This is a genomic window from Nocardioides sp. CCNWLW216 (assembly GCF_037120545.1).
Classification (GTDB): domain Bacteria; phylum Actinomycetota; class Actinomycetes; order Propionibacteriales; family Nocardioidaceae; genus Nocardioides; species Nocardioides lianchengensis.
In genome coordinates this window covers 1-57,671 of record NZ_JBBBBJ010000009.1, presented here as the reverse complement: position 1 = coordinate 57,671, position 57,671 = coordinate 1, and the positions used below count along the sequence as shown (strand labels likewise).

At 73.0% G+C, this 57,671-nt stretch carries 43 protein-coding genes (1 of these 43 running past the window's edge); 18 read left to right on the top strand and 25 right to left on the bottom strand.

Features of this window, described 5'->3' with window-relative positions:
* Together V7S47_RS18860 and V7S47_RS18855 are read left to right on the top strand one after the other, a co-directional pair.
* Positions 1–2,809, top strand: the 3' portion of a protein-coding gene (locus V7S47_RS18860; protein ID WP_336563023.1) for a Pls/PosA family non-ribosomal peptide synthetase. The gene continues 1,046 nt to the left of window position 1, outside the view; 2,809 of the gene's 3,855 nt are visible here — the last part of the coding sequence; the start codon falls outside the window, past its left edge; the stop codon is at positions 2,807–2,809.
* The gene (locus V7S47_RS18855) at positions 2,806–4,125 is read left to right on the top strand and encodes a M1 family metallopeptidase (protein WP_336563022.1); all 1,320 of its coding nucleotides are present in this window, start codon (positions 2,806–2,808) and stop codon (positions 4,123–4,125) included. The genes V7S47_RS18860 and V7S47_RS18855 overlap by 4 nt, the downstream gene beginning before the upstream one ends.
* Here the strand turns inward: V7S47_RS18855 and V7S47_RS18850 are convergent.
* The 4 genes from V7S47_RS18850 to V7S47_RS18835 all read right to left on the bottom strand — a co-directional run bounded on the left by V7S47_RS18850 (position 4,073) and on the right by V7S47_RS18835 (position 7,118).
* A complete protein-coding gene (locus V7S47_RS18850) occupies positions 4,073–4,501 on the bottom strand; it encodes a 4'-phosphopantetheinyl transferase family protein (RefSeq protein WP_336563021.1) in 429 nt (142 codons plus the stop codon). The two genes, V7S47_RS18855 and V7S47_RS18850, sit on opposite strands and share 53 nt — an antisense overlap.
* On the bottom strand, positions 4,498–5,595 hold the full coding sequence (locus V7S47_RS18845; protein ID WP_336563020.1) for a copper resistance CopC family protein: 1,098 nt from the start codon (positions 5,593–5,595) through the stop codon (positions 4,498–4,500). The genes V7S47_RS18850 and V7S47_RS18845 overlap by 4 nt, the downstream gene beginning before the upstream one ends.
* On the bottom strand, positions 5,592–6,332 hold the full coding sequence (locus tag V7S47_RS18840; RefSeq protein WP_336563019.1) for a YcnI family protein: 741 nt from the start codon (positions 6,330–6,332) through the stop codon (positions 5,592–5,594). The genes V7S47_RS18845 and V7S47_RS18840 overlap by 4 nt, the downstream gene beginning before the upstream one ends.
* 69 nt (positions 6,333–6,401) lie before the next feature.
* Entirely contained in the window at positions 6,402–7,118 is a 717-nt protein-coding gene (locus tag V7S47_RS18835) for a hypothetical protein (RefSeq protein ID WP_336563018.1), read from the bottom strand.
* Between the two features lie 146 nt (positions 7,119–7,264).
* Between V7S47_RS18835 and V7S47_RS18830 the strand changes: the two genes are divergently transcribed.
* Positions 7,265–8,548, top strand: a complete 1,284-nt coding sequence (locus V7S47_RS18830) for an ATP-binding protein (protein WP_336563017.1) — start codon at positions 7,265–7,267, stop codon at positions 8,546–8,548.
* A gap of 4 nt (positions 8,549–8,552) precedes the next feature.
* On the opposite strand, the gene V7S47_RS18825 is transcribed toward V7S47_RS18830, so the two are convergent.
* Positions 8,553–9,953: an FAD-binding oxidoreductase gene (locus V7S47_RS18825; RefSeq protein WP_336563016.1), complete on the bottom strand. Its 1,401-nt coding sequence runs from the start codon at positions 9,951–9,953 to the stop codon at positions 8,553–8,555.
* A gap of 72 nt (positions 9,954–10,025) precedes the next feature.
* Here V7S47_RS18825 and V7S47_RS18820 point away from each other — a divergent pair, with 72 nt between their 5' ends.
* Complete coding sequence (locus tag V7S47_RS18820) at positions 10,026–11,147, top strand: L-talarate/galactarate dehydratase (protein WP_090857024.1); 1,122 nt, start codon at positions 10,026–10,028, stop codon at positions 11,145–11,147.
* Positions 11,144–11,821, top strand: coding sequence for a FadR/GntR family transcriptional regulator (locus V7S47_RS18815; protein ID WP_090857020.1), 678 nt, complete (start codon positions 11,144–11,146; stop codon positions 11,819–11,821). Before V7S47_RS18820 ends, V7S47_RS18815 begins: the two co-directional genes overlap by 4 nt.
* 86 nt (positions 11,822–11,907) lie before the next feature.
* Here V7S47_RS18815 and V7S47_RS18810 read toward each other — a convergent pair whose 3' ends face one another.
* The 5 genes from V7S47_RS18810 to V7S47_RS18790 are packed head-to-tail and all read right to left on the bottom strand — an operon-like array spanning position 11,908 to position 16,693.
* Entirely contained in the window at positions 11,908–13,173 is a 1,266-nt protein-coding gene (locus V7S47_RS18810; protein WP_336563015.1) for an enolase C-terminal domain-like protein, read from the bottom strand.
* Positions 13,170–13,562 carry a universal stress protein gene (locus V7S47_RS18805; RefSeq protein WP_336563014.1) on the bottom strand — a complete coding sequence of 131 codons (393 nt, stop codon included), beginning with the start codon at positions 13,560–13,562 and terminating at the stop codon, positions 13,170–13,172. The genes V7S47_RS18810 and V7S47_RS18805 overlap by 4 nt, the downstream gene beginning before the upstream one ends.
* A gap of 9 nt (positions 13,563–13,571) precedes the next feature.
* Positions 13,572–15,086 carry a tripartite tricarboxylate transporter permease gene (locus V7S47_RS18800; RefSeq protein ID WP_336563013.1) on the bottom strand — a complete coding sequence of 505 codons (1,515 nt, stop codon included), beginning with the start codon at positions 15,084–15,086 and terminating at the stop codon, positions 13,572–13,574.
* Positions 15,087–15,099: 13 nt separating this feature from the next.
* Positions 15,100–15,636, bottom strand: a complete 537-nt coding sequence (locus tag V7S47_RS18795) for a tripartite tricarboxylate transporter TctB family protein (RefSeq protein ID WP_336563012.1) — start codon at positions 15,634–15,636, stop codon at positions 15,100–15,102.
* Between the two features lie 58 nt (positions 15,637–15,694).
* Positions 15,695–16,693, bottom strand: a complete 999-nt coding sequence (locus V7S47_RS18790) for a Bug family tripartite tricarboxylate transporter substrate binding protein (protein ID WP_336563011.1) — start codon at positions 16,691–16,693, stop codon at positions 15,695–15,697.
* Positions 16,694–16,809: 116 nt separating this feature from the next.
* Here V7S47_RS18790 and V7S47_RS18785 point away from each other — a divergent pair, with 116 nt between their 5' ends.
* The 9 genes from V7S47_RS18785 to V7S47_RS18745 all read left to right on the top strand — a co-directional run bounded on the left by V7S47_RS18785 (position 16,810) and on the right by V7S47_RS18745 (position 25,772).
* Positions 16,810–17,742 carry a LysR family transcriptional regulator gene (locus V7S47_RS18785; protein WP_336563010.1) on the top strand — a complete coding sequence of 311 codons (933 nt, stop codon included), beginning with the start codon at positions 16,810–16,812 and terminating at the stop codon, positions 17,740–17,742.
* 179 nt (positions 17,743–17,921) lie between these two features.
* The gene (gene kdgD, locus V7S47_RS18780) at positions 17,922–18,836 is read left to right on the top strand and encodes a 5-dehydro-4-deoxyglucarate dehydratase (protein WP_336563009.1); all 915 of its coding nucleotides are present in this window, start codon (positions 17,922–17,924) and stop codon (positions 18,834–18,836) included.
* Between the two features lie 22 nt (positions 18,837–18,858).
* Positions 18,859–20,349, top strand: a complete 1,491-nt coding sequence (locus V7S47_RS18775; RefSeq protein ID WP_336563008.1) for an aldehyde dehydrogenase (NADP(+)) — start codon at positions 18,859–18,861, stop codon at positions 20,347–20,349.
* Positions 20,350–20,410: 61 nt separating this feature from the next.
* Positions 20,411–21,733, top strand: coding sequence for an enolase C-terminal domain-like protein (locus V7S47_RS18770; protein ID WP_336563007.1), 1,323 nt, complete (start codon positions 20,411–20,413; stop codon positions 21,731–21,733).
* Between the two features lie 10 nt (positions 21,734–21,743).
* The gene (locus tag V7S47_RS18765; RefSeq protein WP_336563006.1) at positions 21,744–22,688 is read left to right on the top strand and encodes a 2-hydroxyacid dehydrogenase; all 945 of its coding nucleotides are present in this window, start codon (positions 21,744–21,746) and stop codon (positions 22,686–22,688) included.
* On the top strand, positions 22,685–23,431 hold the full coding sequence (locus V7S47_RS18760; protein ID WP_336563005.1) for a sulfite exporter TauE/SafE family protein: 747 nt from the start codon (positions 22,685–22,687) through the stop codon (positions 23,429–23,431). The genes V7S47_RS18765 and V7S47_RS18760 overlap by 4 nt, the downstream gene beginning before the upstream one ends.
* A 120-nt stretch (positions 23,432–23,551) precedes the next feature.
* Positions 23,552–23,977, top strand: coding sequence for an adenylyltransferase/cytidyltransferase family protein (locus tag V7S47_RS18755; RefSeq protein WP_090856987.1), 426 nt, complete (start codon positions 23,552–23,554; stop codon positions 23,975–23,977).
* Positions 23,974–25,533: a class I SAM-dependent methyltransferase gene (locus tag V7S47_RS18750; protein ID WP_336563004.1), complete on the top strand. Its 1,560-nt coding sequence runs from the start codon at positions 23,974–23,976 to the stop codon at positions 25,531–25,533. Before V7S47_RS18755 ends, V7S47_RS18750 begins: the two co-directional genes overlap by 4 nt.
* On the top strand, positions 25,530–25,772 hold the full coding sequence (locus V7S47_RS18745) for a DUF6752 domain-containing protein (RefSeq protein WP_336563003.1): 243 nt from the start codon (positions 25,530–25,532) through the stop codon (positions 25,770–25,772). Before V7S47_RS18750 ends, V7S47_RS18745 begins: the two co-directional genes overlap by 4 nt.
* Positions 25,773–25,842: 70 nt before the next feature.
* Here the strand turns inward: V7S47_RS18745 and V7S47_RS18740 are convergent, their stop codons facing one another.
* The gene (locus V7S47_RS18740) at positions 25,843–26,460 is read right to left on the bottom strand and encodes a hypothetical protein (protein WP_336563002.1); all 618 of its coding nucleotides are present in this window, start codon (positions 26,458–26,460) and stop codon (positions 25,843–25,845) included.
* Between the two features lie 102 nt (positions 26,461–26,562).
* Here V7S47_RS18740 and V7S47_RS18735 point away from each other — a divergent pair, with 102 nt between their 5' ends.
* Positions 26,563–27,129: a TetR/AcrR family transcriptional regulator gene (locus V7S47_RS18735; RefSeq protein WP_336563001.1), complete on the top strand. Its 567-nt coding sequence runs from the start codon at positions 26,563–26,565 to the stop codon at positions 27,127–27,129.
* 104 nt (positions 27,130–27,233) lie between these two features.
* Here the strand turns inward: V7S47_RS18735 and V7S47_RS18730 are convergent, their stop codons facing one another.
* From V7S47_RS18730 to V7S47_RS18720, 3 genes are all read right to left on the bottom strand, one after another.
* Positions 27,234–29,468, bottom strand: a complete 2,235-nt coding sequence (locus tag V7S47_RS18730; protein WP_336563000.1) for an Ig-like domain-containing protein — start codon at positions 29,466–29,468, stop codon at positions 27,234–27,236.
* A gap of 64 nt (positions 29,469–29,532) precedes the next feature.
* On the bottom strand, positions 29,533–39,594 hold the full coding sequence (locus V7S47_RS18725; protein WP_336562999.1) for a calcium-binding protein: 10,062 nt from the start codon (positions 39,592–39,594) through the stop codon (positions 29,533–29,535).
* Positions 39,595–39,762: 168 nt separating this feature from the next.
* Positions 39,763–41,019 carry a TetR/AcrR family transcriptional regulator gene (locus V7S47_RS18720; protein ID WP_336562998.1) on the bottom strand — a complete coding sequence of 419 codons (1,257 nt, stop codon included), beginning with the start codon at positions 41,017–41,019 and terminating at the stop codon, positions 39,763–39,765.
* Positions 41,020–41,223: 204 nt separating this feature from the next.
* Here V7S47_RS18720 and V7S47_RS18715 point away from each other — a divergent pair, with 204 nt between their 5' ends.
* Complete coding sequence (locus tag V7S47_RS18715; RefSeq protein ID WP_336562997.1) at positions 41,224–42,027, top strand: NAD(P)H-binding protein; 804 nt, start codon at positions 41,224–41,226, stop codon at positions 42,025–42,027.
* 5 nt (positions 42,028–42,032) lie between these two features.
* On the opposite strand, the gene V7S47_RS18710 is transcribed toward V7S47_RS18715, so the two are convergent.
* The 3 genes from V7S47_RS18710 to V7S47_RS18700 all read right to left on the bottom strand — a co-directional run bounded on the left by V7S47_RS18710 (position 42,033) and on the right by V7S47_RS18700 (position 47,950).
* The gene (locus tag V7S47_RS18710) at positions 42,033–43,649 is read right to left on the bottom strand and encodes a methyl-accepting chemotaxis protein (RefSeq protein WP_336562996.1); all 1,617 of its coding nucleotides are present in this window, start codon (positions 43,647–43,649) and stop codon (positions 42,033–42,035) included.
* A 457-nt stretch (positions 43,650–44,106) separates the two neighbouring features.
* Positions 44,107–46,353, bottom strand: a complete 2,247-nt coding sequence (locus V7S47_RS18705) for an amidase family protein (protein ID WP_336562995.1) — start codon at positions 46,351–46,353, stop codon at positions 44,107–44,109.
* A 43-nt stretch (positions 46,354–46,396) separates the two neighbouring features.
* Positions 46,397–47,950, bottom strand: a complete 1,554-nt coding sequence (locus tag V7S47_RS18700) for an amidohydrolase family protein (protein ID WP_336562994.1) — start codon at positions 47,948–47,950, stop codon at positions 46,397–46,399.
* 446 nt (positions 47,951–48,396) lie between these two features.
* On the opposite strand from V7S47_RS18700, the gene V7S47_RS18695 reads away from it, so the two are divergent.
* A complete protein-coding gene (locus tag V7S47_RS18695; protein WP_336562993.1) occupies positions 48,397–48,693 on the top strand; it encodes a DUF4193 family protein in 297 nt (98 codons plus the stop codon).
* A gap of 85 nt (positions 48,694–48,778) precedes the next feature.
* Here the strand turns inward: V7S47_RS18695 and V7S47_RS18690 are convergent, their stop codons facing one another.
* The 8 genes from V7S47_RS18690 to V7S47_RS25695 all read right to left on the bottom strand — a co-directional run bounded on the left by V7S47_RS18690 (position 48,779) and on the right by V7S47_RS25695 (position 57,468).
* Entirely contained in the window at positions 48,779–49,003 is a 225-nt protein-coding gene (locus V7S47_RS18690) for a hypothetical protein (protein WP_336562992.1), read from the bottom strand.
* Between the two features lie 367 nt (positions 49,004–49,370).
* Positions 49,371–49,553: a hypothetical protein gene (locus tag V7S47_RS18685; RefSeq protein WP_336562991.1), complete on the bottom strand. Its 183-nt coding sequence runs from the start codon at positions 49,551–49,553 to the stop codon at positions 49,371–49,373.
* Positions 49,554–49,762: 209 nt separating this feature from the next.
* Positions 49,763–50,212 (bottom strand): hypothetical protein, encoded by a 450-nt coding sequence (locus tag V7S47_RS18680; protein ID WP_336562990.1) that lies wholly within the window; start codon positions 50,210–50,212, stop codon positions 49,763–49,765.
* 514 nt (positions 50,213–50,726) lie between these two features.
* On the bottom strand, positions 50,727–51,758 hold the full coding sequence (locus tag V7S47_RS18675; RefSeq protein WP_336562989.1) for a hypothetical protein: 1,032 nt from the start codon (positions 51,756–51,758) through the stop codon (positions 50,727–50,729).
* A 102-nt stretch (positions 51,759–51,860) separates the two neighbouring features.
* Complete coding sequence (locus V7S47_RS18670) at positions 51,861–52,127, bottom strand: hypothetical protein (RefSeq protein WP_336562988.1); 267 nt, start codon at positions 52,125–52,127, stop codon at positions 51,861–51,863.
* 988 nt (positions 52,128–53,115) lie between these two features.
* Positions 53,116–56,784, bottom strand: coding sequence for a family 78 glycoside hydrolase catalytic domain (locus V7S47_RS18665; RefSeq protein WP_336562987.1), 3,669 nt, complete (start codon positions 56,782–56,784; stop codon positions 53,116–53,118).
* 241 nt (positions 56,785–57,025) lie between these two features.
* Positions 57,026–57,253: a hypothetical protein gene (locus V7S47_RS18660; RefSeq protein WP_336562986.1), complete on the bottom strand. Its 228-nt coding sequence runs from the start codon at positions 57,251–57,253 to the stop codon at positions 57,026–57,028.
* Positions 57,157–57,468 carry a LacI family DNA-binding transcriptional regulator gene (locus V7S47_RS25695; RefSeq protein ID WP_442945364.1) on the bottom strand — a complete coding sequence of 104 codons (312 nt, stop codon included), beginning with the start codon at positions 57,466–57,468 and terminating at the stop codon, positions 57,157–57,159. The genes V7S47_RS18660 and V7S47_RS25695 overlap by 97 nt, the downstream gene beginning before the upstream one ends.
* Between V7S47_RS25695 and V7S47_RS18655 the strand changes: the two genes are divergently transcribed.
* Positions 57,467–57,671, top strand: a 205-nt coding sequence (locus V7S47_RS18655; RefSeq protein WP_336562985.1) for a hypothetical protein, incomplete at its 3' end; no start/stop codon positions are given. The genes V7S47_RS25695 and V7S47_RS18655 overlap by 2 nt on opposite strands.

Sequence of the window (57,671 nt, the reverse complement as noted above, 5' to 3'; positions counted from 1 at the left end):
GGCCCGCTACCTCGACCCCGCCAAGGACGCCGAGAAGTACGCGCCGATGCCCACGCTGGGCTGGGACCGCGCCTACCGCTCGGGCGACCTGGTCACCTTCGAGCCCGCGGGGCTGCTGTTCGGCGGCCGCGCCGACGACCAGGTCAAGCTGGGCGGACGGCGCATCGAGCTGGGCGAGATCGACAGCGCGCTGCTCCAGCTGCCGGGCGTGCACGGGGCCGCGGCCGCCGTACGACGCAGCGCCGCGGGCAACCAGCTGCTGGTCGGCTACGTCGCGACCGAGGCGACCTTCGACCAGACCCGGGCGCTGGAGATCCTGCGCCGCGACCTGCCCGCGGCGCTGGTGCCGCGGCTGGCCGTCGTCGACACCCTGCCGACCCGCACCTCCGGCAAGGTCGACCGGGACGCCCTGCCCTGGCCGCTGCCCACCCGGACCGACCCCGAGGCGGCCGGCCTCGACGGCACCGCCGCCTGGGTCGCCGAGCTCTGGCTCGACGTGCTGGGCGCGAGCGTCCGCGGCCGCGACGACGACTTCTTCGACCTGGGCGGCGGCAGCCTGACCGCGGCCCAGATGGTCTCCCGGCTGCGGACCCGCTACCCCGAGGTCGCGGTCGGCGACATCTACGAGCAGCCGACGGTCGGGGCGCTGGCGACGTACCTCGACGGGATGGCCGAGGCAGGGCCGACCAGCGACCGCACGGTGCCGGTCGTGCCGGTGAAGACGCAGGCCGGCCAGGTGGTCGCGCTGCTGGGGCTGCGGGCGCTGGCCGGACCGCGCTGGCTGACCTGGGCCGCGTTGGCCTGCCAGGTCCTGGTCTGGCTCGGGCTCGACTGGCTGCCGACCCCGCACCCCGTGCTGCTCGTCCTGGCCGTGCTGCTCTTCGTGGCCCCGCCGGGCCGGATGCTGCTCGCCGCGGCCGGCGCCCGGCTGCTGCTCCGCGGCGTCGAGCCCGGCGAGCACCCGCGCGGTGGCAAGGTCCACCTGCGGCTGTGGCTCGCCACCCGGGTCGCCGACGAGCTCGGGGCCACCTCGCTGGCGGGGGCGCCGTACATGACCTGGTACGCGCGGATGCTCGGCGCCGACATCGGCCCGCACGTCGACCTGCACAGTCTGCCGCCGGTCACCGGGTTCCTGACCCTCGGCAAGGGCAGCTCGGTCGAGCCCGAGGTCGACCTCAGCGGGTCGTGGGTCGACGGCGACGTGCTCCACCTCGGCGCGGTGCGGATCGGCGCGCGGGCCCGGGTCGGCGCGCGCTCGATGCTGGTCCCCGGCGCCGACGTCGGAGCCGGCGCGGAGGTCGCCCCCGGCTCGGCCGTCTTCGGCACCGTCCCCGACGGCGAGTTCTGGTCCGGCTCCCCCGCCACCCGGCTGGCCACCGACGCGCGCGGCCCCTGGGACGCCCGGCCCTCGAACCACCGCGCCTGGGTGGTCGCCTACGCCGCCGTCGCCCTGCTCCTGTCCGGCCTGCCGGTCGCCGCGGTGGCCGCCGGCCTCGCCGTACCGCTGCTGGCGGCCGACCCGCAGGGGTACGACGACGTCCTCGGCCTGGCCGGCTGGCTGCCGGTCTCGACCGTGGTCGGCCTGCTGGTGCTGGCCGGCCTGGTCTGGACGGTGGTCCGGGTGGCCGCCCTCGCGGTCCGCACCGGCGTGCACCCGGTCCGCAGCGCGCCCGCGCTCGCGGTGTGGACGACGGTCCGGGTCCTCGACGAGGCCCGCACCTGGCTCTTCCCGCTCTACTCCTCCCAACTCACCCCGACCTGGCTGCGCGCCCTGGGCGCCCGGATCGGCAAGGACGTCGAGGCCTCGACGGTGCTGATGATCCCGTCGCTGACCCAGGTCGGCGGGCAGGCGTTCCTGGCCGACGACACCCTGATCGGCGGCTACGAGCTGGGCGGCGGCTGGCTGCGCGTCGAGCGGGTCAAGATCGGCAAGCGGGCCTTCGTCGGCAACTCCGGCATGGCGGCGCCGGGCCGCAAGGTGCCGAAGGCGTCGCTGGTGGCCGTGCTCTCGGCGGCACCTCGTCGTACCAAGGCGCGCTCGGGCGAGTCCTGGCTCGGCAGCCCGCCCGCCCCGCTGCGGCGGGTCAGCCAGGACACCGACGCCGGGCGGACCTACCAGCCGCCGGCGTCGCTGAAGGCGCTGCGCGGGGCGGTCGAGCTCTGCCGCCTAGTGCCGGTGGTGGCCGCGGTCGCGCTGACCGGCCTGGCGGCGCTGACCCTGGTCGCCCTGGCCGACCGGACCCATCCCCTGGTCGCGCTGCTGCTGGCCGGACCGGTGCTGAGCGCCGGCGGCCTGCTCGCGGCGGCGGTCACGGTGGCCGCGAAGTGGCTGCTGATCGGGCGCGTCCGCGCCGGGGAGCACCCGCTGTGGAGCTCGTTCGTGTGGCGCAACGAGCTGGCCGACACCTTCGTCGAGGTGCTGGCTGCGCCGTGGTTCGCCCGGGCCGTCGCCGGCACCCCGCTGCTCAACGTGTGGTTCCGCGCGATGGGCGCGCGGATCGGCCGCGGCGTGTGGTGCGAGACCTACTGGCTCCCCGAGACCGACCTCGTCGACCTCGGCGACGGGGCCACCGTCAACCAGGGCAGCGTCGTGCAGACCCACCTCTTCCACGACCGGGTGCTCAGCCTCGACGCGGTCACCCTCCGCCGCGGCGCGACCCTCGGCCCGAACAGCGTGATCCTGCCCGCGGCCACGCTGGGCCGCCACGCTACGGTCGGCCCTGTGTCACTGGTGATGAGGGGCGAGTCGGTGCCCGACAAGACGACCTGGATCGGCAACCCGATCGGGCCGTGGGTGGCGGGCTCGTGAGGGGGTCCGACCTCCCCACCGCCGACCCCTACCTCCCCGGGCACGGCGACCCCTCCTGGAGCGCCACCCGCTACGACCTCGCGCTCACCTACGAGGCCGACGGCAACCGGCTGCGCGGCGAGGCGACCATCGCCGCGGTCGCGGTCGAGGACCTGGCGCGGGTCGTGCTCGACCTGGCCCACCTCGACGTCGAGAAGGTCCTCGTCGACGGCCGCCCGCCCGCCAAGTACGCCGCCCGCAGCAACCGCCTGGTGCTCACCCTGAAGGCACCGATCAGCGCCGGCTCGACGTTCACCCTGGCCGTGAAGTACGCCGGCAAGCCCAAGCCGCTCGTCGAGAAGCACCACGGCGACGCCGGCTGGGAGGAGCTGACCGACGGCGTGATCGTGGCCGGCCAGCCGCACGGCGCGCCGACCTGGTTCCCGTGCAACGACCGGCCGGACGACAAGGCGCCGTACCGGCTCTCGATCACGACCCACCCCGACTACACCGTGGTCGCCAACGGCCGGCTCGCGAGCAGCGCCCGGCGGGGCGCGACCCGCACCTGGGTCTACGAGCAGGACGAGCCGATGGCGACCTACCTGGCCACCGTCCAGCTCGGCCGGTACGACGTCCGCGAGCTCGACGCCTCGGTGCCGATGACCGCCGCCGTGCCGGAGGGGACCACCGAGGGCTTCGACGCCGGCTTCGGGCGGCAGCCCGAGATGCTCGAGGTGTTCACCGAGCTGTTCGGCCCCTACCCGTTCGCGTCGTACGCCGTGGTCGTCACCGACGACGACCTGGAGATCCCGCTGGAGTCGCAGGGACTGTCGACCTTCGGCCGGAACTTCCTCAGCGACGACTGGGGCGCCGTGCGCCTGGTCGCCCACGAGCTCGCGCACCAGTGGTTCGGCAACGCGGTGACGCTGCGCGAGTGGCGTGACATCTGGCTGCACGAGGGCTTCGCCTGCTACGCGGAGTGGCTGTGGTCGGAGCGGTCCGGCGGCGAGCCCGCCGACGACCACGCCCGGCGCCACCACGAGCGGCTGGCCGGCCTCGACCAGGACCTGGTGCTGGCCGATCCCGGCCCGGAGCTGATGTTCGACGACCGGGTCTACAAGCGCGGCGCGCTCACCCTGCACGCGATCCGGCTGAGCGTCGGCGACGACGCGTTCTTCGACCTGCTGCGCGGCTGGGTCGCCGACCACGCCGGCGGCTCGGTGACGACCGCCGACTTCGTCGCGTACGCCGAGCAGCGCACCGGTGCCGCGCTCGCCGCGCTGTTCATGGCCTGGCTGGACCGGCCTGAGCTGCCGGACCTGCCAGCCGCCAGCTGACCCCGGTCCCGACCACCGTGCCGACATAGCCGCGGGGGACGTCGATCGGCCGGCTCGGCAGGTCGGGCAGCGTGACGTCCGGCCAGCCGCGGACCCCCTCGCCGGTCGCCTTCAGCAGCGCCTCGACGCGGGTCCACTCCTGACGGTCCGCGCCCTGCTCGATGTCGAGCTCCACGTCGATCCCCACCGGCCCGTCGTACGACCAGGCGACGGCGACCAGGTCGCCGGCGTACGAGATCGACACGTGGGCGTCGCTGCCCAGCGCCACCGGGCGACCGTGCTCGCCGCTGCCGCACGCCGGGCAGAGCCGGACGACCCGCCGCGCGCCGGTGGCGGCGCGCAGCAGGTCGTCGGCGCTACGACGGAGCCCGCTCACCCCTCGATGGTGAAGGGCAGGTCAACCACCGGGTTGTCGAACTCCGTGATCCGGACGCTGATCTCGAGCGTCCACTCCCCCGCGGTCGGGAGCGTGGCGGTGCCGGTCCAGGCGCCCGGGCCGGCCTCCTCGAGCACGATCGGCCCGATGTCCAGGTCGGCGGAGCGGAACCGGACGGCCGGGACGGCGACCGGGGCCACCGGCTCGCCGGCCTCGTCCACGACCGACAGCTCGAGCGTGGTCGACCCGCCGTCGGCGCGGTCCACCACCGCGGTGACGGTGCCGGCGCCGAGCCCGCCCATCAGCTCCTGGGGACCGGCCGCGGGCGCGGCGCCCGCGGGCGCGACCGTCGTCGGCCCGGGTACGACGACCAGCCCGGTCCCGGCCGCGACCAGCACGACCGCACCGAGCGCCAGCGTCGCCCGCCGCCCGGCAGAGACGACCCCTGCCAGGCCGGCCAGGGTGCCGACCAGCAGCAGCCCCCGCCACGACAGCGCCCCGTCGAGCCAGCTCGCCGACTCGCGCAGCCCGCCGCCGGTCTGCAGCGGCAGCCACAGGACGGCGGCCGCCACCGCGACGGTCCAGCCGCCGCGGACCAGGACCGGTCGGCGCAGCAGCAGGCCGGCGACGGCCACCGCCGCCCCGAGCAGGCCGAGCACCGCGGCCGCGGTCGCGTCCGGGCCGGCGTCGGTCCCGGACGCGCTGCCCGTCGTACCGGTGGAGCCCGCGGAGGGGGCGCCGACCGAGAAGGACAGCGCGCCGGAGACAACGTGGCCGTCGGCCGACTCCAGCTCCCAGCTGACCACGACCGTGCCCTCACCGAGGTCGTCCTGCGGGTCGATCGTCACGACGCTGTCGCTGGAGCGGGCGTCGACGTCGAGCTCGGTGCCGTCGGCGGCGAAGATCCTGGCCCGCTCGAGGCGGACCGGCTCGTTGAAGGTCAGCGTGACGGTGTCCGGCGCGGACGCCACCACGCTCCCGTCGGCCGGGTCACTCTCGATCAGCTGGGCGTGGGCGGCGGCCGGCGAGGTGCCGGCCGCCGCCACGAGGAGCCCGACGACGAGGGCGAGGACCAGCCGCAGGAGGCGGGTCACGCCTTCCGGCGGCTGGTGACCAGCGCGGTCACACCGGCCGCCAGACCGAGCAGGCCGGCGACCAGGCCGGCGATGCCGAGGGCGTTGCCACCGTCGTCGTCGGCGTCCGCCTCGGTGGTGGTCGACGCGACCGGCTCGGTCTCGGCGCCCTCCGCGTCCTCCTCGTGGGTGGCGGTGTCGGCGGCGCCGTGGGCCCCGCCCTCCGCGGCCTCGGTGATCGTCACGCTCGGCGCCGGGTGCTCCGGCTCCTCGGCGCCCTCGGCGGCGACCTCGGTCCAGGCGGTCTCGCCCTGCTCGCAGGTCTGGATGGTCGGGAAGGCCAGCGTCTCGCCCGGGGTCTCGGGGAGCTGCAGCGACAGGTCGAAGGCCGCCCGGTAGCCGTCGGCCAGCGGCTCGTCGGCGGTGTAGACGACCTGGGCGACCCGCTCCGTCACCTCGTTGCCGTGCGAGTCGGTGATCGGCTCGGCGAGCTTCTCCATCACCTTCTCGACCTGCCAGCCCGCGACCCGGGTCGGGGTGATGGCATTGAGCTGCTCCGGGACCTGGATCGCCAGCTTCGTGGTCGGCGAGCCGTCGCAGCCGTGGCCGAAGGCGGCGGTCAGGACGGTGTAGGACCCGGCGGCGGTGCCCCCGGTCGGGGTGATGGTGACGTGCGCGGCGGCGGGGCCGGCGACGCCCAGGGCGAGGGCGACGGCGGCGGCGGGCGCGCCGAGGCGCGCGAGGGTGCGGACGGACATGGTGGTGCTCCTGATCTGGATCTCGAGGAAGGGTGGGTACGACGACCCGCGCCCTCCATCGGGAGCGGGTCAGGTGGCGAGGAGCACCGGCGCCGGCGGGCCGCGGCGGGCCAGCGAGCTGGAGAGCAGGACCTCGCGCCGCACGACGCGGAGGCGGAACGCGGTCCGGACCGCGCGGACCGGACCGATCGCCACCGGCAGCGCGGCCGGGGCGAGGAGCCGCAGCAGCGGGGCCGCGGCCAGGGCGAGCAGCGCGAAGAGGGCCCGCTCCCCCGAGGCCAGCCACCAGCCGACGCCCACGGCGGCCAGCAGGTGGGCCAGCGCCATCGGCAGCTGGGCGGGGTGGAGGTCCGCGAGCAGGTGCAGGACCCAGTCCGGGACGGTGGGGCCGGTGCCCGAGCCGGCGGCGGGCTGCGGGTGCAGCAGCTCGGCCAGGGTGCCCTCGCGATGGCTGCTCGTGAGCACGGAGTCCGGGATCGTCGGGACGACCGGCGCGGGCGACGAGGCGTCGACGCCGTCGCCGGCGTGCCCGGAGGTCGCGGTCAGGACGGCGTGGACGAAGGTCTGGCCGCCCACCACCAGCGCGACGAGACGACGGGTCGAGGCCGCGCGGGCGAGCAGCGGCGCGGCGCCCGCGACCAGCAGCACGAGGAGGACGGCGAAGCCGGTCGCACCGGGGAGCCGGCCACCGGCCAGGCTGTGGGCGACCGTGCCGAGCACCGTGACGACGCCCGCGAGCACGGTGGCGCGCAGCAGCCTCAGCGCGTGTCCGGCCTCGGTGGTCACCGGCTCATTGTCCACAGCGGGGGTCGCCTTCGGCAGCACGGGTCCGGCAGGCAGGACGCGGGAGGTGCCCTGACCGACCCGCTCGCAGTGGTTGAATGTTGCAGCGGTGGAGGTTCGCCGCGGTGCGGACAGGGAAGGGGACCCGGGTGTCGAGCGAGGCGACGGACACCGTCGTACGAGAGCTGCTGCCAGCCGACCCGCGCAGTGCCCGCGAGGCCCGGCAGGTGCTGCGCTCCGCGGTGGCCGAGCGGCCCGAGTGGTCCGGCTGGGCCGAGCGCGCCGAGCTGGCGGTGACCGAGCTGGTGACGAACGCCGTGGTCCACGCCGGCACCGACATCGAGTTACGGGTCCGGCTGCGGCCGACCTCGCTGCGGGTCGAGGTCGAGGACGGGACCACGACGATGCCGGCCCGCCGTACGCACTCCGCGACCGCGGCCACCGGACGCGGCCTGCACCTGCTCGCCAGCAGCGTCGACCGCTGGGACGTCGAGCCGCGCGAGGGCGGCAAGACGGTGTGGTTCGAGCTCGGCGACCCGATGCCGTCCTCGGACGCGGGCTCCGACCCCACGCCCGCCGAGGAGGGCGTCGAGGTGCGGCTGCTGCGGATGCCGCTGCTGATGCACTGGGCCTGGCAGGAGCACGCGGCCGCCCTGCTGCGCGAGTACCTCCTGGTCCGCCTCGACGAGGACCCCGCCGTCCTCGAGCAGCACGCCGAGGCGAGCGCGGCCCTCGGCCTGCTCTACGAGCAGGTGCCCGCGCCGGTGGTCGCCGAGGACCCCGAGGCCGTGATGGCCAGCGCCGTCGAGCCCGCGGTCACCGCGGACGTCGTCGCGCTGCGCGTGCCCCGCTCCGCGGTCGCCCACTTCGAGACCCTCGACCTGCTCCTGCGCCGGGCCCGCGAGCTCGCCGAGGACGGCGCGCTGCTCGGCGCCTCGACGCAGCCCGAGGCCGCCGAGCTGCGGGCCTGGGTCTGCCACGAGGTGCTCCGCCAAGCCGGCGGCGACGGACCGACCGGGTGGACCGGATGGACCGGCGACCACGACCCGGGCGCCGTCGTACGCGAGGTGACGGGCATCGAGCCCGCCTTCCGCGCCCTGGCCGCGACCGGTGCCGCGGTCGTCGCCACCGACGAGGCGAGCGTCGTCGTCGCGGTGAGCCCGGCCGCGGTCGCGTTCCTCGGGTACGACGACGAGGCCGACCTGCTCGGCCGCCGGGTCACGCTGGTGATCCCGCCGCGCTTCCACCAGGCCCACGTCGCCGGCACCACGCTCCACCACACGAACGGCCGCAGCGTGCTGCTCGGGGTGAGCGTGACGGTGCCGGTCGTGCGCGCCGACGGCACCGAGGCCCCGGTCCGGATGAGCATCGAGCCGCAGCTGCTCGCCGACGACCTGCGCGCGTTCGTCGCCCGCTTCCACCCGGTGGCCTGACCCCTCAGTCCGGCAGCACCTTCCCGGGGTTCATCAGCCCGCGCGGGTCGAGGGCCCGCTTGACGGTGCGCATCAGCTCCACCTCGACGTCCGACTTGTACGACGCCGCGGCGTCCCGCTTGAGTGCACCCAGCCCGTGCTCGGCGCTGATGCTCCCGCCACGCGCGGCGACGGCGTCGTAGACGATCCGGGTCAGCGCCGGCGCGGCCGCACGGAGGGCGTCGTCGTCGCCGACGGGGGCGCTGACGTTGTAGTGCAGGTTGCCGTCGCCGATGTGGCCGTAGACGACCAGCCGGGCACCGGGCAGCGCGTCGAGGACCCGGGGGCCGACCTCGGCGACGTACCCGGCCAGGTCGGTGATGGGCAGCGTGACGTCGTGCTTCAGGGTGGCGCCCTCGACCTTCTGGGCCTCCGAGACGCCCTCGCGCAGCGCCCACAGCTCGGCCCGCTGGGCGGGACTGCCGGCGACCACCGCGTCGACGACCAGACCGCGCTCGACCCCGTCGGTGAGCGCCTCCTCCAGCCGGGAGGCGACGTGGTCCGCGGAGCCGGCGTACTCGACGAGGCCGTAGCAGGGGTGCGGCTCGCCGAACGGGTCACGCGCCCCGGGCAGGTTCGCGGTGACCAGCTCCAGGGCCTGCCGGTCGACCAGCTCCCAGGTGCTCAGCTCCCCGCCGCCGTGCTCGCGCAGCAGCGGGAGCAGCGCCACGGCCGCGTCGACCGAGGGCAGCGCGAGCAGCGCGGTCGCGCGCCGCGGGGTGTCGGGGAGCATCCGCAGCACGGCCGCGGTGACGATGCCGAGGGTGCCCTCGGCGCCGATGAACAGCTGCTTGAGGTCGTAGCCGGTGTTGTCCTTGCGCAGCGGACGCAGCCCGTCCCAGACCCGGCCGTCGGGGAGCACCACCTCGAGGCCGAGGACCAGGTCGCGCATCATCCCGTAGCGCAGCACCGCCGTACCGCCGGCGTTGGTCGACACGTTGCCGCCGACCGTGCACGACCCCTCGGAGCCCAGCGAGAGCGGGAACAGCCGACCCACCGCGGCCGCCTGCTCCTGCACCGTCGCCAGCACCACCCCGGCCTCGACGGTGATGGTGTCGGCGACGGGGTCGACCGAGCGGACCCGGCGCAGGCGGTCCAGCACCAGCACCACCTGCTCCCCCGAGGCGTCGGGCACGCCGCCCCCAGCCAGCCCGGTGTTGCCGCCCTGCGGCACGACGGCCACCCCCGCCGCCGCGCACGCACCCACGGCGGCCGCGACCTGCGCGGTGTCGGCCGGGCGGAGCACCGCCGCGGCCGTCCCGACGAACGCCCCCGTCCAGTCCGAGACGTACGGCGCCACGTCGGCCGCCTCGGTCAGCACGTGGTCCGCGCCCAGCAGGGCACGCAGGTCGTCGAGCAGAGCCATGGACCCATCCTCACTTGTACGATAAGTTGTCATCTCATCATACAAGTTCAGTTTCCCACCGAAGGGCCGCCCATGACCGCCGACCGCATCCGCTCCGTCACCCTGTCCCACGTCGTCCTGCCGCTGCCGAACCCGGTCAGCGACGCCAAGGTGCTCACCGGTCGCCAGAAGCCGCTGACCGAGACGGTGATGCTCTTCGTCGAGCTCACCACCGAGCAGGGCCTCGAGGGCATGGGCTTCAGCTACTCCAAGCGCGCGGGCGGCCGGGCGCAGTACGCCCACCTGCAGGAGGTCATGGACGTCGCGATCGGCCAGGACCCCAACGACATCGCGAAGATCTACGAGTCGCTGATGTGGGCCGGCGCCTCGGTCGGCCGCTCGGGCGTCGCCACCCAGGCCGTCGCCGCGCTCGACGTCGCGCTCTACGACCTCAAGGCCCGCCGCGCCGGCCTGCCGCTGGCCAAGCTGCTCGGCGCCCACCGCGACTCGTGCCGGGTCTACAACACCTCCGGCGGGTTCCTCCAGGCCTCGGTCGAGGAGATCAAGGAGAAGGCCACCGCGTCCCTGGAGTCCGGCATTGGCGGCATCAAGATCAAGGTCGGGCAGCCCGACTGGCGCGAGGACCTGCGCCGGGTCGCCGCCCTGCGCGAGCACCTCGGCGACGGGCCCTTCATGGTCGACGCCAACCAGCAGTGGGACCGCGCCCGGGCCCGTCGGATGTGCCGCGAGCTCGAGCAGTTCGACCTGGTCTGGATCGAGGAGCCCCTCGACGCCTGGGACCACGTCGGCCACGCCGACCTGTCGCACACCTTCGACACCCCGATCGCCACCGGCGAGATGCTGACCTCGGTGGCCGAGCACATGGGCCTCGTCGACGCCGGCTACCGCGGCATCGTGCAGCCCGACGCCCCCCGCATCGGCGGCATCACCCCGTTCCTGAAGTTCGCCACCCTCGCCGCCCACCACCGCCTCGACCTCGCGCCGCACTACGCGATGGAGATCCACCTGCACCTCGCGGCGACGTACCCGACCGAGCCGTGGGTGGAGCACTTCGAGTGGCTCAACCCGCTCTTCGAGGAGCGCATCGAGATCCGCGACGGCCAGATCTTCGTGCCGGACCGCCCGGGCCTGGGCTTCACGCTGACCCAGCGCATGCGCGACCTGACGGTGGAGACCGCTACCTTCGGCTCGTGACGACCACCCTGGCCCAGCGCGTCGTCGCCGGGCTCAAGGAGCGGATCCTCGACGGCAGGCTGGCCCCCGGGACCAAGCTGCCGTCGGAGTCCGACCTCATCGACGAGTACGCCGTCTCGCGGACCGTGGTCCGCGAGGCGGTGACCCGGCTGCGGGCCGAGGGCCTCGTGGAGACCTTCCAGGGCCGCGGCTCGTTCGTGCTCACGGTGCCCGAGCCGACGTCGTTCCGCGTGGAGGCCTCGGCCATCCGCACCCAGCACGACGTCCTGGCCATGGTCGACTTCCGGCTCGGGGTCGAGTGCGAGGCGGCCTCCCTCGCCGCCACCCACCACACCCCCGCCGCGGCGGACGCCGTACGGGCGGCGCTGGAGGCGTTCGCCACCGCCGGCCCGGACCACGCGGTCGAGGCCGACTTCGCCTTCCACCGCGCCGTCGCGGCCGCCACCGGCAACCGCTTCTACGTCGACCTGCTCGACTCGCTCGGCCCGATGATGATCATGCTGCCGCGCACCCGGCTGCCCGAGGAGTTCTCCCACCACGACGCGACCCACGTCGACCGGGTCCGCCGCGAGCACGACAGCATCGGCGCCGCCGTGCTGGCCCGCGACCCCGAGACCGCCCGCGCCGCCATGCGCCTGCACCTCGGCAACACCCGCCGCCGTCTCCAGGCCTGATCGCCGAGTCAGCACCAGTTGCGGGCCGAGTCAGCACTACTGGTGCTGACTCGACCCGCAACTTCTGCTGACTCGGCGGACAGCGGCTACCAGCGGGAGGTGTGGGGGGTGAAGTCGGGCTGGATGGACTGCATGTAGACGGTGTCCTCGCGACGTCGTACGCCGCAGGTGAGGTACTGCTCGTGCAGGACGCCGAGCTGGTCGCGGTCGAGCTCGACGCCGAGGCCCGGTCCCGTCGGTACGGCGACCGCGCCGTCCTCGAAGGACAGCACGCCGGGAGTGACCAGGTCCTGGGTCTTCCACGGGTAATGAGTGTCGCAGGCGTAGGTGAGGTTGGGCGTCGCGGCGGCGAGGTGGACCATCGCGGCGAGCGAGACGCCGAGGTGGGAGTTGCTGTGCATCGACAGCCCCATCCCGAAGGTCTCGCAGATCCCGCCGAGCAGTGCCGAGCTGCGCAGGCCACCCCAGAGGTGGTGGTCGGAGAGCACCACCTGAACGGCGTCCGCGGCCACGGCCGGGGCGACGTGCTCGAACGCGATCACGCACATGTTGGTCGCGAGCGGGACGTCGGTGCGGGCGGCGACGTACGCCATGCCCTCGATGCCGGGGGTCGGGTCCTCGAGGTACTCGACGACGCCGGCGAGCCGGTCGGCCACCCGGACCGAGGTCTCGGGCGTCCAGGCGCCGTTGGGGTCGAGCCGCAGCGGCAGGTCGGGGTACGCCGCGCGCAGCGCCTCGATCGCCGCGCACTCCTCGTCGGGGTGGAAGACGCCGCCCTTGAGCTTCAGCGAGCCGAAGCCCCAGCCGTCGACCATCCGCCGCGCCTGCGCGACGATCCCGTCCGGATCGAGGGCCGCGCCCCACTCGTCGTCAGGCTGGCCGGGGTGGCCAGCCCACTTGTAGAAGAGGTAGCCGCTGAAGGGCACCCGGTCGCGGACGGCGCCGCCGAGCAGGTCGCTCAGCGGGCGGTCGATCGCCCGGGCCTGGATGTCGAGGCAGGCCACCTCGAACGGCGAGTAGACGGTCGGGAGGGCCGAGGAGACGTCGAGCATGCCGCCGAAGGACGCCCCTCCGCCGCCGGTCTCCCTGCCGAGGACGTCGGCCACCAGGCGGCGCAGGCCGTGCAGGTCGAAGGGGTCGTGCCCGGGCAGCACCGCGGCCACGGCCCCGAGCCGGGCCAGGTGGATCTCGTCGGCGTAGATCTCGCCGAGACCGAGGAGACCGGAGTCGGTGTGCACCTCGACGATCGCGCGCAGCGCCCACGGCTGGTGGACCCCGACGACGTTGAGCAGGGGCGGGTCGGCGAACGCGACCGGGGTGACGACGACCCGGCTGATCCTGGACCGCGTCATGCGGGCTTCACGGCGAGCACGGGCACGCTGGCCTCGAGCAGGATCCGCTGGGCGCTGCTGCCCATCACCAGCTTGCCCACCGGCGTACGACGACGCAGCCCGATCACGATGAGCCGCGCCCCGGTCTCCCGGACCAGCGCCTCGAACGTGGCCACCACGTCCGGCCCGTGGTCGGCGTGGTCGACACGAGCGGTGACCCCGACGGCCGTGGCCCGGGCCACGAGCGCGGACTCCGCCTCCTCGCCGACCAGGTCGGCGTCGACGGTCGAGCCGCGGCGCGGGCTGTTCAGGATCACGACGTCGTCGCCGTGGACGGCGGCTTCCGCGAGGCCGGCCTCGAGGGCCGCCTCGCCGACGGGCGTGGGGACGTAGCCGATCAGGATGGTCATGGTGTCTCCTCAGACTCCGGCGTGGTCGCGGTCGTGGGTGGTGGTCGTACGGCGGCGGCCCAGGACCGACTTGGCCAGCGGCCAGAGTGCGACCACCAGGAAGACCGCCAGGATCGTGCCCGCGATGGGGTCCTGGACGAACCCGGTCGGGTCGCCGTCGTAGATGATCAGCGAGCGCCGGACGTTGTTCTCCAGGATCGCGCCGAGCACGAAGGCGAGCACCATCGGCCCGGGCTCGAAGCCTCCCTTCTTCATCAGGTAGCCGAGGACGCCGAAGGCGATCATCAAGAAGACGTCGAAGGTCGAGTTGTTGAGCGTGTAGGCGCCGAGGATCGTGATCAGCGCGGTGATCGGCGCCAGGATCGCCGGACGCACTCGCAGGATCCGCACGAAGATGCCGACCAGCGGGATGCTCAGCAGGAGCAGGATCACGTTGCCGACGTACATCGAGTTGACCACGCCCCAGAACAGGTCGGGGTTCTCCTCGACCAGGGCCGGGCTGGGGGTGATGCCCAGCACGAGCAGCGCGGCGAACAGCATGGCCATCGACGCGTTGGCCGGGATGCCGAGCGTGAGCAGCGGGATGAACGACGAGGTGGCCGCGGCGTTGTTCGCCGTCTCCGGGGCCGCGACGCCCTTGATCGAGCCGCGGCCGAAGTCCTCGGGCGTCTTCGAGATGCGCTTCTCGGTGGCGTACGCCGCGAGGGACGACATCACGGCGCCACCGCCGGGCAGCACACCGAGGAAGAAGCCGATGACGGTGCCGCGGCCGATAGCCGGGGAGGCCTCCTTGATGTCCTTGCGGGAGGGCCAGATGTTGGTGACCTTGGCCGGCACGTGCACCTTGCCGTGCCGCTCCTCCAGGTTGTGGAGGATCTCGCTGACTCCGAAGAGCCCCATCGCGACGACCACGAAGTCGATGCCCTGGCTGAGCTCCAGGCTGCCGAAGGTGTAGCGCTCGGCTCCGCTGAAGCTGTCCTGGCCCACGGTGGCGAACAGCAGGCCGACGGCGGCCGCGATGAGGGCCTTGATCTTGTTGCCGCTGCCGATCGTGGAGACGAGCAGGACGCCGAGCAGCGCGAGGGCGGCGTACTCGGGCGGCCCGAAGTCGACGGCCCAGCCGGCGACCAGCGGAGCCGAGAGGCTGAGGGCCACGATGGAGACGGTGGCCCCGACGAAGCTGCCGATCGCCGCGATGCCGAGGGCGGTGCCGGCCCGGCCCTGCTTGGCCAGGGCGAACCCGTCGAAGACGGTCACCACCGAGGAGGCCTCGCCGGGCAGGCGCAGCAGGACCGAGGTGATCGTGCCGCCGTACTGGGCGCCGTAGTAGACGCCGGCCATCATCACGATGCCCGTGATCGGGTCGCCGACCTGGATGACGATGGGCAGCAGGATGGCCATGGTGGCGGCCGGCCCGAGGCCGGGCAGCACGCCGATGAGCATGCCGATCAGGACGCCGATGAGGCAGTAGAGCAGGGTGTCGGGCTGCGCGACGACGGCGAAGCCGTTCAGGAAGTCGTCCATGGGGTGCCTCCTCTCAGAACGTCAGCAGGTGGGGCAGCGGGATGCTGAGCCCGTAGAGGAACAGGAAGTAGAAGACCGCGACCGTGCCGACCGAGACGAGCACGGTGCTGCGCCACGTCTCGCCACCGAGGAAGCGCAGCCAGACCACGCACAGCACCAGGGACGGGATCTCGAAGCCGATCACCGGCATCAGCACGCCCAGCCCGATGAAGGTGAGCACGCCGATCGCCGGGAGCACGCTGGCCCGGCTGAAGGAGACGCTGTCCTCCAGCCGCCGACCGACGACCAGCAGAACCACGGACAGCACCGTGATCACGGTCGCGGTCACGAACGGCCACAGGCCCGGGCCCGGGCGGCGCAGGCCGTCGAGCCCGTAGTCCAGGGCCAGCACCATGCCCCCGATGCCGATGGCGAGGGCGACGAGCGCACCGACCGTCTGGTACGCCGGGCCGCCGGGCGGCAGCTCGTCCTCGGCGAGGGTCTCGGCCACCTCGGCCTCGATCTCGTCGAGGATGTCCGGGGCACTCGCGTGCGTGCGCTCGTCGCTCATCGTGGGTCCTTCGTGCTGGCGGGGTGCGGGCGTCGTACCGGTGCGGGCGGGCCGACCGTCAGCCGGCGCTGCCGAGGTTGATGCCGTACTCCTCGACCAGGGCGGCGTAGCGCTCCTTGTCGCTGTTCAGCATCTCGACGACCTCGTCGCCGGAGACCTCGAGCGGGGTGAGGCTGTTCTGCTCGTTGAACGCCTGGTAGTCCTCGGTGGCGAAGGTGGCCTCCATGGCCTCCCAGATCGTGTCCTTCACGTCCTGGGGAGTGTCCTTGGGGGCCGTCATGAACCGGTACTGGTAGACCTCGACGTCCAGGCCCTGCTCGGTCGCGGTCGGCACCTCGGGGAGGTACTCGATGCGCTCGGGGGCGAAGACCGACAGGGCGGTGAGCTTGCCGCTCTCGATGTTCTCGCGCGCCTCGCCGATCTGCAGGCAGGCGGTGTCGACCTGGTTGCCGAGCAGCGCGGTCAGGGCCGGGGCGCCGCCGTCGAACGGGACGGCCTCGGACTTGATCTCGCCGACCTCGTAGGTGAGCGCGCAGGAGAGCTGCGCGCCGGTGCCGACACCGGTGGTGCCGTAGGTGATGCGCCGGTTCTCGGCCTTCAGGTCGTCGATGCCCGACCAGCCGTTGTCGGCGTTGGTGACGAGCACGTAGTCGTCGCGCGAGACCCCGCCGATCACGTCGAAGTCGTCGATGTTGGTGACCTCGTCCGCGGAGACCGCCAGCGGGGTGATCGCGAACAGCGAGGCGTTCTGGATCGCGAGGGTCGCGCCGTCGTTCTTCGCCGACTCGAGCTGGCTCGCGGCGAGGGCACCGTTGGCACCCTCGCGGTTGATGACGGGGAACTGGGCGCCGAGCTCCTGCGACAGCCCCGTCGAGACGGCCCGGCTGATCAGGTCGCTGGAGCCGCCGGCGGACGCGCCGACGTACATCTCGACCGAGCCCGAGGGGTACTCGTCGCCATCGCTGCCGCCGGTGGTCGTGGAGACGCCGCCGCAGGCGGAGAGGGCCAGGGTCGCGACGCCGGCGACGGCGGCGAGGCAGGTGGTGGACTTGCGCATCGTGTGGCTCCTTGGGGCGTGCTCGGGAGGTGGTGCTGTGTGACCACCGACACTACGAACGTTGGTCGATGCCCGTCCAAGCCCGATTGAGCATGGAGTGATCTACTCTGGGTATCGTGATCACCCTCGACCAGGTGCGTGTGTTCGTGGCCGTCGCGGAGGAACTGCACTTCGGGCGGGCGGCCGAGCGGCTGCAGATGACCCAGCCTCCCCTGTCCCGCCAGATCCAACGCCTCGAGAAGTCCGTCGGCGCCCGACTGCTGGAGCGCGACAACCGGCGGGTGGCCCTGACCGGCGCCGGAGCGGCCTTCCTGAACGAGGCCTACCGGATGCTCAACCTGGTCGAGAGCGCCGGCGACCTGGCCCGCCGCGTGGACGCGGGCGCGGCCGGCGTCGTACGACTGGGCTTCACGGCGGTCTCCGCCATCGAGGTGCTCGGACCGCTGCTGCGCCGGCTCACCGCCGAGCTCCCCGACGTCGAGGTCCGCCTGTCGGAGCGGGTCACCCTCGCGCAGGTCGACGGCATCCGGCGCGGCGAGCTCGACATCGGCCTGGCCCGTCCGCCGTTCGACACCGCCCTGCTCTCCTCACGGGTCGTGGTCCGCGAGCCGCTGATGGCCGTGCTGCCGGCCTCCCACCCGCTGACCGCCCTGGACCGGCCGCTGACCCCCCAGGACTTCGAGGGCGAGCCGGTGATCGGCTACCACCCGCAGCAGTCGCGCTACTTCGCCGAGCTGTCGGTGCGCTTCCTCGCCAACGCCCACCCGCGGATCGAGCAGCGGGTCCACCAGGTCCTCACCGCGATGCTGCTCGCCGCCGCCGACCGCGGCCTCGCCCTGGCCCCCGCCTCGGCGGCCTCGCTGCACGTCGAGGGCGTGGTCTTCCGCGAGCTCGCCCACGGCGGCGGCGACACCGACCTCGACGCCGACCCCGAGCGACCCGTCGAGCTGCACGCGATCTGGTCGCGCGAGGCGGTCTCCCCCGTCGTACGGCGGGTGCTGGACGTGATCCGGGCGGCGCTGCCGGGCGGGGGCGCGCCGGAGCTGTAACGCGATGTTCGCCGCACTGGGGACGCGCTGCAGCGCGTACCTAGTGCGGCGAACATCGCGTTACACCTCGCGACGATGCCCGGCAGGCATCGCTGAATGCAAAAACGGGCTTGGACAGGCATCGTCCGGCGTTCCTAGCGTGGTGCTCGTCACCCCGCCCACGACGCGAAGGACCCCCCGTGACCGACTACAGCCCGACCGACCTGGCGGCCCAGCTCAAGAGCGGCCTGCTCTCGTTCCCGGTCACGCACTTCACCGACGACCTCGAGGTCGACGAGGGCGGCTACCGCAAGCACCTCGCCTGGCTCTCGGAGCACCCGGTGGCCGGGCTGTTCGCCGCGGGCGGCACCGGCGAGGTCTTCTCGCTCACCTTCGAGGAGACCGACCGCGTCGTGCGCGCCGCCGTCGAGGAGGTCAACGGGGTGGTGCCGGTCCTCGCGCCGGCCACCGGCAGCACCGCCCACGCGATCGCCCAGGCGCAGGCCGCCGAGGCCGCGGGCGCGGACGGTCTGCTGCTGCTGCCGCCGTACCTCACCGAGGCCAGCCAGGCCGGGCTGGTCGAGCACGTCAGCCGGGTGTGCGCGGCGACGAGCCTCGGCGTGGTCGTCTACAGCCGGGCCAACGCGGTCCTCCAGGACGTCGCCGTCGCCGAGATCGCCGACCGCAACCCGAACCTGATCGGCTTCAAGGACGGCGTCGGCAACATCGAGCAGATGACCCGCACCTACGCGAAGGTCGGCGACCGGCTGGTCTACGTCGGCGGCCTGCCCACCGCGGAGACCTTCGCGCTCCCGCTGCTGCAGCTCGGCGTGAGCACCTACTCCTCCGCGCTCTTCAACTTCGCCCCCGCCTGGGCCATCGAGTTCTACGACGCCGTGCGCGCCCAGGACCGCGACGAGGTCTACCGTCGGCTGAACGAGTTCGTGCTCCCCTACCTCGACATCCGCGACCGCACCGCCGGGTACGCCGTGTCCATCGTCAAGGGCGGCCTGGCCGCCATCGGCCGCCCGGCCGGACCGGTCCGCCCGCCGCTGACGAACCTGCGCGCCGACGAGGTCGACGAGCTGCGCGAGCTCGTCGCCCGGATCTCCTGACCGCACCGCCCGAGAGGAACCCATGACCGACCCCCGCTCGATCATCGCCGGCACCGAGTCCGACCGACCTGACGTCGTCGCCGCCACCACCGCCGCCACCGAGGCCTTCGCCGCCTACCGGGCGACCGGCCCCGAGGAGCGCGCCGCGTTCCTGGAGGCCGTCGCCGTCGAGATCGAGGCGGACGGCGAGGCGATCATCGAGGCGGCGGTCGCCGAGAGCCACCTCCCGCTCGCGCGGATCACCGGCGAGCTGGGCCGCACCACCGGGCAGCTGCGCCTCTTCGCGGGCGTCGTACGACGAGGCGACCACCTCGGCGTGCGCCTCGACCCGGCGCTCCCCGACCGGACCCCGCTGCCGCGGCCCGATCTCCGCCAGCGGCAGATCCCGCTCGGCCCGGTCGCGGTCTTCGGCGCCAGCAACTTCCCGCTGGCCTTCTCGACCGCGGGCGGCGACACCGCCTCCGCGCTGGCCGCCGGCTGCCCGGTGGTCGTCAAGGGCCACCCGGCCCACCCGCGGGCCGGCCATCTGGTCGCGACCGCGGTCAGCCGGGCCGTCGCCCGGGCCGGCCTGCCCGCCGGGACCTTCTCCTTCCTCCTCGGACCGGGCTTCGAGCTCGGCCAGGAGCTCGTCGCCGACCCGCGCATCAAGGCGGTCGGCTTCACCGGCTCCCGCGGCGGCGGCCTGGCGCTGGTCGCCGCCGCCGCCGCGCGGCCCGAGCCGATCCCGGTGTACGCCGAGATGTCGTCGGTCAACCCGGTCGTCGTGCTGCCGGGCGCCCTCGCGAGCTCCCCCGACAGCGTCGCCGCGCTCGCCACGGCGTACGTCGGCTCGCTCACCCTCGGGGCCGGCCAGTTCTGCACCAACCCGGGCCTGCTCTTCCTGCCGACCGGCGCGGCCGGCGACGCGTTCCTCGCCGCCGCCGGCGAGGCGGTCGCGGCCGCCACCGGCGCCACCATGCTCACGAGCGGCATCGCCGAGGCCTACCGGTCCGGCACCGCCGCGATCGACGCCGCCGCCGGCGTCCGCGTCGTCGCCCGGGGCGACGCGGGCGGCGACGACGCGCCGGCCCCGCAGCTGGTCGAGGCCACGAGCCTCGACGGGCCGGTGGGCGAGGAGGTCTTCGGCGCGGCCGGCGTCGTCGTCCGGTACGACGACCTCGCCGGCCTGCTCCCCCGCCTGGAGCAGCTGGAGGGTCAGCTCACCGCGACCGTGCACGCGACCGACACGGACGCCGACGCGGCCCGCGCGCTGCTGGCCGTCCTGGAGCTGAAGGTCGGCCGGATCCTCTTCAACGGCTGGCCGACCGGTGTCGAGGTCGGCCACGCGATGGTCCACGGCGGGCCGTTCCCGTCCACCTCCGACTCCCGCACCACCTCGGTCGGCAGCCTGGCCATCGAGCGGTTCCAGCGCCCGGTCGCCTACCAGGACGTGCCGGACGGGGTGCTGCCCGACGCCGTCCGCGACGCCAACCCGTGGGGCCTGCGCCGCCGCATCGACGGGGAGCTCGAGTGAGTTCCCCACAGAGTTCTTCTCCCCCGCTTCGCTCCTCCGAACAACTCTGTGGGGGCCCCGAGTGACTGCCCATATCGCTCGCATCGAGGTGGTCCCGGTCGCGGGCCACGACTCGATGCTGCTCAACCTCAGCGGCGCGCACGCGCCGTACTTCACGCGCAACATCGCGATCCTGACCGACAGCGACGGCCGCGAGGGCGTCGGCGAGGTGCCCGGCGGCGAGGCCATCCGGGCCACGATCGCCGATGCCGCCGACCTGCTCGTCGGGCAGCCGGTGGCCCGCTACCGCTCGCTGCTGCGCGAGGTCGCGACCCGGTTCGCCGACCGCGACAGCGGCGGCCGCGGCCTGCAGACCTTCGACCTGCGCACCACCGTCCACGCGGTCACCGCACTGGAGTCGGCGCTGCTGGACCTGGCCGGCCAGGAGCAGGGGGTGCCGGTGGCCGAGCTGCTCGGCGACGGCCAGCAGCGCACCAGCGTGCCGATGCTCGGCTACCTCTTCTACGTCGGCGACCCCGACCGGACCGACCTGCCCTACCTGCGCGAGCCGGACGGGGCCGACGACTGGGAGCGCGTACGACGCGAGCAGGCGCTGACCCCGGAGGCCGTCGTACGCCTGGCCGAGGCGGCGCAGGCCCGCTACGGCTTCGGCGACTTCAAGCTCAAGGGCGGCGTGCTCGCGGGCGAGGAGGAGGTCGCGGCGGTCACCGCGCTGCACGAGCGGTTCCCCGACGCCCGGATCACCCTCGACCCCAACGGCGGCTGGCTGCTCGCCGACGCCGTCCGGCTGCTGGGCGGCCTCGACGACGTCCTCGCGTACGCCGAGGACCCGTGCGGTGCCGAGGGCGGCTACTCGGGCCGCGAGGTGATGGCGGAGTTCAAGCGGGCGACCGGCCTGCGCACCGCGACCAACATGATCGCCACCGACTGGCGGCAGATGGCGCACGCGATCCGCACCGAGGCCGTCGACATCCCGCTCGCCGACCCGCACTTCTGGACCATGGCCGGCTCGGTCCGGGTGGCCCAGCTGTGCCACGACTTCGGCCTGACCTGGGGCTCGCACTCCAACAACCACTTCGACGTCTCGCTGGCCATGTTCACCCAGGTCGCGGCTGCGGCGCCGGGCGAGATCACCGCGCTCGACACGCACTGGATCTGGCAGGACGGGCAGGGCCTGACCACCGCGCCACTGGAGATCGTCGGCGGCGCCATCGAGGTCCCGACCACGCCCGGCCTCGGCGTCACGCTCGACCGGGAGAAGGTCGCGGCCGCGCACGCGCGCTACCGCGAGCACGGCCTGGGCGCCCGCGACGACGGCCTGGCCATGCAGTACCTCGTCCCCGGCTGGGCCTTCGACCCCAAGCGCCCCTGCCTGGTCCGATGACGGCCCGCTGATGGCGCGCGTCCTGCAGGTCGGCACTCTCAAGCCGGCGCTGGCCGAGCGGCTGCGCACGTCGTACGACGCCCCGGCGCTGCCGGCCGACCCCGAGGGGCGGGAGGCGTTCCTGGCCGAGCACGGCCCGGGGGTCGAGGTCGTCGTCACCTCGGGCCGGTACGGCGTCGACCGCGACCTGATGGGCCGGCTGCCCGCGCTCGCGGCGATCGTCGGCTTCGGGGTCGGCTACGACACCACCGACGTGGCGGCGGCCCGCGAGCGCGGGATCGCGATCTCGAACACCCCCGACGTGCTCACCGACTGCGTCGCGGACACCGCGGTCGGGCTGGCGATCGACACCATGCGGCAGCTCTCCGCGGCCGACCGCTTCGTCCGCCGCGGCGCGTGGCCCGCCGACGGCGACGTCCCGCTCACCCGGCGGGTCTCCGGGTCCCGGGTCGGCATCCTCGGCCTCGGCCGGATCGGGCAGGCCGTCGCCGTCCGGCTGGAGGCCTTCGGCTGCCCGATCAGCTACCACTCCCGCCGGCCGGTCGCGGGGTCGCCGTACGTCTATGCGGCGAGCGCCGTCCAGCTGGCCGCCGCCGTCGACCTGCTCGTGGTCGCCACCGCGGGCGGTGCGGGCTCGACGCACCTGGTCGACCGGGCGGTCCTGGAGGCCCTCGGCCCGGACGGTTTCCTGGTCAACGTCGCCCGCGGGTCGGTCGTGGACGAGGATGCCCTCGTGGACCTCCTCGTCAGCGGCCGGCTGGCCGGCGCCGGGCTCGACGTCTTCGCCCGGGAGCCGCACGTGCCCGAGGCGCTGCTCGGGCTCGACAACGTCGTGCTGCTGCCCCACCTCGCCAGCGGCACGGTCGAGACCCGGGAGGCGATGCTCGAGCTGACGCTGGCCAACCTGGAGCGCTGGCTCGACCACGGCGAGCTGGTTACGCCCGTCCCCGCGTGAGCGCGGGCGAGGCGGCCCTCCTCGTCCTCGCCGGGGTCGGCGCCGGGCTGACCGGATCGATCGCCGGCCTGGCCTCGCTGGTCAGCTACCCGGCGCTGCTCGCCACCGGCCTGTCACCGCTGGCCGCCAACGTCACCAACACCGTCGCGCTGTTCGGCAACTCGGTCGGCACCACGATCGGGTCGCGGCGCGAGCTGACCGGCCAGTGGCCGCGGATCCGGGCGCTGATGCTCTTGTGCGCGATCGGGGGCGCGCTCGGCGCGGTCCTGCTCCTGGTCACCGACGAGTCGGTCTTCGAGGCGGTGGTCCCGTGGCTGATCGCCCTCGGCTCGGTGCTGCTGCTGGCCCGCGATCGGCTGCGCGCCTGGTCCGCGACCCGTCGTACGACGCCGCCCGCGTGGCGCGGACGGCTCGTCGTGGTGGGTGTCGGGGTCTACGGCGGCTACTTCGGCGCCGCCTCCGGCATCATCATGCTGGCCGTCCTGGCCCTGCGGACCTCCGAGCCGCTGGCGGTCACCAACGCCGTCAAGAACGTGGCCACCAGCACCGCCAACCTGGTCGCCGCGCTGGCCTACGTCGTGCTCGCCCCGGTGCACTGGCCGTCCGTGGCCGCCCTCGCCGCCGGGGCCCTGGTCGGCGGCTGGATCGGTCCCCAGGTGGTGCGAGTGCTCCCCGAGCGGCCGCTGCGATGGGCCGTGGGCGCCGCCGGCCTCGGACTCGCTGCCGCTCTGCTCGTCGGCTAGATTCGGTGAGTTGGACTCCGGAGGCGCACGCGTCGATGGGACAATGAGGTGAACATTCGGATAAAGTCGACTGACTTTGTGAGAATTGGGCGGTTCGTGAACCAAGCAGGGGGCAGCAGCATGGGACCCGTCATCGGCTACGTGCCGGGCGTCTACGACCTCTTCCACGTGGGTCACCTGAACGCACTGCGCCAGGCTCGCGAGATGTGCGACGTGCTCGTCGCCGGCGTCGTCTCCGACGAGGTGTGCGAGGCCGCCAAGGGCCTGCGCCCGTTCGTCCCCCTGTCCGAGCGTCTGGAGATCGTCGAGGCCATCGGCATCGTCGACGCCGTCTACGCCGAGACCACCACCGACAAGAAGGACGCCTGGGAAGAGGTCGGGTTCCACCTGCTCTTCAAGGGCGACGACTGGCGGGGCACCCCGAAGGGCGACGCCCTGGTGACCCGCATGGAGGGCGTCGGGGTCGAGGTCGTCTGGTTCCCCTACACGCTGCAGACCTCCAGCACGGCCCTGCGGTCGGCGATCGGGCGGGCCCTCACCGGATGACCGTCACGGTCACCGACGACGGCATCTGGCTCAGTCGCCCGCCCACCCACCCGCTCGTCCTCACCCTCGACGGGCGCTACGTCTGGTCGTTCACCCCGCTGCGCGACGGCCGCACGCAGGGCGCCGGCGTCCTGGTGGAGTGGCCGCTGGCCCTCCGGTCGTTCCTGAACGGCCGCGCCACCGTCCGGGTCGGCGCGGTCGGCGACACCGAGACCCCCCTCTTCGAGGACGAGGTCATGCTCGGGACCCCGACCGACGAGGACGACCGCATCCAGGTCCAGGACCGCAGCGGCAACCCGCTGGCCATCGACAAGGTCGGTCACCTGTGCCGGGCCTTCGAGGAGACCGACGAGCAGATCCGCGACGAGATCCTCCTCGGCACCAAGCGGGCGCTCGACGACCTGCGCGAGCACGCCGGTGTCGAGGCCTACCTCAACTACGGCGCCCTGCTCGGGGCGATCCGCGACGGCGCGATGATCGCGCACGACTCCGACACCGACGTCTGCTACCTGTCGCGGCACGGCTCCCCCGCTGATGTGATCCTGGAGTCGTTCCACGTCGAGCGGGTGATGCGAGGTCGCGGCTGGCGAGCTGTCCGGATGTCGGGCGGTGACGTCAAGCTGATGCTCCCGCTCTCCGATGGGCGGACCTGCCACATCGACATCTTCGTCGCCTTCCGCGTGGGCGACACCTTCTACCAGCTCGGCAACCGGAGCGGCTCGTTGCCGACCTCGGCGATCCTGCCGCCCTCCACCATCACGCTGCACGGTGTCGACTTCCCGGCGCCCGCCGATCCCGAGGCGATGCTGGCCTTCGTCTACGGGCCGAGCTGGCGGGTTCCCGACCCCTCCTTCAAGTACGCCGACCCGCCGGCCGGCGTCCGTCGCCTGGACGGGTGGCTGCGCGGCTTCCGCACCAAACTCCAGGACTGGACCGACCACCACCGCGCCGTCCCCTCACCGCAGCGGCACTCCGAGTTCGCACTCTGGGTCCACCGCCAGCTGCCGAAGGGCGAGGCGATCATCGACGTCGGGTGCGGCACCGGTCGCGACGCCCTCTGGTACGCCCGCGCCGGGCGTGCGGTGCAGGCCGTCGACTTCGCCCGGGGGGCGCGCAGCGTCTTCCTCGCGCGGTCCCGCCGCCTCGGGGTGGAGGTGCCGTTCCACGTGGTGGCCATGGGTGACCTGCGCGCCGTGCTGCTCCTCGGCGCCGAGCTGGCCCGCTCGCCCCACCACGTGCACGCCCGCCACCTCGTCGAGACCCTCGACCGGGCCGAGCGTGCCAACCTGTGGCGGCTGTGCCGGATGTCCGGCCGCGCGGCCTTCCTCGAGGTCTCGGTCACCGGTCCCGAGCTGCCCGACACCGTCGGCCCCGGCGAGCGTGTCGACCTCGACGCACTCCTGGCCGAGATCGAGGCCGCCGGCGGCGTCGTGGAGCACCAGGAGCTTGGCCCCAGCACCGACCTGGTCGGGCAGCCCGACCCGGCCGTCGCCCGACTGCGGGTGAGCTGGCCCCGCCGCCGTCCGACCCCGACCCAGCAGAGGAACGTCGCATGAGCGTCCTGCAGTCCCGATTCCGCATCGTCCGTGACCGGTGGGAGCGCCGGACGCCCCGGGCCTACGGCGTCCGCGCCCGGCTCGCCGCCCTCGAGGCGGAGGCCCAGGAGAACCGGCAGCTCAACCGCCGCATCGCCGAGCTCACCGACGTGGTCACCGAGCTGCTGATCCCGCTCTCCGAGCGGGACGAGGAGCGGGTCGCCGAGGTGCTGAAGGCCTACCGCGCCGGCCAGTCGTAGGGCGGCCGGCCATCGTCTCCCGGCTGCTGGTCCCCAGCCACGAGGAGACCGAGGAGCTCGCGGAGGCCGCCTAGTGGCGCGAGGAGACCTGGTGCCGGGCCGCGCCGGCCCGGCCCAGGGTGGCCCAGAGGACGTAGAGGACCGCACCGCCGACGGCGTACCCGGCGAGCGGGCTCAGGTCGACCTCGTCCTGGCGGGCCATGGCCGCGAGGGCGACTCCGATGACCGTGGACAGCCCGCCGCTGACGACCATGAACGTCTGACGGCTCCCCGCCCGGCGCCGGTGCAGCGCGAGACCGAGCTGGATCGCGCCGGACAGGGTCGCCCAGGCGCCGAAGACGACCAGGACGGCACCGGAGTCGGAGCCGAGCGAGGCGACGGCCAGGCCGACGGCGGCGAGCAGGCCGACCACCGCGTTGACGACGTGCACGGCCGGCCGGGCCGACGTCCGTCGTACGGCCTCGACGACGGAGGCGACCACGTCGATCAGCGGGTAGCCGATCAGCAGGAGGGCGGCGCCGACGGGGAGCTCGGACGTCGCCCGGGACACGTCGTCCCCCAGGGCCACGACGAGGGCGAGCGCCCACAGCACGGCGATCCCGGCGCGCACCAGGGCGATCCGCCGTCCGACCGAGGGGGACGGGGCGGCCGTCAGCAGCGGACGGACGGGGGCGGTCGGGACGGACATGGCGGCTCCTCGGATCAAGAAAGAGAGCGATCGCTCTCTCTACCTCCAGGAGACCACGACCTCCGGCGTCCGTCAAGAGCGAACGCTCTCTACACTGGCCTCGTGCCCTCCTCACCCACCCGCGGCTCCGCCGCCCGCGACCGGCTGCTCCAGGCGGCGTCCGCGGTCTTCTACGCCGAGGGGATCAACACCGTCGGCGTCGGTCGACTGGTCGAGGAGGGCCGGGTGACGCTGGCGACCTTCTACCGCCACTTCCCGAGCAAGCAGGACCTCGTCGTCGCCTACCTGGAGGCGGTCCACGCCCACATCGAGGCGACCGTCGCCGACCTGACCGCCCGGCTGGAGGGCGCCGAGCTGCTCCGGGCCATCGGCGCCGACATCGGTGCCGACCTGTGCCGGCCCGGCTTCCACGGCTGCGCGTTCATCCGGGCGGCCGTGGAGACCAGCGACCCCGAGAGCCCGGTCGCCCGGGCCGTGCTCGACCACCGCACCTGGTACCAGGACGTGATCCGCGACGGGTTCGCGCAGGCCGGTCACGCCCGGCCGGACGACGCCGCCCGCCGCTACGTCATGCTCCGCGACGGCGCGATGGTCGCCGGCATGCTGGGCGACGTCGCCACCGCGCAGCGGACCTTCGCCGCCGGGCTCGACGACCTGCTCGGGAGCTGAGCCCACCCGTCCCAGAGACGCCACAGCGCCCCCGGTCCTCGAGGGACCGGGGGCGCTGCGTGGGAGAGGGATCGGCGCCGAGACGGCTCACCCATCCGCCGGAATCACTTCACGCGGACCGTGTTCGTCTGCGCCGCGAAGGTCGTGCCGGTGGCCGCGACGACCGCGACGTAGGTGGTCTTCTTGCGCTTGCCGTTGCGGTCGCGGACGGCCAGGTCGACCGTCCCCTTCCCGCTCAGCACGCCGCGAGCCACCGCGATCCGCTTGCTGCCCTGGACCCGGTAGAGCACGACCCGGGCCTTCGCCGCGGTCCGCGGCGCGGTGACCGTGACCTGGTCCTTGCGCGAGGCGGCCTTGCTGCCGCGGAGGGTGGCGCTGACGCGGTGGCCGAAGGACGCACCGCCCGTGAGGGTCCGGCTGCGGAAGCCGTCGGAGACCGTCGCGGTCACCTGGGCGCGGCCGGCGGCCGAGCCGACGAAGGTGTACGCCGCCTCGCCGCGGGCGTTGGTGGAGACGACGGCGCGGGGCTCGCTGGTCCCGCCGTCCGGGCCGAGCCGGAAGAACTGGACCTGGTAGCCGGGGACCGGGTTGCCGCGCTGGTCGGTGACCCGGACGGTCTGCCGGACGGCCGTGCCGATCGGGACCATGCCGGTGGCCGACGACTGCAGCGCGAAGCGGCTCCGGCCGAAGTCGAGCTCGTAGAACCTCGCGGTGGCCGTGCCGACCGCCGCAGCGGTGTCCGCGCCGGTGCCGCCGAGGGTGTCGGTGTAGGTGAGGGTCGGCGCGTCGTTCCAGGTGCCGGTCAGCTCGATGTCGGCGTTCTCGAAGGAGACGACCCAGATGTCACCGGCCTGGTCGAAGTCCGAGACCATGAAGTCGTCGCTGTAGTCCCAGTCGTCGAGGTTCCCGGCGTAGGACAGGTCGATCGGCTCGCCGCCGACCGGGTTGCCGAACTGGTCCTGGGCGTAGACCTCGTAGTAGGTCCGGGTGCCGGCCTGGGCCGGGGCCACCGGCCCGTCCTGCTCGCCCTTCGGCGAGAGGACCAGGGCGACGCGGCCGTTCAGGGGCGCGGCGGTGTCCCAGTCGGCGGTCGCGGTCGCGCTGGTCTTGTCGGCCGCGGCCGAGACGGTGGCGGTGAGCTTCCCGTCCTTGTCGAACGCCTTGTCCCGCGCGATCGCCACGTCGTACGACGAGGTGCCGTCGGCCGCGGTCACCAGCTCGACCTTCTTGCCCAGGTCGGTCCAGGTGCCGGCGGGGGCGCCCACCTCGGTCGGGAGCGTCACCTCGCCGTCGGTGAAGAAGCCGTGGTCGACACCGAGGGCGAGGACCTGGCCCTCGACGGGGTCGGGGTCGGCGTCGGCGTCACCCTGGACGCCCTCGACGTCGGGGTCGACGTCGAAGCTGTCGTCGGGGGCGAGCACGGTCACGGTGCTGCCCAGGACCTCGCCCGGCTTGCCGTCACCGGGGTCGCCCATCGTGACTGTGCTGTCCACCGGCGGGACCAGGCTCACCAGGTCGAGGGCGAGGGTCGTGTCCGCGGCGGGGTCGTCGAGGTCGACGTCCTCGACGGTGGTCGCGGCGAGGACGCCGCCGAGCTCGGTGCCCTGGCCGGCCTCCTCCGGGTCGCTCACGACGACGGAGATCGCCCCGGCGGCGGCGGTCGTCAGCTGGCGGGTCGTCTCGAGGGGCGCACCCGCCACGACCGGCACGAAGCCGGCGTCGGCGCGGGGGTCGGTGCCCGCGGCGCCGCGGGTGAGCTCCAGGTCGACGAGCCGGCCGACCAGGCCGGTGCCGTCCTCGAGCGCCAGCGCGCCGGTGACCGTGACGTCGTCGCCGGCCGGAGCCCGCAGCGACTCGCCGGCGCCCAGGGTGAGCGCGGCCTGACCGGCCTTGACCGTCAGCAGCACCTTCTCGGCGATCGCGCCGGTGCCCGTCCCGGTGGCGCCGAGGCCCGCCGTGAGGACGTAGGTGCCGGACGGCTGACCGGCCGGCAGCGGGACCGTGAAGGCGCCGGTGACGTCGTCGGTGACGGTGTCGAAGCCGGTGGCCGGCAGGGTGATCGCCGGCACGGTCTTGTCGAACGGGGTCACCTTCCACCGGTAGCGGAGGTCCTGGGTGTCGTCGGCGTCGACCGGACCCGCGACGGAGTCGCGGAGCTGGACGGTGACGTCCCCGGCGTCGTACTCGTCGAGGTCGAAGACCAGGCCGTCGGCCGAGGCCGCGACCAGGGATCGGACGCTCGCCGCCGAGGCGGGCGAGCAGAGGGCGGACGCGGTCGAGGCCGCCAGAACGGCGGCGACGGCGAGGGACGTGCCGCGCAGGGTTCGGCTGAGCTTCATGAGGTTCTCTCCGGGGTGCAGTGGTGGATCGGTGTCGGGTGGGTCGGGACGGGTGGGACGGGGGTCATCGGACCTCGCAGACGAGGTTCCGAGCCCCGGGATAGGTACGACGACGTTCGTCGCCCGGGATCGCGAGCTCGGCCGGTCCGACCGAGCCGTTGGCGGCGGCGAGCAGACGGAGCGTCGCCACCATCGAGGTGGTGACGGTGGCGCGGGCCTTGCCCGCCCCGCTGCCCTGGACGCAGACCTTCTGGTAGTTGGTCTTGGCCTGCCAGTCGATGAGCCGGTCGCCCTGGATGACCCGGGTGGTGCCCGAGTCGCCCTGGTCGGCCTGCATCGCGTCCGCGCCGGCGCCGCCGTAGAGCACGTCGCGACCGTTGAGCGTCTTGCGCACGCCGTCGGTGTCGACGGTCGGGGCCACGAGCCGCCACAGCTTGGTGTCGGTCCCCCGCCGCTTCAGGTCGAGGGCGTCGTCGCCCGCGCCACCGAAGATCCGGTCGTGGCCGACGCCGCCCCAGAGGGCGTCGCTGCCGTCGCCGCCGAAGACCACGTCGTCGCCGTCGCCGGCGTTGACCAGGTCGCGGCCGGCCCCGGCGTGCACCGAGTCCGCCCCCGTCCCGCCGAGCAGCAGGTCGTCGCCGCCCGTCGTCGACTGGGTCAGGGTCACGACCCGGACCAGCGTGCCGCGCGGGCGGAGCAGCTCGCGGAGGAACCGGGAGCTGTCCGTGACGGTGCGGTCGATCTCACCGAGAGCCGCCGCAGGCGTCGGGACGCTGACGCCCTGGTCGCCGACGAGGGCGTCGTCGCCCGCGCCGCCGTCCAGGATGTCGCCCCGGACGCGCTCGCCGCCGTAGGAGAGCTGGTTCCGCGTGGACAGGGTCGAGTCGAGCTGGCCGTAGAGGTCGTCGTCGCCGGCGCCGCCGAACAGCTGGTCGCTGCCGGCCCAGGCACCCGGGCGCTCGTCGGCCATCGCGACCTGACGCACGACCTGCGGTCCGGAGGCGCCGCCGAGCAGCGTCCGGTTCGGGCCGTGGCGGGTGATCCGACCGCTGTCGCCCAGGAGGACGTCACGGGCGTTGCCGCCGTCGAGCCGGTCGTTGCCGTCCACGAGGCCGGCGGCCGACGGGTCGGTGGCCTTGCTCGGCGCGGTGAGCAGGCGGTCGACGACCACGCCCTGGGCGACCGAGATGACCACGCCCTGGCTGGAGCCGCCGCCGACGAGGTCGTCCTCGCCGTCGCCGCCGCCGAGGCTGTCGTCACCGACGTTGCCCTCCAGGTAGTCGTCGCCCGCTCCGCCGGACATCGCGTCGTTGCCGGCCTGGCCGAACATCAGGTCGCGTCCGGCGTCGCCGGACAGCGTGTCCGCCGCACCCACCGAGGCCGGCACGGCCGTGGGCCGGGCGGCCGTCACGACGTCGTCGAGCCGGATGGTGCGCAGGGTGGTGCCGTCGGCACGGGTCGAGCGGACGTCGGACGGCCGCGTGAGCAGTCCGTTGTCGCCGATGACCACGTCGTCGTCCGCGCCGCCGGAGATCCGGTCGCTGCCGTCGAGCAGGCGCGGGGCCGAGGCCGGGACGGCCTCAGCGGCACGCGCCAGCCGCAGGCCGGTGACCCCGAGGGGCAGGCCGTCCGCGGTCGAGGAGCCGCCGACGAGGTCGTCGTCGTCCGCGCCGCCGCGCAGGTCGTCGGCCCCGTCGTTGCCCTCGACGTAGTCGTCGCCGGCGTCACCGTCGATGGTGTCGGCGCCGGCCTGGCCGAAGACCAGGTCGCGCTTGCCACCACCGCTGATGACGTCGCCCGCGCCGATGGTCGCCGGCCCGGAGGCCACCGTCGCCACGTTGTCGAGGCGCAGCGTGTACGCCGTCCGCACCCCGGCCACGGCGAGCGCCGGGACCCGGATCGGGAGGGCGTTGTCGCCGGCGACCAGGTCGGCGCCGTCGATCGCGTCCGGGCCGCCGTCGCCGAACAGCCGGTCGCCTGCGTCGGGCACGCCGGCCCCGCTGCGCTCCACCGTGTACGGCGTCCGCTGCGCGGTCGGGTCGAAGGTCGACCCGCCGACCACGACGTCGTCGCCGTCGTCGCCGTAGCCCTGGTCCGCACCGGGGCCGCCCTCGACGAGGTCGCTGTCCGGGCCGCCGCGGACGAGGTCGTCGCCGGGCGAGCCCAGCACGACGTCGCAGCCGAAGCCGCCGTACAGCTCGTCGTAGGCGAGCGGGGTCCCGGGCGAGGCCACCGGCGTGCCCGCCACGCCGTCGTCCGCGACGACGGTGAGGTAGCGGGTCGTCGGCGCGTCACCGCAGGTCAGCGCGCTGGACTCGAACACCAGGCTGGGGTCGTCGCCGCGCACGGCGTCGGGCACGATCTCCGCGTCCGCCCAGGACGTGGCGCCGCTGGCGGCGACGATGTCCTCGGAGACGAGGATGCCGTTCTCCGCGACCAGGACGTCCTCGTCGCGGCCGCCCAGGAGCACGTCCTGGCCGTCGCGGGCGCCCGGGTCCTCGGACCCGCCGACCAGGTCGTCGGCGCCCTCGTTGCCGCGGAGGCGGTCGTCGCCGTTGCCGCCGACGAGGTGGTCGTCGCCGATCCCGCCGACGAGCACGTCGTGGTGGGGTCCGCCGAGCAGGACGTCGGTGCCCGCGTCGCCGAGGACCAGGTCGTTGCCGTCCCCGCCGTCGGCGAGGTCGACGCCGTCGCCCGCACCGAGGTAGTCGGAGCCGGTGCCGCCGCGCAGCTCGTCGTCGCCGTCGCCGGCCAGGACGCAGTCGCCGTCCTCGTTCGCGCCGGTGTCGAGCATCGAGGGCAGCGGGATCGAGCCCGTGTCGTCGCGGTCCGAGCCGACGACGCCGTCGCGGTCCAGGTCGACCCGGCCGCCGACGACGACGATGTCGCCGTTGAGCAGGCCGTTGAGGGCGGCCCCGGTCGCCGGGTCCCGGAGCACGCCGTCGACGACGTCCATGCCCGCGAGCTGGCCGGTGTCGGCCGCGATGCCGTTGACCGCGTCGGCCGGGCCGGCGAGCAGGTCGCCGTTCAGGTCGATGCGTCCGGCCACGACGCGCGTCGCCGGGTTGCAGTCGAGCAGACGCTCGCTGACCGGGGGCGCGGCCCCGCCGACGGCCGCGGTGTCGCGGCCCTCGCCGTACGTCGCGTCGTCGCCGGCGCCGCCGACCACGAGGTCGGCGCCGTTGCCGCCGGCGAGCACGTCGGTGCCCGGCCCGCCCGCGAGGTAGTCGTCGCCCTGGCCGCGACCGGTCCCGCGCAGGGACCCGTCGAGCCAGCGGCCGTTGCCGGCCCGGTAGAGGTCGACGTCGTCACCGAAGACGACGTCGTCGCCCAGGCCCGCGTCGACCCGGTCGTCGCCGGTGCCGCCGCGGATGACGTCGGAGTCGACCGCGGGGTCGGAGCCGTCCGACCCGCCGGCACCGTCGCCGGAGATCGAGTCGTTGCCGGCGCGCCCGCAGATCTCGTCGGGTCCCGCACCGCCGTCGAGGCTGTCCGGCCCGTTGCCGCCCACGACCACGTCGGCCTCGGGGCCGCCGGTGACGTAGTCGGCGCTGCCCGCGCCGGCCTCGGGCGTGCCGGACGTGCAGAGGGTGTCGAGCTCCTGGGCGGTGGGCACGGTCGCCGTGTCCACCGGCACCGACTCGGTCGTGAACTCGTTCGGGTCGTCGTCGGTGGCGCCCTGCCTCAGCACGCTCACCGAGCGGCTGCCGGTGCGGAACACCGAGCCGATGGCCGGGTTGCTGAGGGAGGGGGCGTCGCCCCCCACGACCAGGTCCGAGCCGTCGCCGCCGTCGACCGAGTCCGCACCCGCGCCGCCGACGATGATGTCGCCGCTGTCGAAGCCGAGCCGCACCTGGTCGGCCACCACGCCGGCTGCCGAGCCGCGGGGGCGCACCAGGAGGGCACGGACGTCGCGTCCGGGGCCGCCGACCAGGTTGTCCTCGCCGTTCTCGCCGAGGAGCCGGTCCGCACCGGCGCCACCGGAGATCCGGTCGTTGCCGGAGCCGCCGCTGAGGTCGTCACGTCCGGCGCCGCCGTCCATGACGTCGTCACCGGTGCCACCGGTGGCGCGGTCGTCGCCGAGGCCCAGCGAGATGCTGTCGTTGCCCGGGCCGCCGTCGACGCCGGTGTCGTCGGCGTCGCCGGTCTCGAGGACGTCGTTGCCGGGACCGCCGGTCAGCGCGGTGACCCGGGTGTCGAACGGCGTCTGCTGGAGCTTCACGCCACCGGCACCGTCGTCCGCGAAGTCCTCGCCGGCCAGGAAGGAGAGGGTGTCGTCACCCGCGCCGCCGTCGGCCACGAAGGTCGGGCGCGTCGAGGAGGTCACGGTGCGCAGAACGTCCTGGCCCGGCAGGTTGACGCCGGACTGGTATATCCGGACGGTCCAGGTGCCCCCGGAGCGCGTCACCGTCACGTTCTGGACCCGGCCGAAGCCGGAGACCTCGTACGTCGTCACGCCGGCGCGGTCGTACTGCCGCACCTCGTACTCGTCGACCCCGTCGGAGCCGCCGGGCATCCGTTCGCCGCTGCGCCCACCGCTGGTGAGCCTCAGCTCCGAGCCGTCACCGCTCGCCGTGACGAGGGTCGGCACCGCGTCGGGGCAGCCGTACTTGAAGAGCTCGTACGGGCCGAGGCGGAGCAGGTCGAACTCGTACTCGAGCGAGGTGAAGAGCAGCTCGATCTCCACGAAGATCGAGATGAAGGCCTCGATCGTGGCGCTGGCGTCGAAGATGCACGACGCGTTGCCGTTGAAGATCTGCCGGATCTCGGCCGTGCGGATCCGTCCGTCGTCGTTCGGGTCGTTCAGGTCGAGGTTGACCGTCAGGGTGATGCCGCCCTTGAGGCCCGCCGACACGATGCCGATCGATACGCTCGCGCCGGCCTCGATCGTGGTGACGAGCTTGACCTCGGGGACGTCCTCGCCGTCGGAGTCCAGGTCGTCGAGGTAGAAGCCCTCGCGGATCACGTCGCCGCCGTCGAACTTGTCGTACTTCGCGACCAGGGCGTCGACGTCACCGGGCGCGACCGACTCGGCGGCCAGCGTCTGCGGGAGGGAGTCGAAGCCCATCGCGAGCCGGCCCTCGATGGAGATGGAGCCACCGACGAACGGGACGATCGGCACGGGGCCGGCCATGATCGGCCCGAACTTCCGGCTGTAGGAGACCGAGGCGGACAGCTTGCCCAGGTCGAGGCGGAAGTACGACGCCTCGCCCTCGCCGGTCAGCAGGTCGAGCACCTGGTCGGTGTCGGCCAGGAACGGCAGCGAGAAGCCCGGCAGCTGCGCGGTGACCTCGCCGGTCCGCTCGTCGACCGTCTTCTTGGCGTTGCGGTCGCCGGTGCGCTTCTCGGCGGTCGACTGACCGGCCACGCCACCCTTGCCGTCGTCCTCCTCCTCGTCCTCGCACGGCTGCGGGGCGCTCGCCTTGCCGCCGGCGGGGCGGACGGTCTGCGTGCAGCTCTCCAGGAGCGAGACGTCGCCGGGCTCGATCGTGAGCAGCGCGCCCACGTCGGCGAGCTCCTCGAGCGGGACCTTGCCCTTGGCGAGCGCCTTCGCGGCCGTGACCATGTCGGTCACGCCACCGGTCAGGCCGATGACCCGGTGGGCCAGCTCGAGCTGGGGCTTCCGCGTCGCCTTGGCCGCGGTCTCCAGCAGGCTCAGCAGCGAGACCTCGTCACCACCGGCGAGCTCGGACAGGTCCGAGATCACGGGGATCGGGCTCCGCATCACGTCGACGACGTCGCGGACGGGGGCCAGGTAGGGGTCCAGGACCGCGAACGGCGTCGCCAGGCCGGCGATGACGTCACCGACGTCGAGGGTGACCTCGTCGTACGTGACCTCGCCGAAGCCCTCGTCGGCCGTCCAGGGCAGCCCGAGGGTGCCCTCGAGGCCCAGGAGGCCGGGCTGGTCCAGGGTCGCGAAGCCGAGGGTCAGGCCCTCCTCCGGGCCGTCGGCGGTGTCGGCGAACGACGGGCGCGCCTTCAGCTCGCCGTCGTAGAGGTCGAACAGGTCGTAGGCGCCCGGCTCGGGAGCGATCCGGATGACGGTGTCGACGGACTTGTCGGCCGCGTCCTGGGCGTCCAGGTGGGCGGGCAGGTAGCCGACGATGGCGTCGATGCCGTCCTCGGGGAGGCGGGCGCTGACGTGGGTCTCGAGGGCCTCGTCCGCGCCGACGACGACCTGCGGGCCGACGCCGCGCACGAGGCGCAGCGTGACCGGGAGGGACCACGTGGTCGTGGTCTCGACCATCTTGTCCGAGCGGACCTCGAGCCCGGCGAGACCGGTCTCGAAGGCCACCTCGCCCTCGGCCTCGACACCGTCGAGCAGGAAGGAGACCTCGACGCTCTTCCAACCGGTGCTGCTGTCGGTCGTGCACGCGGCCGGATCCGGGTCCTGGGGGTCGACGCTCGGGCACGGGCTGCACGCGCCGGCGAGACCGCCACACGTGACCTCGACGGCCACGTCGCGCGCGGCGACGGGGGCGACGCCCTCGGTCGACCCGACGGCGGCGGAGACGGCGTCGTCGAGCGCGCCCTTCAGCGCGGCGGCGTCCGCAGCCTCCGCGACGGCGGGCGCCGCGAGCTCGGTCCGCAGGGCGGAGGTGAGCGAGGTCAGGGTGTCGGGGACGCCGGCGCCGGCGTCCAGGTCGGTGCCGATGAGCGGCGCCGACACGGGGACCCTCGTCTGCGGGTCCAGGTTGCGCGGTGCCGCGCCGTCCTGCGCGGAGCCGATCGCCGCCGCGAGGCCGTCGAGGCCCTCGGCCAGGAAGCCGACCTGCATCGGGTCGGGGGCGGGCTGGGCGGTGCCCTCGCCGCCGGAGGTGTCGGTGGCGTCGGCGTCGTACGAGATCAGGTCGCCGGGGCCGACGACGAGGCGGGCCTCGGCGGCCCGGCCCGAGGAGCGGGCGTTGGTGCGGGTGGTCCGCAGCAGGCCGTCCCCGTCGGCGACGTACGTCGTGCTCACGTCGACGCCGAGGTCGACCGAGCTGTCCTGGACCGGGTTGACGCTGGTGTCCTTGCCGAGGACCTCGAGCGCGCTGACACCGGCCTGGAGCGGGTGCTCGGCCAGCTGGGGGCCGGTGCGCCCGACCACGGCGCTCGAGGAGGTGCCGGTGGGCGCGGTGACGGCGGCGCGCGCCGTGGCGCGGTCGACGGCCAGCGCGAGCGTCGTCGACGACTCGACGGCGACCGGGACGGTCCGCTGCTCGTCCTCGACCCGGCCGCTCATGACCTGGCCGCGGCCGGGCTGGCTCGGCGAGCCGGCGTCGTCGAAGCGGAGGGCGGCACGGAGCACGGTGTTCTCGGGGGCCTGGACGCTCAGCTCGACGGCCAGCGCCTGGGCACCGAGGTCGAAGTCGATCGTGGGCTGGTGACCGCTGTCGGCCGCGAAGAGCGTGTCGACGGCGGCGGAGAGATCCTGGACGCTCGAGACCGACGGCAGGGTGGCACCGCCGGTGCCGCCCTCGTCGGCCGCCGCGGCCTGGGTCAGGCCGCCGATGCCGGCACGCAGCGTGTCGCGCTCGACGGCCAGCTGGGCGGGCTTGAGGTCCACCAGCGGCAGCGTGGAGGCGTACTGGTCGGCCGGCTGGTCGTCGGCGCCGGTCAGGTTGTCGCCCGCGAGCTGGTCGAACTTCGAGAGCGTGGAGCCCAGGCCCTCGATGACCGAGTCGCGCATGACGTAGGGGTTGCCGAGGACGATCGCGTCGACGGTCGCCCCGTCGGCCCAGGCGGCCCGGCCGCTGGGCGCGAGCTCGCCGCAGGTGAGCGAGTCGGCGTCGAGGATCGTGACGTTCTGGCAGGCGACGCCGTCGCCGACGAGTCGCCGGGCGACGCCGACCGGGTCGGGGCTGGCGCCCACGCGGAGCGCGTCGTACAGGGTCTGGCCCTGCGGGAGCGAGGTGACGTCGACGGTCACGGACTCGACGCCGTCGGTGGTGGTCACCCGGGCCGTGCCGCGCAGGAAGGCGGCCGGGACCGGGTCGAAGACCCGGAGGCGCTCGTAGCCCGCGTCCACGGTGACCGAGGGCACGGAGCGCGCGCTCCACGAGACCTTCGCGGTACCGCTGGCGGGGTCGGCCGCGGTGCCCACGGCGTGGGCGCCGCCCGGCAGGGGGCGCTCGGTCGCCGTGAAGGCGATGGAGCCGGTCACGGCGGAGGTCAGTGAGAGCTGGTCGGTGTCGACGGTGCCGTCCTCGCTGACGAGGTCGGTGAGGGGAAGCGGGTCGGTGACGGACTGACCGGCCCGGACGACGCGCTCCAGCTCGACGGCGTTCGCGGAGCCGGCGGTGCCCAGGCTCAGCTCCTCGAGGTCGGTGGTCACGCCCAGGAAGCCGATCCGCGCCGTCAGACCGGTGACGGTCGACGGGGCCGAGGCGCTCAGGCCCTCGACGACGAGGAGGGAGCCGTCGCGCGGCAGCAGGACCGTCTCACGGGACTCGCCCTCGCCGAGCGGGCCGGTCTGGATGCCGAAGCCCACGTCGAAGCTCGCTCCGGTCGCCGTCGCCGGCGCGGTCGCGGGGTTCTCCGGGTCCTCGGAGCGCAGTCCCGTGAGGCCGACCAGGGTGCCCAGCGTGCTCGGGTTGCCCAGCTCCAGCGACTCGGTGTTCTCGGCGCGGACGATCGAGACGTCGACGTCGAGCCGGTCCGCGGTGAGGGTGGCCTTCGCGCTGGAGCCCTCGATCTCGTCGATCCGGCTGACGACGTCCTGGACCGTGCGCGGGACCGTCCGGCCGGCCAGCGGCTCGCCGTCGGCGGTGAAGGAGACCTCGAGGTCGGGCTCGCCGTCGCCGTTCTCGATGACGACGAAGTCGCTCGGGGACTCGCCGAGCGCCGCGTCGGGAGCGCTGGCGATGGTGCCGCCGTCGTTCAGCTTCCAGGTGATGCCGGTGGGCTCGCCGAGGCCGTCGGCCGTGGTCGCCTGGCAGTACGTCGTGTCGCCCGGAGCCGCCACGCCACCCGGCGGGGACGCCGGCGCCACGCCGCACTGGATCTGCGCCGCGGCGGAGGTCGCGACCATGTCGAGCAGGTCGTCGCCGGGGGCGAACAGGTCCGTCGTACCGCCCTGGAGGTTGGGGAAGTCGACGTCGGCGGCGTCCTGGAGGGACAGCACCGTGCCGGTGTACTGCGCGAGCGAGGTCATGCCGTCGACCATCGAGAGGCTCGTGGCCCGGGCCAGCGCGGTGCCGTAGTCGCGGACCGCGTCGCCCGCCTTCGGCCACACCACGCCGGACGGGACGCCGTCCAGGCCCAGGGTGCCGGTGCGCTCGTCGTCCGCGCCCCCGGCGAGGGAGTCGGGGAGCGCCAGGCCGAGCTCGATGTCCAGGTCGTCGGTGCCGGTGACGATGCGGAAGAGGTCGGGCAGCGTCGAGTACCGCAGGTCCTCGATGGTGAGCAGGCTGCGACCGTCGGGGTCGCGCATGGTGATCCGCTGGTCGCGCTCGATCCGGTAGTGGCCGTCGGTGACGTCGAGCCGGGTGAAGCCCTGGCGCGCGTCGAGGCCGTGGATGTCGTCGGTGTCGACCGTGATCGACAGGTCCATGACGGGCTGGCTGACCAGGGCGGTGCGCAGCAGCGGGTCCTGCTGGTCGGGGTCGATGCTCACGACGAACGGGTGCGCGTCGTCGGTGATCAGCGAGACCTCGACCTCGCCGCCGGCGCCCTGCCCGCCGACCCGGAGGTCGCCGTCGTCGTAGGCCAGGTCGAGGTCCGTGGTGACGGTCCGGTCGTAGGTGAACGAGATCGAGCGCGCGGTGCTCCCGGGGCCGACGTCGACGCCGTCGATCGAGTCGAGCGCCGCCGCGAGGTTGGTCCCGCCGTTCTCCAGCGCGCGCTCGACGCCCTTCGCCAGGTTGGCGTCCAGGTCGAGCAGCTCCGCCACGGAGGTCGGGGCGAACGGCAGCGCCGTCGCGAGCTCGGGCGTCTGGCCGACGGCCGAGATGGCGCCGGCGATCGCCAGCACGCCGGTCCGCATCGCGGAGCCGTCGGCCTGCGGCGCGGGGGCCGCGGCGGCCGGGGACGTCACGGGGACGCAGACGACGCCGAGAAGCGTCAGGGCCGTGACAGGAACGGCGAGACGACGGCGACGACGGACGCCAGCAGGCGAGGTCGAGGCGCGCGGGGAGAAGGACATGCGGGACCCTTCGAGGACCGGACGGACAGGATGGGGCGGGCCGAACGGCCAGGCGGTACGACACCATGCATCGGCACCCGCCCGAGGTCCTTTACCTGAACCGGAACCGGACTGATCGATCTCCACCCCGCGTGACCGTGGGTCGAGCGGGACCTCTTGAGCGGTCGCTCAAACCTCGGACGGCTCGACGACCAGGCCGACCACGTCGTGGGCCAGCCGGACGAGGTCCTGGCTCGGGGCGGCGACGACCTGGCTGACCGTCGTGACCACGAGCAGGTCCGCGACCGCTGCCGCGGCGAGCGAGGTCCGCAGCCGGTCGGCCGCGGCGAGCTCCTCCACGAGCGCACGGACCGCCGTCACCACCGGATCGCCCTCGTGCCGCGGATCGTGCGCGGTCGCCTCGGCGAGGTACGGCGCGGCGACCCCGACGTAGGTGCCGGCGGCCCGGGCGAGCTCGGCCACGACGTCGGCCAGACGGTCGCCGGCCGGGGTGGTCGGGTCCGTCGGCAGCCCGGCCAGGTGCCCGGCGACGGCGTGCCGGAAGACGGCGGCGGCCAGCGCGGCCTTCGTCGGGAAGTGGTGGGCGAGCGTCGAGGCGCTCACCCCCGCCGCCCGCGCCACCTGCGCGAGCGTCACGCCGTCGTACCCCCGCTCGGCGAGCGGGACGCTCGCGGCCTCGAGGATGCGGGCCCGGGTGCGCTCACGGCGCCCGTCCGCGCTCGGAGCGACGACCGCGGCACGATCCGCGTAGTAGTTCACCTCCGCGAGCCGGTCGTCCACCTCGCGCCGGTCCCCCACCGGTCCGACCGCGACCACGCTCAACGAGCCGGCCGCCCGCGCGAACACCTCCGGCCGGCTGACCCCGGGGTCGACGACGTGCCGGATCGCCGAGCCGGTCAGCAGCGCGCCCTGGGTCGCCACGAAGGTCGCCATGTCGTACGGCGAGCGCAGCTCCCGCCCCCACCCCTCGAACACCGGCCCCACCAGCGCGGCGAGGAGCCGGTCCAGCTCGGCCAGGTAGGCGGCGTACACGCCGTCGACCGTCCCCCCACCCAGCGCCCACAGCCCCAGCCGGACGCGCAGCTCGGGGTCGCCGCTGAGGCGGCCGAGCTCCTGCCGGTGCAGCTCGAGCAGGTCGGGCAGGGGGACGACGCCGGCGCGGACCCGGCCGATCAGCGCGTGTGTCCGGTCCTTCGGGAGCTGGTCGGGGTCGAAGACCCGCCCGACCACCTCGTCGGCGAACGCCTCCATCGAGCCGAAGTGGTAGAAGAGCGAGGTCGAGCTCACCTCCGCCCGGCGAGCCAGCTCCCGCGACCCGATCGCCGACAGCAGGTCCGCGGGCGTCAGCTCCCGCAGCGCACGGACCGCCGCCTCCACCAGTCTCCGGCGCACCTCGTCCGCGGAGGACGCTCGCTGTCTCGCCACGGGACGAAGGTAAAGCACCGGGCTCCGCGCGGCTCCCCTATCCTCGATGCACTGTGCTTCTCCCCCACCCCTGAGCCTCCTGGCTGATCGCGTCCGTCGGCGAGCCCCTGCGCGCTCGTCCGCTGCTGCCTGCCCGTCTCGTGGGCACCGGCCCCCTGTCCCGCCGGCTCGTTGACGCGACCCTTCTCCCCAGGAACGACGACCATGACCAGCTACCTCGTCACCGGTGCTACCGGGACCCTCGGCCACCTGGCCACCCAGGAACTCCAGACCCTCGACCCCCACGCCGACCTCGTCGCCCTCGCCCGGCCGGGCGCCGACACCGACGCGCTCGTCGCGTCCGGCGTCCTCGTACGCCGCGGCGACTACGACGACCCGGCCAGTCTCCGGGCGGCGTGCGACGGCATCGACCGTGTCCTGCTGGTGTCGAGCCCCGTCCTCGACTCCGCGACCCGGAGCCGTCAGCACCTCGCCGTCCTCGACGCCGTCGCCGCCGCCGGGACCCGGCACCTCGTCTACACCAGTGCTCTCGGTTCCGAGCACGACCCCGGCCACCACCGGACCGAGCGCGCTCTGGCCGAGGGGCCGACGAGCTACACGATCCTCCGCAACGGTCTCTACACCGAGCCGTTCGTCGCCCGGGCCCGGTGGGAGGCGACCACGACCGGGGTCGTCCGATCCGCGACGTACGGACATCCGGTCCGCACGGCGTCGGTCCGTGACCTCGCCACGGCCGCCGCCCGTGCGTTGGCGGCCCCCGTGCCCGGGACGACGCTCGACCTCAACGGCCCGGGGTGGACGTACGACGCCCTCGCCTGCGAGCTCGCCGACCGGCTCGGCCGACCCGTCCGTCACGAGTCCGTCGACGAGGCCGAGCTGGGGCCGTTCGGGCCGGTGCACGCCCTGTTCCGCGCCGGGCTGCTCGCCCAGCCCCCCGACGAGCTCGCCCGGCTGATCGGACGGCCGCCACTCACCGTCGTCGGCGTCCTGGCAGCCAGGTCGGGCTAGCCCCGTCACGCCACGCGGAACCTCCCGACCTCGGTGTTGAGGTCGGCGGCCATGGTGGCCAGCTCGGCGATCGCGGTCAGGGTCTGGTTGACGGCCTGGGTCGTGCTCTCCGCCGCAGCCGCGACACCGGAGATGTTGGTCGCGATCTCGCCGGAGCCGGTGGAGGCCTCGGCGACGTTGCGGGACATCTCGTTGGTCGTCGCGGTCTGCTCCTCGACCGCCGCGGCGATGGTGTTCTGGTAGTCGTTGATGCTGGTGATGATCTCGGCGATCTCACCGATGGCCACCACGGCGCCGGACGTGTCGGCCTGGATGGCCTCCACCCGACGCGAGATGTCCTCGGTCGCCCGAGCGGTCTCCTGAGCCAGCTCCTTCACCTCGTTCGCCACGACCGCGAAGCCCTTGCCGGCCTCGCCGGCCCGGGCGGCCTCGATGGTCGCGTTCAGGGCCAGCAGGTTGGTCTGCTCGGCGATCGAGGTGATCACCTTGACCACATTGCCGATCTCCTGGCTCGACGTCCCGAGCTTCGCGACGGTCTCGTTGGTGACCTCCACGGTGGTGACGGCCTCGGCCGCGACCCGGGCGGCCTCGTTGGCCGAGTGGGCGATCTCGCGGATCGAGGCGCCCATCTCCTCCGCACCCGCCGCGACGGTCCCGACGTTGCGCGAGACCTCGTCCGCGGCACCGGACACCACGCCGGCCTGGACCGAGGTCTCCTCCGCACCGGCCGCGATCTGCTGGCTCGAGGCCGACAGCTCCTCCGAGGCCGCCGCCACCGCGACCGCGCTCGACGAGACGGTGCCCACGATGCCGCTGACGTTCTCGGCCGAGCGGTTGAACGCCTTCTGGAGGTCACCGGTACACCCCGACGCCGTCTCCGGCAGCCGGGTCGTGAGGTCGCCGTCGGCCATCCGCTGCAGGGCGGCGATCGCAGCCTTCAAGGGTCGGACCAGGCTTCGCGCGATCGCCCAGGCCAGACCGATCAGCAGCGTCAGTCCCCCGAGGGTGACCCACAGCACCGTGGCGCGGAGCCCCGAGGCGGCGGCCAGCAGGTGGGAGGAGGCATCGGCACTGTCGGCGGTCACGCGATCGACGGCGTCCGTGAGCTGGCCGTGCAGTTCCTCGCTGGCCTCGGCGACCGCTCGCGACGTCGACGGATCGGCCCCCGCCCCCGTCTGCGAGGTGGTCCGAGCACGCTCCGCCGCATCGGCGACCAGTGGCAGGAAGCGCTCGAACGCCGCCTCCGTCCCGGCAAGGGTCTGCCGGTCCGCCGAGGAGCCGGACTCGCTCAGGTCGGCGAGCTCGTCCAGCAGCGACTCGATGCGGCGGGAGTGCTCGGCCAGGACCGAGGTGCCGGCCCCCGAGGCGCCGTCTGCCCCACCGGCCTCCAGTCCCCCCAGGGCCGCGAACCCGGCCGCCTTGACCTCGCTGGCCTCGGTGTCGAGCGACTGGTAGACCGCCTGGACGCGAGCGCTGGTCCGCACCGACTCCGCGTCGTCCTCGACGACGCCCCCGGACGCCCACGCCACCACCGACACCGTGGAGGTCACTGCGACGCCCACCGCGGTGATCACCGCCAGCCGCCGCCCGACCGTCCACCGGATGCTCCTGAACGCGTGCATCGAACTCCTTCGCTCCCGACCGGTCTCCGCCGGTCATGTGTCATCGCTGTCGCGGGGACCTACGACACTCGCCTCCAGGACCTTCACAAGATATGGAGGTTTATTGCCTGGACAACGGGATAGGTATCGGAAAATCGCCACGACCGGTCTAGACCGCGCGGCCTTCCTGGTTTCTCTACCAGTCACGTCAGGTCAAAACCTCCACACACTGTGGAGATATCGACGTGCTGAGCGCGCTTCGCTCCAGCAACCGGGTGGTGCCGAAACCTCCGGTGCGACGAGGGAGAGCCAGCACCGGGGGCCGGCACCGCATGGGTGCCCGGCGACCTGGGACGCACGAGAACCTCCGGCGAACGAGGACCATTCGATGGTCCGTCTCCGCCGGAGGTTCTCGCTGGGTCACGACGTCGGGCGAGTCACGGACGTGTCGTCGTCCGTTCCGCCCGGCCTGGCCCGCCTAGCGTCGGGTCACCTTCAGGCGGGTGCGGTACGTCGTCGCAGCGAGGTTGGTCCTCGCCGCCGCGGAGGGCTTGTACGTCAGCACCACCGCGCCGGACCGTTGGAGCCGCGCGGTGCGGACGACCGCGATCCAGTCCCCGCCGACCTTGCGGACCGCGGCCTTGCCCACCGCGCGTCCCCCGACTCGGACGACGACCGTCCCTCGCGGCGCCGTACCGGCGATGGCGGAGAGACGGACCCGGATGCGCGCGCGGGCGCCCGGGGCGAGTCCCGAGGAGCGCAGCACCGTGGCGGAGGGCTTCGCCCGACGGACCTGGGCGGCGACGGCGACCTTCGATGCTCCGGTCGCGTTGCCGGCACTGGGGGCGTAGGCGAGCGTGAGGCGCGACGTGCCGCCGGGCAGGCGACCGGCGGGAAGCTGGATCCGGACCTGGGTCGTGGAGGTCCGGGCGGTGACGGCGGCGGTGCCGAGGACGGTCCCGTCGGCGCGGGTCACGCTCAGGCGTCCCCGGGCGGGGACGGCGGACGTCACGGTCGCGGTGACGGTGGTGGCCCGTCCGAAGGTCGCGGCGGCGGCCGTGCCGGTCAGCCCGACCGGGCGGACGGCGTCGACGGCGAGCTCGGGGACCGAGGCCGGGGGCTTCTGGTGGTCGGCGGTCCTCTCGAAGCCGGCGCCGATGGCGAGGAGGGTCGGCTCGCTGAACGGCGTGCCGAGGAGCTCGAGACCCATGGGCATGCCGGCGCTGGTGAACCCGGCCGGGACGGTGAGTGCGGGGAAGCCGGTCACCGCCGAGATGCCGCAGTTCCCACCCGGCTGGCTCTGCCCGATGGACGCGGCGGTCTGCTTCAGCGTGGGGTAGCCGAGGGCGTCGAAGTCGTTGACCTCCATCAGCTCGGTGAGCTTCGCCTGGGCCGAGGCACGCTTCGCGAGACGGGCCTCGTAGTCGGCGCTGGGCAGCTCGGGCTGGTTCTGGGCGCCGGTCAGCTGGCTCTGCACGACCGCCGTGTTCGTGGCGATGATGTCGCTCAGCGTGAGGGTGCCCGTCGGCGCCGTGAGCGCGGCCACCTCGGCCGAGAACGTGGCCCCGGGCTGGGCCAGGTACGTGTTGAGGTCGCGGCGGAACTCCTGGGCCAGGACGCTGGCGCCGCCGATGTCGGCGACCAGCTCGGGCGACAGGGCCACCTCGACGACCTCCGCACCTGCTGCCTCCAGCTGGTCCACGGCGTCGTACATGAGCTCGGTGACCGGCTGCTCGGCCTGGGTGGCGCCGAGGTAGGTGGAGTTCACCAGCAGGCCGATCCTCTTGCCCTGCAGGCCGTCGTCGAGGGAGTCGAGGTACGACGCCGGGGTCTTGCCGTTGGACTCGGCGGTGATCGGGTCCGCCGGGTCGTAGCCGACGGTGGCGTCGAGCACGATCGCGGCGTCTCGGACCGAGCGGACGATGGGCCCGCCGGTGTCCTGGGTCTGCGACATGGGGGCGATGCCGTCGCGGCTGGTCAGACCGAGGGTCGGGCGGAGGCCGACCAGGTTCTGGTGCGTGGCGGGGTAGCGGATCGAGCCGCAGGTGTCGGTGCCCATGCCCCCGGCTGCGAAGGCCGCTCCGACGCCGGACCCCGTCCCGCCGCTGGAGCCGCCCGGGTTCCGGGTCTGGTCGTAGGGGTTGGTGGTCTGGCCGCCGAGGGAGCTGACGGTCGTGATGCCGTAGGCGAACTCGTGCAGGTTCGTCTTGGCGATCACGATCGCGCCCGCGGCCCGCAGCCGAGCGATCTGGGTGGCGTCGTCGGCCGGCTGGAAGTCCGCCAGGGCCTTCGAGCCGCTCGTGGTCGGCATGTCGCCGGTGTCGTAGTTGTCCTTGACCAGGATCGGTACGCCGTGGAGCGGACCGCGGACCTTGCCGGCGGCGCGCTCGGCGTCGAGGGCGGCGGCCTCGGCCAGCGCCTGGTCGTTGAGCCGGAGGATGGCGTTCAGGCCGGGCTGGTCGCCGTACGGGTCGTCGTACGCCGCGATCCGCGCGAGGTAGGCCTGGACCAGCGCCACCGAGGTGGTGCTGCCCCGGGTGAGGAGGTCCTGGGCGTCGCTGATGCCGAGCCCGACCACGGCCGGGGAGCCGGCGGGGAGGGCTGCGGCCGAGGTGGTCGGTTCAGCCGTCGCGGGGACGGCGACGGCCGCGACGGCGAGCGACAGGACGCACGCGGCCGAGACGCCGGCGGCGACCGCGCGGCGGCGGTGGGTGAGCAGGTTCATGGCTTCCTTCGGGAGACGGGGAGAGGGCGGCGATCAGGGGCGGTCAGAAGGTCGGGACCTTGACCGACGCGGGCTTCAGCCGGCCACCCGCCCTGGTCCGCACGGCGTGCGCGGACGAGGCGGCGTTGCGGACGATCCTCTGGGTGTCGAAGCCGACCAGCTTGCCGCCGCGCTTGAGGACGCGACCGTCGACCATGACGGTGTCGACGTTGGCCGGGGTCGCGACCCGCACGATCGCCGACTCGACGTCGCAGGCCGGGGCCATGTTGAGGTCGTCCTGGCGGATCATGATGATGTCGGCCCGCTTGCCCGGGGTGATGGAGCCGGTGACGTCGTCGATGCCCAGCGCGCGGGCGCCGCCCAGGGTCGCCCACTCGATGACGTCCTTCAGCAGGACCGGGGCGAGGCTCGCCGTGTCGGTGCCGATGTACGGGATGCCGAGGTTCCAGGTCAGGTTCATCGACTCGAACATGTTGATCGGCGCCAGGGACGAGGCATCGAAGGACAGCGAGATGATGAGTCCGTCGGCCTTCGAGCGCAGCAGCTGGCCGTGGTAGCCACCGGCCGTCCCGAGCCGCAGCTCCGAGTGCGGGGCGAAGCTGACCGGAGCGCCCGTGCGCTTCATGGCGTCGCGGTCGGCCTGGGTCGCGGGCAGGTTGTGGCAGACCAGGAAGTCGGGTCCGAGGTAGCCCTGGGTCTCGAGGTCCGCGGGCTTGACCGCCGTCGTGGGGCCCTGGCCCGAGTGCACGCTGACCGGGATCCCGCGCTCGGTGAGCAGGGCCATCTCCGCCTGGAAGGTCGTCATGTTCGACGGGCCGCGGACGTTCACCCCGAGGTGCACCACGTCCTCGAACGGCGAGCCCGAGCCGAACCACTGGGTCCGGACCCGGTCGATGTCGGCGATGTCGATGAGCTGGGTGGCGGGCTGTCCGTCGCGGTGGCCGTAGGAGTAGCGCGCGCGGACGGCGGCGTCGCGGTGCGCGCGCAGCTCGGCGTCGGCGTACTCAGGAGCGCGGACGTTGTGGGCCCAGTTGTGGACCGTCGTGATGCCTGCGCTCGCCGCCTCGGCCAGGCCGAGGAGGACGCTGTTGTAGAAGTCGCGGGGCTCGTAGGCCGCCACGGTCGCCGACTTGGCCGGGAAGTACTCGAAACCGTCGCCCACGAAGTTCCGGCCCAGCGCGCTCCACATGTGGTAGTGCGTCTCGATGAAACCGGGCATCACGATCATGGCGCTCGCGTCGATCTGCTCGGCGCCGGCGGCCGTCAACCGGGACCCGATCCGCAGGATCACCCCGTCCTTGACCTCGATGTCGACGTCCTGCTGGTTGCCGATCTCCGGGTCGACCGACACCAGGGCGGCATTCTTGATGAGGTAGTGGCCGCGGCCGATCTCGTTGGCCGGCCGCACCCGCTTCGCCGGTGCCGACTCGGCGTCCGCGTGGGGCACGCGCATCGCGAGCGGTACGACGGCGGCGGTGGCTCCGGCGCCGGCGAACAGCGCGCGACGCGAGACCCGAGGGGCCGGAACCGGGTGGCCGCAGCTGTCGTAGGTGGTCTCGGCGTCGGAGACGTCGTCGGATGGTGAGGGACCTGGCATGGGGAGTCTGCTTTCGTCGTGCTCGGGAGGACGGGGACGGCCCAGGCCGCCTGGCCGCCACCCCCTCAGCGCTTCTGGCTACCGGCAGCGCGCGAGCGGATCCGCGGTGGTGGAGCGGCGGCTCCGACGCACTCATCCGATCGTCGCGAGGCGGCGATGACACTCGAGCGACGCTGCACGAGTGATCGGCGACGCTAGGGGTCGGATCGTTTCGCCGCGTTTTCGCTGTGTCACAGGGACGTCACAGATTCAAGACCACTCTTAGGGGTGATGTCACCCCGCTCGTCCGGGAGCCGCCGCCCGTCTCTGGTGGTCAGCGGTTCCTCCCTGCATGCTCGAGCCGGGCGTGACGCCTCACTCATTCGAGGTCCGTTCGACCAGGCCGGGACCGCTCGCGGTCGTCGCCATGACTATCGTCGCCGCGCCACCCAGAGAGGACCTCACCCATGGCCACTGATTACGACGCCTCCCGCAAGTCCGAGGAGGAGCAGAAGGAAGAGAGCCTCGAAGCGCTCCGGCTCACCTCCGGTGAGCAGGACAAGTCATCCGGGAAGGTGGACGAGGACGAGACCGAGGCCGCCGAGTCGTTCGAGCTGCCGGGCGCCGACCTGTCCCACGAGACGCTGACCGTCGAGGTCATGCCGAGACAGGCCGACGAGTTCACCTGCACCCGGTGCTTCCTGGTCCAGCACGTCTCTCGACGCTCCGCCACCGACAGCGACCGCTGCCACGACTGCGACTGACCCCAGCACCGGGCACGACGCCTCGTGGGACCCGCCGGAGTTCCGCAGGTCGCCCGCACGCGGTGTCCCCACCGATCCGCTCGGATCACAGCGCGGTGCCGACCCTCGCCCCCGCGGCCAGGCCAAGGACCACGACCCCCACCGGGACGAGGACGGTCAGGACGACCACGGGCGCGAGGACCCCGAGCAGCAGGCAGACGAGCACGGCCCGGGCGATCTGGGCGAGCGCGCCGATCCCGCGTGCGACGGCGCGTGCATGAGCGATCGGCGACGGCCGGTGGGTCGCCACGACGCCGTTCGACGGGTTCACCGGCCACTCGTCGGGTGTGCTGGACGCGTCTGGGTCGGCTCGGTGCACGGTGGCTCATCGCACCCCGCAGCGGGGAATCCCTCAGCGGCGGTCGGCAGGAGCCTCGCAGCCACCGGGGGCTCGGTACCGCTCACCGCGGGAAACGGTCGTAGCGCGACGACGGCACCATCTGGTGCGACCCAGACGATGGCGGTGGTGGGAGCCCCCACCTAGTCGCGCAGCCACGTCTCATGTCGGGAGAGGCCGCAGTCAGGACACCGGTCGTTGGACCACCGATGACCACCCCGGACGCGCCGCCGAGCGGCTGCGCCGCCCAGCAGGGCAGTGGCGACCGGCCCCGCCGGCTTCGTCGGTCTCGGAGCCCGGGTCACGCACACCACGTCTCGGCGCTGCGGTCGCCGGAGCGGATCGACTCCAGCGCTGCCTCGAGGTCCGCCCGCTTGGGAACCCAGCCGCGAGCGAGCTCCTCCCGGAGCAGGTCGATGAGGGCAGATCTCTCGACCGGGTCGAGCTCGAGGATCACGGCGCGCAGGGACTGCTCAGCGGGCACCGGACTCCGGCGGCTGCCGAACAACCTCTGTCGGCGAGGAGAGCCGGAGCGGACGCTGCGCACGACGGCGCGAACGCTCGTCCTGGGGCGACGGGTGTCTTGACGGAGCTTCACACCGGATAGACGCCTCGCCCCCCACCTCCTTACGCGGCTGCGGCCCGCACGGCCATCAGGCCCGGCCGGGTGTCGGCAGGTGGGGATGCGACGGGTCACGGTGCGGGGAAGGCGACCGCGTCGTTGGCGGGGTTCGGGTCATCGTTGTTCGGGGCGCTGATCCGGGCCGTCGCGACGAGCGGGCCCTCGACGGTGACGTCGAGGGCGAAGGTTCCGCCGCCCGGGGCCAGGGCGCAGACGATCCTGGTCAGGTCACCGGCCGTCGTGGCGCAGCTGCTCGTGGGAAAGTCGAAGTCCTGGTGCAGCTCGTAGCCGACCAGGTGCGCCACCTCGAAGGTCACCACCGTGGGGTCGTCGAACCCCACCACCTCGAGCTGCAGGTGGTAGGAGTCACCGAGATGGATGGTCGCGGCCGACCCGACGGCGAGATCATCCGTCGTCCTGGCAGGGGTCGGCGTCGGCGTGGGCGAGGTGGGACCGGGGGACGGCGTCGACGACGGCGTCGGCCCGGCTGGTGTCGTGGTCTTCGCTGGCTGCTCCTCCACGGTCGCCGAAGGCAGCGGCGCCTGGTCTCCCTGCGTGCTCGACGGAACCGACGGAGACGGATGCGGCGTCGAGGGTGCCTGGGCAGGGCCGGACGGGGCCCCGAGTGGCTCCGGGGGTGCAGCACGTGCCGGGGTTCCCGGGTCGTCGGGCGACGATGTGGACATCGGCTCCTGCGGGACCGGTGTCCGGGTCGCCCGAGTGGGACCCCCGGGGAGGTGCTCCGCGGCGCCGAGGGCGAGGGGGTCCTCGGAGGCGTCGCTCTCCCGGGTGAGGGCCAGAGCGATCCCGACGGTCAGGGCGAGGATGGCCACCGAGGCGACCGCCGCCACGACGGGGCGCTCCGTCAGCCGACGGGGAACACCGAGCACCCCGCGGGGGTGCAACAGACCGTCGTGCGGACGAGCAGCGCGGGAGCCGGCCGTCGGAGGCCGGGTCGCGGCGTACCCCGATGCGGCGGCACCCAGGACGGCGACACCGAGAACGGCGGCGAGCCTGCTGTTGACGGCGTCGAGCTCAAGATAGGCCGCCGTGCAGCGACGACACTCGCCCAGGTGCCCCTGGACCTGGGCGACTCTCCGCCGGTTCAGCGGTGACCGCGGCGGCCCAGACGGTCGGGCCGTAGAACACCGCAGGGCTGATGTCGTCGGTCATCGTGATCGGCGAGGCCAAGGGCGTGATGCCCTTGCCGCCCGGGGTCGAGTTGACCGTCAGCGGGTAGTGGACGCGTCGGCACGAACGGGTCGCGTCGAAGCTGCAGGCGACAGCCGCAGGCTCCTGGTAGTACGGACCCGTGTTCTCGTTCGTCGACGTGCCCCGCTTCGAGACATCGAAGTCAGCAGCCGCCGAGACCACCTGGGTCACGCTGGGCGAGACCGCCGGGGTCGACACCTGGTTGCTCGTGGCGCTCACCGAGAACGGGCCCATCGAGGCACCCTGCGGCATCTCAGGGCGCACCTTCGCGACGAACTTGTAGTCCAGCGCGGTGCCCTCGCTCTGGTTGTCGACCACGCAGGTCACCGTCTGCGTCGGCAGCGACTGGTGCGACGTGCTCGTCACCGGCAGCGTCGGCGCGCCGATCGAGGCCGGCGTCACCGACGAAGCCCCGCCACAGAACGGTGGGAGCGACACCAGCTCCTGGCCCTGCGGGAGGGCGAAGGTCATCGTCGGCGCGGTCGCGTCCCCACCCTCGTAGCGGATGCCGACGGTGTAGGTGACGGTGTCGTTGGTCCGCACGACATCGTTGCCCGCACCTGAGTCGTGCCCGGGCGCGTCATCCGCATCGAACGGACCGGTGCCGGTCTGTTGGCTCAGCGTCAGGGTCAGTGTCTCGTCGCCCGGCGCAGCGACCGATGGAAGCGCCGAGACGACGACCGCGCCGAGCGCGATCAGCGCCAGTGACGTGACTGTCCGCTTCTTCCGCCGTCCCCGCCAGGCGGCGAGTCGGTGTTGTCCTGTCATGGTGGATCTCCCCTGGTTTCGTCTCTGCGGGCACCCGGCGCTGGTCTCGGCCGGAGGTCCCGAGTCAGGGGGAAGACGGGCGGACAAGAAGTTGGCTTACGCGGTTCTCCAGGTGGGCTAGCCCGGAAGACCCATCACCGGGAAACGGCCCCAGAGGCGGACCAGATGTGCTTCCTGGCGTCCAGGCCATCAGGGACTCATCAGCCACTCGCGTCGGAAGGCGGGATGGTCGTCGTAGCTCGATGCCATGCGCCGCAGTGCGTCCTCGAGGCCCCGGCGCTCGGCGGCCGAGACCTCCCGACCGCCGACGACATCCGATCGCTTGCGGCTCAGGAGGTCGTGCAGACGATGGTGCGCCTGCGCGGCGACCGGGTCACCCCTGACGCCCGCCGCCGAGGCGGCCTCGACGTTGCGAGCCACGACGAACTCGAAGAGCTCCTGCAGGTTGAGGTTCACGGCAGGGGGACGACTCCTCACCGCTGGTTCTTACGACGGCGGCCGCGCACTCCGGCGCCGACGGACCTGTCGTCAGTCGGCGCCGCTCCCACGGGCGCCGTCCGCCCAGGTCAGAGGTGGAGGAGCAAGCCCGCGGCAGGCGCGGCACCGACTTGGTCGCGCATGGGCCCGCGCAACGGCGCCGGACGGTATCGCGGACGTGTGGGGAGGTCAGCGAATCCGGTCCTGCTCGGATTGCACGAGGTGCCTCTGCTCTGCGTTCCGCAGAGCAGAGCCGTGAGTCGGACTTTGCCGGACACATCACCAACCCAGCCGTCCGGGTGTTCGGGACCAGTTCACCGAGCCGTAGGGCACGTCAGGTTGAGTGCCGCGCAACGGTCGCGCCCGAGCTGCACGCATCTCACGAGCTCCCACGACGTCGGGCCGGTACGCCGACGGTCTAACACTCCGTCGCCGTTGCATACCCCCGCTCTTCGTCAGCGCAGGTCAGCGTGGCGGCCGGGCCAGTCGGCGCCACGAGAGTGCGAAACTTTGGCACGCATTCGTCACGCGCTCCGCGCCACGCAACGGCGGCCTCGCGTTTCTGCAGGTCAGCGAGTTGCAGGCCGACGTGGAGAAGTAGGTCCGAAACCCGCTTGTCCGGATACCCCAACTCCGTATAGCAACAGGACCTCTGACCTGCGTTTCCGCAGGTCAGAGGCCCTTCGCTTCCCTGGTGGCAGATGAAGGATTCGAACCTTCGAAGGCTACGCCGACGGATTTACAGTCCGACCGAGCTACTGCCCCGACCTGCAGACACAAGCCGCCTCGACGTACTTCGGCACAACTTCGTCACAGACAGCTGAACATCACCGTGGCCCGTCGGACACAACCAGACGCGCGAGGCGGTCACCTGCTCGTGCAGCAAACCCTTTAGCCCCCGCGAGGGCACGAGCGGCGGGGCTCGTCCGAGAGTTCGGACGAGCCCCGCCTGACACCCACGCTGAGGTCAGCGTCGTCGTACGACGCGTACGGTCACCACCTTCACGCTCTTGGCGAAGTTCGCGCTGCCGTTGTAGACCACGCGGACCTTGTGCCGGCCTGCCTTCTGCTTCGGCAACCTGATGACGACCTTGCCCGCAGCGTTGACCCGGCCGGAGGCGATCTTCTTGCCGTTCTTCAGCACAGAGACGACTCCGCTGGGCCGCGCGCCGGTGGCTGTCAGGACGACCTTCACCTTCGGGCGGGTGCCGGCCTTGGGCTTGGCCGGCGCGACCGATGCACTGATCCTGGTGGAGGCCTTGCTGATGGTGACCGTCGCGGCGCTGGTCGAGGCTGCGTTCTTGGCGTCGCCGCTGTAGCTCAGGCTGAGGACGTGCCGCCCAGCGGCCAGTGCGGTCGCGGGGATCTCCGCGGTGGCCGTGCCGTTGGACACCGAGGCGGTGGCGAGGACCTTGCCTGCGGAGGCGATGTCAACGGTGCCGGTGGGGTTGTCCCCGGTGACCTTGGCCGTGACGGTCGTGGCCTGGCCGTAGGTGCCTGTGGCAGACGCGGCCGTGACCGAGGACTCGGCCAGGCCGGGGTCGGGAGCGAAGGTGTAGTCACCCGGTCCGACCTCGTAGACGGCGTAGCCGTCCTCGCTGCGAACGAAGGTGGCGTCCCCGCCGGTGACGAGGGCCTCGCTGCCGCCCGTCGGGGCCCAGATCTCAGCGGTGGAGTTGGACGGGACACTGACCTTCAGGGTCGGAACGCCGTCACCCTCGCGGGTCCACTCGCTGGTGACCATGCCGTACGGCGTCTTGTACTCGCCCTTGACGTGGCCCAGGTCGCCGACGACCTGCGGACGGATCACCAGGTTCTTGTAGCCGAGGGAGTCCGCGGACTGCTTGATTCCGGCCAGACCGGCGGTGAACCACTCGTCGATCTGGAGCAGGATCATGTGGTTCTGCGACTGCCGCAGGTCCCAGTACTCGGGGATGGTGGTGAGACCGCCCGGGTGCTTCTCGGTGTCCTGCAGGAAGTAGCCGTAGCTGGGCGCGGTATCTTCCTGCAGCAGGTCCCAGAGGACGTCCTGGCGGCCGTTGTTCATCAGCGCCCGGGTCACGGGGCCGAGGCCGATCATGCCGGAGTTGAGGTGCGGGCCGCCGCCGTTGGGGTTGTAGGCGTAGATCTGCTCGACGAGCTCGTTGAGGACGTCCTCGCGGTGCTCGTCGGGGACCAGTCCGTAGTCGAGGGCGATGCCCTGAGCAGTCTGGCCGCCGACCGAGCTGTTGGGGTTGATCGTGTACTTCAGCAGCGCCGGGTTCCAGAACCGCTCGTTGTAGGTGGCCTTCACGTTCTTGGCGAGGGTCGCGTATTCCTCGACCTTGTTGTCGAGGCCGAGAGCCGCTGCCATCTCGGCCATGTTGTTGGCCATCTTGAAGTACGCGCCGGTGGCGGTCATCGCACGGTTGGTGGCGGCCCGATCGGCCGAGGCCCAGTCACCGAGGCCGTTGTCGATGAAGTACTGGTTCGATCCGGTGGTCCCTGCGGTGCGGCGGGTCCGGATGTAGTCCATGTAGAGGACCATCGAGTCCCAGTGCTTCTTCATGGTCGCCTGGTCGCCATAGTTCTTGAACAGCCAGTACGGCGTCAGGACGACTGCGCCGCCCCAGTTGAGGTCGTTGCCGAGGCCGGAGCCGGACAGGCGAACCTGGTCGTTGGGGGTGGTCGACGGGACGAAGCCGGCATCGATGCCGGTCTTGGTCTGGGCTCCCTCGATGGCCTCCATCATGGTGTGCAGATAGGCGGCCATGTCGAAGTGCTTGTCGATGGCCGGCATCGACTGGATCATGTCGGCCAGCCAGCCGGCCTTCTCCCGGTTGGGGCAGTCGGTGAAGTACGACTGCATGTTGCTCATGATCGAGTAGTGCGACATCTTGTGGATCCGGTTGATCCGCTCGTTGTCGGTCTCGACCGAGCCGGCCTCGGGCGCGTTCGCGTGCGTCTGCAGCCCGCGGATCATCGAGGTGGTCGGCGTGAACCCGGCCGGCAGGCCGGTCATCTGGATGTACTGGAACCCGTCGTACCCGAACTGCGGGTGCCACGTCTCGCCCGCCGGGTTGCCGTAGGTCGTGTACGTGTCGAGGGTCTGCGTGCCGGTGGTGCCGACGCTTCCTTCGACCATGTCGAGGACGTTGATCAGGCCCTTGTTCGCCGGCTCGGTGGTGTTGAACGACTCGCCGTACTGCATCTTGATGGTGGTGCCGGCGGGGAAGGAGCCCGGGGTCGTGACCTCGGCGAAGCCCGAGAAGGCCTGGCCCATGTCGAAGATCCAGGTGCCGGGGTGGCCCGCGACCTCCCAGACCTTCTGAGCGGGGAACGTGTCGACGATCTCGACGGGCTCCGCACCTCGTTCGATGAGGTCGGTGTCGAGGTTGGGCGTGCCGACGGTGCCGGCGTCGATCCAGCCGGTCGCCTGGCCGTTGCGGCGGGTCGCCGCCGAGGTCAGGTCGCTGTTGCGGTCCTTCCAGCCGACCTGTTCGAAGCGGGCGTCGTAGTCGGTGCCGCCCCACCAGTGGTCCGTGATCGCCGGCCCGGTCGCGGTGCGCCAGGTCCGGTCGGAGACCACGTTGGTGGTGGTGCCGTCGGCGTAGGTCAGCTCGACGCGGGCGATGAGGCGCGGCGTGACCCGAGTGTTGGGCGAGTCACGCTCACCCGAGCGAGTCACCTTCGCGCCAGCGGCGTGCGCCGCGGTGAGCGCGGTCTCCAGGGTCACCGTGCGCGTTGCGGCATCGATCGCAGTGATTCGCCGCTGCTCGAGACGCACACCGGCGTCCGCGGTGTCCACGTTCAGGGTCTGCCCGACCTTCAGGCCGGCGACGTCGGCGACCACGACGGAGGTAGCACCGACGGCGGTGCTGTCGCTGAGGGTGGTCGGCACGACCGCGGCGCCGAGGATCTTCACGTAGGAATCGGTGCGGCCGTACGTCGGGTTCTCGGTCTTCTGCATGAAGGCCTCGCCGTTGCCGAGCTCGATGCCGACGGTGTTGCCGGAACCCGACTCCAGCAGGCCGGTCACGTCGTAGCCGCGGTAGGGCACGGCAACCTGCTCGTTGGCACCACCGGGCGCCAGCACCTCGTCGGTGACCGCCTTGCCGTTGACAGTCGACACCTGCACGCCGAGACCCGAGACGTAGAGCCGAGCCTTAGCCAACGTCTTGGCCGGGTCGACCGTGACCTGCTTGGCGAAGATCGGCATCGCACCCTGCGGGTTGCGAGTCGGGTGCTCGATCCACTGGGCGTTGCCCCAGTCGGACTTGTTGATGAGGCCCATCTCGAAGAACTGCGGTGCGCTCCACTCCGAGACGTCACCGGCCGCATCCCAGACACGGACCTGCCAGAACACCTGGGTCCGCGACGTCAGCGCGATGCCCTTCCAGACGACCTGCGCGGAAGCGGACGACTCGACCTTGTTCGTCTTCCACAGGTTGGGCCGGGTCAGGCCGGCCTCGGTCGTAGCGGCCCGAATCTCGTACGCCGTCTGGGAGGTCGCCCCATCCAGGGTCCAGCTGAAGGACGGCGTGGTGTTGCCAAAGGCATACAGCGGGCCCGTGCGCCCGTCGACCCGGAGAGTGTCCAGGCCGACGCGGGACCCGTCGACGGCGACGGCCGCCTGGGACAGTGACGGGAAGGCCACGGAGGCCATGGGAGCGACTAGGGCGCCAGCCAGGACAAAGGACGTCGCCAAGCGACGTACCGACACCCGACCTTGTGATGCTGTGGTGTTCAAGGGCTGTTCTCCAATGCGATGGATCGAACGACGTGGGAGGACGTCGCGCCGACTTTTGATGAAACGTTGCAAGTTACGCAGTGATCGCGCTCACATGTCGAGTGATGAGAGCGGAGTCGAGCGAAATCGCTCATGGTCTGGGCAAGCGCTAGATGAGGCCGCGGCGAATCGCTAGGACGACGAGCTGCATGTTGGTCTCGACTGACCACTCCACGCGCAGGTTCGCGAGCTTGCGCCGCAACGTGCTGTCCGCGACATGGCATCGAAGTGCGGCCTCGGCTATCGTCGCGCCGCCCGCAAGTGCGCGGAGGATCTGAAGTGTCGTTGAGTCCGGACGCGGCAGCTCGGCCGCATCTTCGTCGATGGGTTCGTCCATGAGTTTCTCGTCCTCACCTCCCTGATTCTCGATGTGGCCGTACGAAGGCGTCGTGCGGTCTTATCGGGAACGAACCCGAGCGAGGCGATGGCGTCCTCGACTCGTCGTGGCAGATCCGACCGCACTTGATTTGGGCGTTTCAGGACGTTGGATACCGTCCCGGCGGAGACGTCGGCGACGGATGCCACGTCCTTGATGGTCGGCTTCTCGGGCATGGAGATCACCCCCGTCGACCCTCGCCCGAATGTTGAGCACCGGCCGATTGAATTGGTGGAACGGTCGCCCGCCGCCGGTCTCGGTCCTATTCCTGTGGACCACGCGGACGGCGGTGGCCTTGTTGCCGATCAGAAGTCGAAGTCGGCGATGTTGTCCTTGTTGAAGCGGAACGGGTCGCCGAGCAGGACGGTGTTGTCCGCGC

Bases quoted from the DNA above. Each gene is read 5' to 3' on its own strand.
- V7S47_RS18695 (WP_336562993.1), top strand. From the start codon at position 48,397: ATGGCCACTGATTACGACGCCTCCCGCAAGTCCGAGGAGGAGCAGAAG.
- V7S47_RS18660 (WP_336562986.1), bottom strand. From the start codon at position 57,253: ATGGACGAACCCATCGACGAAGATGCGGCCGAGCTGCCGCGTCCGGAC.
- V7S47_RS18800 (WP_336563013.1), bottom strand. From the start codon at position 15,086: ATGGACGACTTCCTGAACGGCTTCGCCGTCGTCGCGCAGCCCGACACC.
- V7S47_RS18805 (WP_336563014.1), bottom strand. From the start codon at position 13,562: ATGACCATCCTGATCGGCTACGTCCCCACGCCCGTCGGCGAGGCGGCC.
- V7S47_RS18745 (WP_336563003.1), top strand. From the start codon at position 25,530: ATGAGCGTCCTGCAGTCCCGATTCCGCATCGTCCGTGACCGGTGGGAG.
- V7S47_RS18740 (WP_336563002.1), bottom strand. From the start codon at position 26,460: ATGTCCGTCCCGACCGCCCCCGTCCGTCCGCTGCTGACGGCCGCCCCG.
- V7S47_RS18730 (WP_336563000.1), bottom strand. From the start codon at position 29,468: ATGAAGCTCAGCCGAACCCTGCGCGGCACGTCCCTCGCCGTCGCCGCC.
- V7S47_RS25695 (WP_442945364.1), bottom strand. From the start codon at position 57,468: ATGCCCGAGAAGCCGACCATCAAGGACGTGGCATCCGTCGCCGACGTC.
- V7S47_RS18795 (WP_336563012.1), bottom strand. From the start codon at position 15,636: ATGAGCGACGAGCGCACGCACGCGAGTGCCCCGGACATCCTCGACGAG.
- V7S47_RS18840 (WP_336563019.1), bottom strand. From the start codon at position 6,332: ATGTCCGTCCGCACCCTCGCGCGCCTCGGCGCGCCCGCCGCCGCCGTC.
- V7S47_RS18750 (WP_336563004.1), top strand. From the start codon at position 23,974: ATGACCGTCACGGTCACCGACGACGGCATCTGGCTCAGTCGCCCGCCC.
- V7S47_RS18725 (WP_336562999.1), bottom strand. From the start codon at position 39,594: ATGTCCTTCTCCCCGCGCGCCTCGACCTCGCCTGCTGGCGTCCGTCGT.
- V7S47_RS18790 (WP_336563011.1), bottom strand. From the start codon at position 16,693: ATGCGCAAGTCCACCACCTGCCTCGCCGCCGTCGCCGGCGTCGCGACC.
- V7S47_RS18820 (WP_090857024.1), top strand. From the start codon at position 10,026: ATGACCGCCGACCGCATCCGCTCCGTCACCCTGTCCCACGTCGTCCTG.
- V7S47_RS18810 (WP_336563015.1), bottom strand. From the start codon at position 13,173: ATGACGCGGTCCAGGATCAGCCGGGTCGTCGTCACCCCGGTCGCGTTC.
- V7S47_RS18700 (WP_336562994.1), bottom strand. From the start codon at position 47,950: ATGCCAGGTCCCTCACCATCCGACGACGTCTCCGACGCCGAGACCACC.
- V7S47_RS18825 (WP_336563016.1), bottom strand. From the start codon at position 9,953: ATGGCTCTGCTCGACGACCTGCGTGCCCTGCTGGGCGCGGACCACGTG.
- V7S47_RS18765 (WP_336563006.1), top strand. From the start codon at position 21,744: ATGGCGCGCGTCCTGCAGGTCGGCACTCTCAAGCCGGCGCTGGCCGAG.
- V7S47_RS18755 (WP_090856987.1), top strand. From the start codon at position 23,552: ATGGGACCCGTCATCGGCTACGTGCCGGGCGTCTACGACCTCTTCCAC.
- V7S47_RS18775 (WP_336563008.1), top strand. From the start codon at position 18,859: ATGACCGACCCCCGCTCGATCATCGCCGGCACCGAGTCCGACCGACCT.
- V7S47_RS18715 (WP_336562997.1), top strand. From the start codon at position 41,224: ATGACCAGCTACCTCGTCACCGGTGCTACCGGGACCCTCGGCCACCTG.
- V7S47_RS18710 (WP_336562996.1), bottom strand. From the start codon at position 43,649: ATGCACGCGTTCAGGAGCATCCGGTGGACGGTCGGGCGGCGGCTGGCG.
- V7S47_RS18705 (WP_336562995.1), bottom strand. From the start codon at position 46,353: ATGAACCTGCTCACCCACCGCCGCCGCGCGGTCGCCGCCGGCGTCTCG.